This is a genomic window from Allocatelliglobosispora scoriae, assembly GCF_014204945.1.
Taxonomy (GTDB): domain Bacteria; phylum Actinomycetota; class Actinomycetes; order Mycobacteriales; family Micromonosporaceae; genus Allocatelliglobosispora; species Allocatelliglobosispora scoriae.
Map to the genome: position 1 here is coordinate 1378256 of NZ_JACHMN010000003.1, position 57671 is coordinate 1435926.

Annotated in this window: 38 protein-coding genes, 3 rRNA genes and 1 pseudogene (1 of these 42 cut by a window edge); 35 read left to right on the plus strand and 7 right to left on the minus strand. The window is 70.7% G+C overall.

The genetic code is table 11. From position 1 onward, the window contains the following. Positions 1–206 carry the start of a hypothetical protein gene (locus tag F4553_RS32735; protein ID WP_184844021.1) on the minus strand. Its footprint begins 772 nt before the window's first position, so 206 of the gene's 978 nt are visible here — the first part of the coding sequence; its start codon is at positions 204–206; its stop codon lies off the left edge, out of view. On the opposite strand from F4553_RS32735, the gene F4553_RS32740 reads away from it, so the two are divergent. The 27 genes and pseudogenes from F4553_RS32740 (at position 205) to F4553_RS32870 (ending at position 32519) form a co-directional block, all read left to right on the plus strand. Then, complete coding sequence (locus F4553_RS32740; protein WP_184844024.1) at positions 205–810, plus strand: DNA-3-methyladenine glycosylase; 606 nt, start codon at positions 205–207, stop codon at positions 808–810. The genes F4553_RS32735 and F4553_RS32740 overlap by 2 nt on opposite strands. 102 nt (positions 811–912) lie before the next feature. After that, positions 913–2373 (plus strand): DUF2207 family protein, encoded by a 1461-nt coding sequence (locus F4553_RS32745; RefSeq protein ID WP_184844027.1) that lies wholly within the window; start codon positions 913–915, stop codon positions 2371–2373. 38 nt (positions 2374–2411) lie between these two features. Further along, on the plus strand, positions 2412–3686 hold the full coding sequence (gene tyrS / locus F4553_RS32750; RefSeq protein WP_184844030.1) for a tyrosine--tRNA ligase: 1275 nt from the start codon (positions 2412–2414) through the stop codon (positions 3684–3686). Between the two features lie 395 nt (positions 3687–4081). Next, a 16S ribosomal RNA gene (locus F4553_RS32755) occupies positions 4082–5600 on the plus strand. A gap of 421 nt (positions 5601–6021) precedes the next feature. Continuing rightward, a 23S ribosomal RNA gene (locus tag F4553_RS32760) occupies positions 6022–9144 on the plus strand. Between the two features lie 148 nt (positions 9145–9292). Continuing rightward, a 5S ribosomal RNA gene (gene rrf / locus F4553_RS32765) occupies positions 9293–9409 on the plus strand. Together the 16S, 23S and 5S rRNA genes form the textbook arrangement of a ribosomal RNA operon. Before the next feature lie 425 nt (positions 9410–9834). Then, the gene (locus tag F4553_RS32770) at positions 9835–11403 is read left to right on the plus strand and encodes a hypothetical protein (protein WP_184847534.1); all 1569 of its coding nucleotides are present in this window, start codon (positions 9835–9837) and stop codon (positions 11401–11403) included. Further along, positions 11358–12335: a tetratricopeptide repeat protein gene (locus F4553_RS32775; protein ID WP_376776326.1), complete on the plus strand. Its 978-nt coding sequence runs from the start codon at positions 11358–11360 to the stop codon at positions 12333–12335. The genes F4553_RS32770 and F4553_RS32775 overlap by 46 nt, the downstream gene beginning before the upstream one ends. Beyond that, a pseudogene (locus F4553_RS32780) lies at positions 12332–13132 on the plus strand (HAD-IIA family hydrolase); the annotation flags it as partial. The gene F4553_RS32775 and the pseudogene F4553_RS32780, both read left to right, overlap by 4 nt. 62 nt (positions 13133–13194) lie before the next feature. Then, the gene (locus F4553_RS32785; protein ID WP_184844033.1) at positions 13195–13881 is read left to right on the plus strand and encodes a hypothetical protein; all 687 of its coding nucleotides are present in this window, start codon (positions 13195–13197) and stop codon (positions 13879–13881) included. After that, the gene (locus tag F4553_RS32790; RefSeq protein WP_184844035.1) at positions 13878–14069 is read left to right on the plus strand and encodes a hypothetical protein; all 192 of its coding nucleotides are present in this window, start codon (positions 13878–13880) and stop codon (positions 14067–14069) included. The genes F4553_RS32785 and F4553_RS32790 overlap by 4 nt, the downstream gene beginning before the upstream one ends. Before the next feature lie 14 nt (positions 14070–14083). Next, entirely contained in the window at positions 14084–14932 is an 849-nt protein-coding gene (locus F4553_RS32795; RefSeq protein ID WP_184844038.1) for a TlyA family RNA methyltransferase, read from the plus strand. A gap of 12 nt (positions 14933–14944) precedes the next feature. Then, positions 14945–15820 carry an NAD kinase gene (locus tag F4553_RS32800; protein WP_184844040.1) on the plus strand — a complete coding sequence of 292 codons (876 nt, stop codon included), beginning with the start codon at positions 14945–14947 and terminating at the stop codon, positions 15818–15820. 46 nt (positions 15821–15866) lie between these two features. Next, the gene (locus tag F4553_RS32805) at positions 15867–16202 is read left to right on the plus strand and encodes an antitoxin VbhA family protein (RefSeq protein ID WP_184844043.1); all 336 of its coding nucleotides are present in this window, start codon (positions 15867–15869) and stop codon (positions 16200–16202) included. Then, positions 16199–16774 (plus strand): Fic/DOC family protein, encoded by a 576-nt coding sequence (locus F4553_RS32810; RefSeq protein ID WP_184844046.1) that lies wholly within the window; start codon positions 16199–16201, stop codon positions 16772–16774. Before F4553_RS32805 ends, F4553_RS32810 begins: the two co-directional genes overlap by 4 nt. A 70-nt stretch (positions 16775–16844) precedes the next feature. Next, positions 16845–18596: a DNA repair protein RecN gene (gene recN / locus F4553_RS32815; protein WP_184847209.1), complete on the plus strand. Its 1752-nt coding sequence runs from the start codon at positions 16845–16847 to the stop codon at positions 18594–18596. Positions 18597–18835: 239 nt separating this feature from the next. Next, positions 18836–20014, plus strand: a complete 1179-nt coding sequence (gene steA, locus F4553_RS32820) for a putative cytokinetic ring protein SteA (RefSeq protein WP_184844049.1) — start codon at positions 18836–18838, stop codon at positions 20012–20014. A gap of 32 nt (positions 20015–20046) precedes the next feature. Continuing rightward, complete coding sequence (locus tag F4553_RS32825) at positions 20047–20976, plus strand: copper transporter (protein WP_184844052.1); 930 nt, start codon at positions 20047–20049, stop codon at positions 20974–20976. Further along, a complete protein-coding gene (locus tag F4553_RS32830) occupies positions 20973–21806 on the plus strand; it encodes a hypothetical protein (RefSeq protein ID WP_184844055.1) in 834 nt (277 codons plus the stop codon). Before F4553_RS32825 ends, F4553_RS32830 begins: the two co-directional genes overlap by 4 nt. An 11-nt stretch (positions 21807–21817) precedes the next feature. Beyond that, on the plus strand, positions 21818–23455 hold the full coding sequence (gene murJ, locus F4553_RS32835; RefSeq protein ID WP_184844058.1) for a murein biosynthesis integral membrane protein MurJ: 1638 nt from the start codon (positions 21818–21820) through the stop codon (positions 23453–23455). Next, positions 23452–24657, plus strand: a complete 1206-nt coding sequence (locus tag F4553_RS32840) for a glycosyltransferase family 4 protein (RefSeq protein ID WP_184844061.1) — start codon at positions 23452–23454, stop codon at positions 24655–24657. Before murJ ends, F4553_RS32840 begins: the two co-directional genes overlap by 4 nt. A 26-nt stretch (positions 24658–24683) precedes the next feature. After that, the gene (locus tag F4553_RS32845; RefSeq protein WP_184844065.1) at positions 24684–26978 is read left to right on the plus strand and encodes a hypothetical protein; all 2295 of its coding nucleotides are present in this window, start codon (positions 24684–24686) and stop codon (positions 26976–26978) included. A gap of 34 nt (positions 26979–27012) precedes the next feature. Further along, complete coding sequence (gene pyrG / locus F4553_RS32850; RefSeq protein WP_184844068.1) at positions 27013–28674, plus strand: CTP synthase; 1662 nt, start codon at positions 27013–27015, stop codon at positions 28672–28674. A gap of 75 nt (positions 28675–28749) precedes the next feature. After that, entirely contained in the window at positions 28750–29259 is a 510-nt protein-coding gene (locus F4553_RS32855; protein ID WP_184847211.1) for an NUDIX domain-containing protein, read from the plus strand. Between the two features lie 167 nt (positions 29260–29426). Then, the gene (ald, locus tag F4553_RS32860) at positions 29427–30542 is read left to right on the plus strand and encodes an alanine dehydrogenase (RefSeq protein ID WP_184844071.1); all 1116 of its coding nucleotides are present in this window, start codon (positions 29427–29429) and stop codon (positions 30540–30542) included. After that, a complete protein-coding gene (locus F4553_RS32865; RefSeq protein ID WP_184847213.1) occupies positions 30539–31471 on the plus strand; it encodes a site-specific tyrosine recombinase XerD in 933 nt (310 codons plus the stop codon). The genes ald and F4553_RS32865 overlap by 4 nt, the downstream gene beginning before the upstream one ends. Before the next feature lie 124 nt (positions 31472–31595). Further along, the gene (locus tag F4553_RS32870) at positions 31596–32519 is read left to right on the plus strand and encodes a ParA family protein (RefSeq protein ID WP_184844074.1); all 924 of its coding nucleotides are present in this window, start codon (positions 31596–31598) and stop codon (positions 32517–32519) included. A gap of 59 nt (positions 32520–32578) precedes the next feature. Here the strand turns inward: F4553_RS32870 and F4553_RS32875 are convergent, their stop codons facing one another. Next, the gene (locus F4553_RS32875) at positions 32579–33121 is read right to left on the minus strand and encodes an NUDIX hydrolase (protein WP_184844077.1); all 543 of its coding nucleotides are present in this window, start codon (positions 33119–33121) and stop codon (positions 32579–32581) included. 167 nt (positions 33122–33288) lie between these two features. On the opposite strand from F4553_RS32875, the gene F4553_RS32880 reads away from it, so the two are divergent. The 6 genes from F4553_RS32880 (at position 33289) to F4553_RS32905 (ending at position 39833) form a co-directional block, all read left to right on the plus strand. Continuing rightward, positions 33289–34272 (plus strand): segregation and condensation protein A, encoded by a 984-nt coding sequence (locus tag F4553_RS32880; RefSeq protein WP_184844080.1) that lies wholly within the window; start codon positions 33289–33291, stop codon positions 34270–34272. A 982-nt stretch (positions 34273–35254) separates the two neighbouring features. After that, positions 35255–36187, plus strand: a complete 933-nt coding sequence (gene scpB / locus F4553_RS42625; protein WP_312875572.1) for an SMC-Scp complex subunit ScpB — start codon at positions 35255–35257, stop codon at positions 36185–36187. A gap of 232 nt (positions 36188–36419) precedes the next feature. Beyond that, positions 36420–37205 (plus strand): pseudouridine synthase, encoded by a 786-nt coding sequence (locus F4553_RS32890; protein WP_376776354.1) that lies wholly within the window; start codon positions 36420–36422, stop codon positions 37203–37205. 65 nt (positions 37206–37270) lie between these two features. After that, a complete protein-coding gene (cmk, locus tag F4553_RS32895) occupies positions 37271–37948 on the plus strand; it encodes a (d)CMP kinase (protein ID WP_312875476.1) in 678 nt (225 codons plus the stop codon). Further along, positions 37945–39354, plus strand: a complete 1410-nt coding sequence (der, locus tag F4553_RS32900) for a ribosome biogenesis GTPase Der (RefSeq protein WP_184844089.1) — start codon at positions 37945–37947, stop codon at positions 39352–39354. Before cmk ends, der begins: the two co-directional genes overlap by 4 nt. Before the next feature lie 95 nt (positions 39355–39449). After that, on the plus strand, positions 39450–39833 hold the full coding sequence (locus tag F4553_RS32905; protein WP_184844092.1) for a YidB family protein: 384 nt from the start codon (positions 39450–39452) through the stop codon (positions 39831–39833). A 104-nt stretch (positions 39834–39937) separates the two neighbouring features. Here F4553_RS32905 and F4553_RS32910 read toward each other — a convergent pair whose 3' ends face one another. Genes F4553_RS32910 through F4553_RS32925 form a run of 4 tightly spaced genes read right to left on the minus strand, consistent with a single transcriptional unit; the run spans position 39938 to position 53737 of the window. Then, the gene (locus F4553_RS32910; protein ID WP_184844096.1) at positions 39938–40126 is read right to left on the minus strand and encodes an MbtH family protein; all 189 of its coding nucleotides are present in this window, start codon (positions 40124–40126) and stop codon (positions 39938–39940) included. Then, positions 40123–45552, minus strand: coding sequence for a type I polyketide synthase (locus F4553_RS32915; protein ID WP_184844099.1), 5430 nt, complete (start codon positions 45550–45552; stop codon positions 40123–40125). Before F4553_RS32915 ends, F4553_RS32910 begins: the two co-directional genes overlap by 4 nt. Continuing rightward, positions 45552–50537, minus strand: coding sequence for a non-ribosomal peptide synthetase (locus tag F4553_RS32920; protein ID WP_184844102.1), 4986 nt, complete (start codon positions 50535–50537; stop codon positions 45552–45554). The genes F4553_RS32915 and F4553_RS32920 overlap by 1 nt, the downstream gene beginning before the upstream one ends. Next, the gene (locus tag F4553_RS32925) at positions 50534–53737 is read right to left on the minus strand and encodes a lantibiotic dehydratase (protein ID WP_184844105.1); all 3204 of its coding nucleotides are present in this window, start codon (positions 53735–53737) and stop codon (positions 50534–50536) included. The genes F4553_RS32920 and F4553_RS32925 overlap by 4 nt, the downstream gene beginning before the upstream one ends. Before the next feature lie 547 nt (positions 53738–54284). Here F4553_RS32925 and F4553_RS32930 point away from each other — a divergent pair. Together F4553_RS32930 and F4553_RS32935 are read left to right on the plus strand one after the other, a co-directional pair. Then, positions 54285–55136, plus strand: a complete 852-nt coding sequence (locus F4553_RS32930) for a hypothetical protein (protein WP_184844108.1) — start codon at positions 54285–54287, stop codon at positions 55134–55136. After that, on the plus strand, positions 55133–56824 hold the full coding sequence (locus F4553_RS32935; RefSeq protein WP_184844111.1) for a class I SAM-dependent methyltransferase: 1692 nt from the start codon (positions 55133–55135) through the stop codon (positions 56822–56824). Before F4553_RS32930 ends, F4553_RS32935 begins: the two co-directional genes overlap by 4 nt. Here F4553_RS32935 and F4553_RS32940 read toward each other — a convergent pair. After that, entirely contained in the window at positions 56787–57545 is a 759-nt protein-coding gene (locus F4553_RS32940) for a TetR/AcrR family transcriptional regulator C-terminal domain-containing protein (RefSeq protein WP_184844114.1), read from the minus strand. The two genes, F4553_RS32935 and F4553_RS32940, sit on opposite strands and share 38 nt — an antisense overlap. Positions 57546–57671: the final 126 nt, after the last annotated feature.

A 57671-nucleotide genomic window follows, 5' to 3' on the forward strand; every position in this document is an offset into this window, starting at 1 on the left:
TGCCCGAAGCCGCCGTCGTCGTTCTGGAAGGCGGCGAGCTCGCGGAGCACCCCGGCGGCCGAGCCGCCCTCGAAGAGGAAGCGGAACCGCTCCCGGTCCAGCGGCCGGGCCTGCTCGAAGAGGAAGGTCCTGGCCCGTGTGAAAGCATCCCCGCGCAGCAACATGCGAGCCATCGTGTCGGTGGGGTACGACAGAATGACCCGCATGGAGCTACCGTGGCTGTCCGCGCCCGCCGCCGACGTCCCCGCGACCGCCCGGACACTGCTCGGTTACACGCTCGCCGCCGAGGGGGTCCGGATCCGGATCACCGAGGTGGAGGCCTACGCGGGGACGGGGGAGGATCCCGCCTCGCACGCCCATCGGGGACCCACGCCGCGCAGCGCCGTCATGTTCGGCCCGGCCGGGCACGCCTACACCTACTTCATCTTCGGCGTGCACTGGTGCCTCAACATCGTCTGCGGACGGGAGGGTGAGGCGGCGGCGGTGCTGGTCCGGGCCGGTGCGGTCGTCGAGGGCGTGGAGCTGGCCCGGGCCCGGCGCGGCGGGGTGCGCGACCGCGACCTCGCCCGCGGACCCGCCAACCTGGTCGTGGCGCTGGGGATCGGCCCGTCCGCCAACGGCACGTCGCTGATCGACGGCAGCGGACCGATCGTGCTGGCGCCGCCACCGTCCCCCGTGGATCCCGCGTCGATCGAGGCGGGCCCGCGAGTCGGCGTCGCCGCAGCCCACGACGTGCCGTGGCGGTTCTGGATCGGCGGCGACCCGACGGTGAGCGCCTACCGCCGGCACGTGCCGCGACGCCGGACATAGACGTCGATTGCCATCCCCGGGACACCTGTGGTTGGCTGCCTGTTGGTCGGGGTGGACCACCGTGGCCGCTGCCCGGCACCGCTCGTCAGAATGGCACCGACCATGCTGAGTTCCCTGCCGCCCCGCCTCGCCGCACTCGCCCTGGTCGGCGGATCGGTGGTGCTGTGGCTGCTCGCCACCGTCATCGTCAAGCTCATCGTGCGGCCGCCGCGCCGGGCGCCGAAGCCCGTCCCGGCGACCCCGGATCTGCGCGACGAGCCACCCGCCGTGGTCAACCTGCTCCTGCACCGGGGCACGGTCACCGCCGACGCGGCCCGGGCGACCGTCCTCGACCTCGCCGCGCGGCGCATCCTGGAGCTCCACCAGCCCGGCAACGATCCCGGCCAGACCACCGTCTCGGTCCGCGACCAGCAGCCGCGCGGACTGCTCAGCTTCGAGTCCCGCGTCCTGGACCGGGTGAAGGCCGCTGCCGGTGAGGGACGGGTGCTCCTCTCCGAGCTGTCCCGGCGGCACGCGAGCGAGGGCGTGCGCTGGGGCAAGCAGTTCCAGCACGAGGTCCTCAAGCACGCCAAGCACCTCGGCCTCGTCGCGAAACCGCTGGAGGAGGCGGGCGGCCCGCTCGTCTTCCTGATCCTCTTCAGCGGCGTGCTCGGCTGCGTCGCCGGCACCGGCGTCTGGGGCGCCGTCTTCGGCGACCAGGGCGGCGAGCCGAGCAACTGGTCGATGATCGCGCTGCTGGGGACCTACGCGGTGGTTTTGCTGGCGTTCGTCGTCGGCGGCTTCGCGATCGTCGACGGTTACCGCGAGACGAAGGCCGGGCTCGCCGTGATCGCGCACTGGTCCGGGGTCGCGGCCTGGCTGCGCGGGCACGAGGCCTTCGCCGACCTCCCACCCGCCGGTGTCACCGTCTGGGACCGCTACCTGGCGCACGGCGTCGCGCTCGGCACGAATCCGCGGGCCGGCGAGCGCATCGATCTCGGCGTCGGCCGGGAGGACCTGGTGTGGGCGGTCCGCGACGGCCACCGGCGCCAGGTTCGCGTGATCTACCCGCGCTTCGTCACCCGCTACGGCCGCCGACCGACCACGATCATCGTCCTGTCGCTGTTACGGATCATCATCTGCGTCGCCGTGCTCATCCTGCTCCCGCCGCTGCCGGACGTGGTCCGCTGGACGGTGGTGGTCATCGCAGCCGTGATCGCGGCCGCCGCGCTCTACCGTTCGGTGCGGGCCCTGGGCGACCTGATCTCCCCGGTGACCGTGACGGGGGAGGTGCTCAGCCGCTCGCTCGTCATCGCCTACCAGGACGTCCCGGCCCGCTTCGTCTACCTCGTCGTCGACGACGGCCGCTCCGACCCGCTGCGGGCGTGGATCGGCCGCCTCAGCGAGATCAGTTTCAGCGAGGCGATGGCATACGGCCGCAGCGTGCAGGGCGGCGAGGCCGAGGAGGCGATGAAGGTGATGCCGGGTCGGCCGACGACCCTCGCCGACTGCGTGCCGGGGATGACCGTCCGCCTGCACGGCCACGCCTATGCCCGGCGCATCGTCGATCTGGAGATCGTCTGACGGCCGGCCGTGAATCCCGGGTGCGGGTGCCCCCGCCGATGCGGAACAATCGGCACGTGACTCATATCCTCGACGATCTGGCCTGGCGTGGTCTGCTGCAGGACTCGACCGGCCTCGACGACCTTCGCAAGCGGTTCGACGAGGGACCGGTCCGGTTCTATGTCGGCTTCGACCCGACCGGGGCCAGCCTGCACCTCGGCCACATGGTCCAGGCGCTCACCGCGCGGCGCCTCCAGCTCGCCGGGCACCGCCCGCTGCTGCTCGTCGGCGGCGCCACCGGCCAGATCGGCGATCCGCGCGAGGTGGGGGAGCGCATCCTCAACTCCACCGAGGTCGTCGCCGAGTGGGTCAACCGCATCCGCGAGCAGCTCCGCCCGTTCGTCACCTACGAGGGCGACAGCGCCGCGGAGCTCGTCAACAACCTCGACTGGACCGCGCCGATGTCGGCGATCGAATTCCTCCGCGACGTCGGCAAGCACTTCCCGGTGAGCAAGATGCTCGCCCGTGACGTGGTCAAGGCGCGGCTGGAGACCGGGATCAGCTTCACGGAGTTCGCCTACCAGCTGCTCCAGTCGCACGACTACTTCGAGCTCAACCAGCGCTACGGCTGCGAGCTGCAGTTCGGCGGCTCCGACCAGTGGGGCAACATCACCGCCGGTGTCGACTACGTCCGCCGCCGGGGAGCCGGGCCCGTCCACGCCTTCACCACCCCGCTGGTGACGAAGGCCGACGGCACCAAGTTCGGCAAGACCGAGGGCGCCTCGATCTGGCTCGACCCCGCGCTGACCAGCCCTTACGCGTTCTACCAGTTCTGGATCAACACCGATGACCGCGACGTCCACCGCTACCTGAAGTACTTCAGCTTCCGCGACCGCGCGGAGCTCGAGGCGCTGGAGGCGGCGAGTGCGGAGCGCCCGGCGGCCCGGGAGGCGCAGCGTGCGCTCGCGGAGGAGCTGACGACGCTGCTGCACGGCAAGGACGAGTGCGCGCAGGCGCTAGCCGCCTCGCAGGCCCTCTTCGGCCGGGGGTCGCTCGACGAGCTCTCCGCGTCGACGCTGGCTGCGGCGCTCAGCGAGGCGGGGCTCACGCAGATCACGAGCCTGCCCACGGTGGCGGAGCTCTTCCGCGACGCCGGACTGGCGTCCGGGCTCGGCGACGCGCGGCGGACGATCGGTGAGGGCGGTGCCTACGTCAACAACGAGCGCGTGACAGACGGTGACGCTGTGGTCGACGCGGCGACGCTGCTCCACGGTCGATACCTCGTCCTGCGCAAGGGTCGGAAGAACTTCGCAGGCGTTGAGCTGCAAAAATAGTTAGTCAACAATGGTGTGACGCGGCCCGCGTCCCCCCGATTTGCATCGGGCGACGCGGGCCGCGTAATGTTCTCCAAGTCAGAGCGACACGGACAAAGCGCCCCAAGCGGGTTAGCGAGGCCGAGCGATGACGAAGCTGCCGAGCGGTGCGGTACCCCGATGAAGGGCCCGCGAAACCGGTCGGGTAAGCTCTAGCGAAGTAGCCCCTGAAGCAACCGGATAACTTCCGGCGGTTGACGGTGCGTGTTTGTTTTTTGAGAACTCAACAGGGTGTTTGGTTTATGCCAGTGCCATTTATTGGTGGCCGACCTCGTCTGGTCACCGGATGGCAGTTAGTGCGTGACCGCATTGCTTACCGGCGTGTGGGCGCACAAGATTGCCAGTATCAAATATTCTTTTTGGAGAGTTTGATCCTGGCTCAGGACGAACGCTGGCGGCGTGCTTAACACATGCAAGTCGAACGGAAAGGCCCTTCGGGGTACTCGAGTGGCGAACGGGTGAGTAACACGTGAGTAACCTGCCCCCTTCTTTGGGATAACCGCCGGAAACGGTGGCTAATACCGAATATACACCTCTGGTCGCATGGTTGGTGGTGGAAAGTTTTTCGGTGGGGGATGGGCTCGCGGCCTATCAGCTTGTTGGTGGGGTGATGGCCTACCAAGGCTTTGACGGGTAGCCGGCCTGAGAGGGCGACCGGCCACACTGGGACTGAGACACGGCCCAGACTCCTACGGGAGGCAGCAGTGGGGAATATTGCACAATGGGCGGAAGCCTGATGCAGCGACGCCGCGTGAGGGATGACGGCCTTCGGGTTGTAAACCTCTTTCAGCAGGGACGAAGCGAGAGTGACGGTACCTGCAGAAGAAGCGCCGGCCAACTACGTGCCAGCAGCCGCGGTAAGACGTAGGGCGCGAGCGTTGTCCGGATTTATTGGGCGTAAAGAGCTCGTAGGCGGCTCGTTGCGTCCATCGTGAAAACTCAGGGCTTAACTCTGAGCTTGCGGTGGATACGGGCGGGCTAGAGTTCGGTAGGGGAGTCTGGAATTCCTGGTGTAGCGGTGAAATGCGCAGATATCAGGAGGAACACCGATGGCGAAGGCAGGACTCTGGGCCGATACTGACGCTGAGGAGCGAAAGCGTGGGGAGCAAACAGGATTAGATACCCTGGTAGTCCACGCTGTAAACGTTGGGAACTAGGTGTGGGGTGCCTCTCCGGTGTCCTGTGCCGCAGCTAACGCATTAAGTTCCCCGCCTGGGGAGTACGGCCGCAAGGCTAAAACTCAAAGGAATTGACGGGGGCCCGCACAAGCGGCGGAGCATGCGGATTAATTCGATGCAACGCGAAGAACCTTACCTGGGTTTGACATGCACTCAAAAGCCGCAGAGATGTGGTGTCCTTCGGGGGGGTGCACAGGTGGTGCATGGCTGTCGTCAGCTCGTGTCGTGAGATGTTGGGTTAAGTCCCGCAACGAGCGCAACCCTCGTTCCATGTTGCCAGCACGTTATGGTGGGGACTCATGGGAGACTGCCGGGGTCAACTCGGAGGAAGGTGGGGATGACGTCAAGTCATCATGCCCCTTATGTCCAGGGCTTCACGCATGCTACAATGGCCGGTACAATGGGTTGCGATACCGTGAGGTGGAGCGAATCCCAAAAAGCCGGTCTCAGTTCGGATCGGGGTCTGCAACTCGACCCCGTGAAGTCGGAGTCGCTAGTAATCGCAGATCAGCATTGCTGCGGTGAATACGTTCCCGGGCCTTGTACACACCGCCCGTCACGTCACGAAAGTCGGCAACACCCGAAGCCCATGGCCTAACCCCGCAAGGGGAGGGAGTGGTCGAAGGTGGGGCTGGCGATTGGGACGAAGTCGTAACAAGGTAGCCGTACCGGAAGGTGCGGCTGGATCACCTCCTTTCTAAGGAGCACCTCGACCCGAAAGGGTCGCAGGACCCGGGCTGCCTCGAATGCAGGCAGCGGGGCTCATTTGGCGGAGACACTGGCGAAAGTGACTGCCGGCAACGGCCTTGATGCTCGAGTAGGGTCGCGATTCCCTTGTGGACGCGGCATGGAAAAAGCGCTTGGTGCGGCTGGCGGATCGCGTATCAAACACCCTGTTGGGTCCTGAAGAAACAAGCACTGCCTGCGGGTGGGGTTTGGGTTTTCAGTTCCGATCATGATCTCGGTCAACATACCGGGGAGCTTGCTCCTGCTGGTGTCGACTGGGTGGGGTTGTGGTTGGTTGTTTGTTGAGATGTGGATAGTGGACGCGAGCATCGAGAACACGCCCGCACGTATGTGGTGGGTGTGGTTTTCTGTAGTTTCGTGATGATCGTTTTGGTTAAGTTGTTAAGGGCAAACGGTGGATGCCTTGGCACCAGGAGCCGATGAAGGACGTGGGAGGCCGCGATAGGCCTGGGGGAGCTGTCAACCGAGCTGTGATCCCAGGGTGTCCGAATGGGGGAACCCACCCGGAGTCATGTCCGGGTACCTGCACCTGAATTCATAGGGTGTATGGGGGGAACGCCGGGAAGTGAAACATCTCAGTACCGGCAGGAAGAGAAAACAATAGTGATTCCGTGAGTAGTGGCGAGCGAAAGCGGATGTAGCCTAAACCGGTGGCGTGTGATACCTGTCAGGGGTTGCGTCGCCGGGGTTGTGGGATTTCCATTGATTGTGCTGACACATGGTCGAGGAGTAAGAAAATCTAGGGTTAGCTGAATGGTCTGGGAAGGCCAGCCGTAGACGGTGAGAGCCCGGTAGGCGAAAATTCTAGGTCTCCTTTTGGTTGTTCCCGAGTAGCAGCGGACCCCTGTAATCTGCTGTGAATCTGCCAGGACCACCTGGTAAGGCTGAATACTCCCTGGTGACCGATAGTGCACGAGTACCGTGAGGGAAAGGTGAAAAGTACCCCGGGAGGGGAGTGAAATAGTACCTGAAACCGTTTGCCTACAATCCGTCGGAGCTGAGGACTTGTTCCGAGGTGACGGCGTGCCTTTTGAAGAATGAGCCTGCGAGTTAGTGGTGTGTGGCGAGGTTAACCCGTGTGGGGGAGCCGTAGCGAAAGCGAGTCCGAATAGGGCGTTTGAGTCGCATGCTCTAGACCCGAAGCGGAGTGATCTAGCCATGGGCAGGTTGAAGCGAAGGTAAGACTTCGTGGAGGACCGAACCCACCAATGTTGAAAAATTGGGGGATGACCTGTGGTTAGGGGTGAAAGGCCAATCAAACTCCGTGATAGCTGGTTCTCCCCGAAATGCATTTAGGTGCAGCGTCACGTGTTTCTTGCCGGAGGTAGAGCTACTGGATGGCCTAGGGGGCCCAAAAGCTTACCGAAGTCAGCTAAACTCCGAATGCCGGTAAGTGAGAGCGTGGCAGTGAGACTGCGGGGGATAAGCTTCGTAGTCGAGAGGGAAACAGCCCAGATCACCGGCTAAGGCCCCTAAGCGTGTGCTAAGTGGTAAAGGATGTGGGATTGCGCAGACAACCAGGAGGTTGGCTTAGAAGCAGCCACCCTTGAAAGAGTGCGTAATAGCTCACTGGTCAAGTGGTTCCGCGCCGACAATGTAGCGGGGCTCAAGCACACCGCCGAAGCCGTGGCATTCATACGTTAGCCCAGCCCGGACTCCTGAGGGACCCGGGTTCAGGTGTGTGGATGGGTAGGGGAGCGTCGTACGGCCGGGGAAGCGGCGGGGTGACCCAGCCGTGGAGGCCGTACGAGTGAGAATGCAGGCATGAGTAGCGAAAGCAGGGTGAGAAACCCTGCCGCCGGATGACCAAGGGTTCCAGGGCCAGGCTAATCCGCCCTGGGTGAGTCGGGACCTAAGGCGAGGCCGAGAGGCGTAGTCGATGGACAACGGGTTGATATTCCCGTACCCGCGAAGCAGCGCCCACGCCGAACTTCACTGTACTAACCTGTGACAATGGTTGATGCCTTCGGGTGGATGCCGGCGTTGCTGGGATCTTGGTGGTAGTAGGTGAGCGATGGGGTGACGCAGGAAGGTAGCCATTCCCGGCCGGTGGTTGTGCCGGGGCAAGCGTGTAGCCCGTCCCATAGGCAAATCCGTGGGGCATGAAGGGTGAGGCGTGATGCGGAGCCGTATCAGGTGAAGATGGTGATCCTATGCTGCCGAGAAAAGCCTCTAGCGAGCTGTGAGCGGCCCGTACCCCAAACCGACACAGGTGGTCAGGTAGAGAATACCGAGGCGATCGGGCGAACTGTGGTTAAGGAACTCGGCAAATTGCCCCCGTAACTTCGGGAGAAGGGGGACCATTTCTGGTGACGGCACTTGCTGCCTGAGCTGGGGGTGGTCGCAGAGAGCAGGGGGAAGCGACTGTTTACTAAAAACACAGGTCCATGCGAAGTCGTAAGACGCTGTATATGGACTGACGCCTGCCCGGTGCTGGAACGTTAAGGGGACCTGTCAGCCCGTAAGGGTGAAGCGGAGAACTTAAGCGCCAGTAAACGGCGGTGGTAACTATAACCATCCTAAGGTAGCGAAATTCCTTGTCGGGTAAGTTCCGACCTGCACGAATGGCGTAACGACTTCCCCACTGTCTCAACCACAGGCCCGGCGAAATTGCAGTACGAGTAAAGATGCTCGTTACGCGCGGCAGGACGGAAAGACCCCGGGACCTTTACTATAGCTTGACATTGGTATTCGGATGAGATTGTGTAGGATAGGTGGGAGCCGGTGAAGCTGTGACGCCAGTCATGGTGGAGGCAATCTTGAAATACCACTCTGTCTGATTTGGGTATCTAACCTCGGACCGTGATCCGGTTCAGGGACAGTGTCTGGTGGGTAGTTTAACTGGGGCGGTTGCCTCCTAAAAGGTAACGGAGGCGCCCAAAGGTTCCCTCAGCCTGGTTGGCAATCAGGTGTTGAGTGCAAGTGCACAAGGGAGCTTGACTGTGAGACTGACGGGTCGAGCAGGGACGAAAGTCGGGACTAGTGATCCGGCACTGGCTTGTGGAAGCGGTGTCGCTCAACGGATAAAAGGTACCCCGGGGATAACAGGCTGATCTTCCCCAAGAGTCCATATCGACGGGATGGTTTGGCACCTCGATGTCGGCTCGTCGCATCCTGGGGCTGTAGCAGGTCCCAAGGGTTGGGCTGTTCGCCCATTAAAGCGGTACGCGAGCTGGGTTTAGAACGTCGTGAGACAGTTCGGTCCCTATCCGCCGTGCGCGTAGGAAACTTGAGAAGGGCTGTCCCTAGTACGAGAGGACCGGGACGGACGAACCTCTGGTGTGCCAGTTGTCCCGCCAGGGGCACGGCTGGTTAGCTACGTTCGGAAGGGATAACCGCTGAAAGCATCTAAGCGGGAAGCTCGCTTCGAGATGAGGTCTCCCACCGGGAAACCGGGTAAGGCCCCCAGCTAGACCACTGGGTTGATAGGCCAGAAATGTAAGCCCGGTAACGGGTTCAGTTGACTGGTACTAATAGGCCGAGGACTTAACCAACACGGTCATCAACGTGACCACAGAACACACACTCGATCACAGAACCGCGCAAGCGGAACACACATTCTGACGCGTCCACTAACCACATCACAGCACACAACCAGCTGTCCCGGACCGGGAAAGCACTGGTTGATAATGCTGATAGTGTTACGGCGGTCATGGCGGAGGGGAAACGCCCGGCAACATTCCGAACCCGGAAGCTAAGCCCTCCAGCGCCGATGGTACTGCACCGGGGACGGTGTGGGAGAGTAGGACACCGCCGGACAAAACGTTCCGTTAGGGGCCTGGCCGCCGGCCAGGCCCCTAACGTGTATCTCCGTACACGAAGGGCCGCCCCACCTGGGTCGGCCCTTTTGCGTGTGATCGCCGCGACCGGCGTACACAACAAGCGCAGCGACGGGCGGCGCCATGCCGCCAAGACGCCGGTCACCTACCGGCGAATGAGGAAGGATGTACCCGTGACGTCTTCTGCGAACGATAATCCGCGCTACGGCAGCGGAGATGGCGACCGTGAGAGCCGCGGTGGTTACCGTCGAGACAGCGGGGGTGGCTTCAAGGGCCGCGACGACCGAGCCGCCCGCGATTCGCGGAACGGGACGGGTGCCGGCGCGCCTGGATACGGCGACAGGGACAGCGCGCCCCGTCGCGATGACCATGGTGGTGCCCCCAGCGGCGACCGCGGTGGCTTCCGTGGCCGTGACGACCGTGGTGGCGCCCCGAGCGGCGGCGGCTACCGCCGTGACGATCGTGGTGGTGCGCCCGGCGGTGACCGTGGTGGCTACCGTGGCGGTTCCTCGTCCGGTGGGGACCGTCCGCCGTTCCGTCGTGACGACCGTGGTGGCGCCCCGAGCGGTGGCGGTTTCCGCGGCCGCGATGACCGTGGTGGTGCCCCGAGCGGCGGCGGCTTCCGCCGTGACGACCGTGGAGGAGCTCCGAGCGGTGACCGCGGCGGTTTCCGCCGCGACGACCGTGGTGGCTCCGCCGGTGGCGACCGTCCCCCCTTCCGCCGCGATGACCGCGGCGGTGCGCCCAGTGGTGACCGCGGCGGCTTCCGTCGCGATGATCGCGGTGGCTCGGCCGGTGGCGACCGTCCGCCGTTCCGTCGTGACGACCGCGGTGGCGCCCCGAGCGGTGGCGGTTTCCGCGGCCGCGATGACCGTGGTGGTGCCCCGAGCGGCGGCGGCTTCCGCCGTGACGACCGTGGCGGAGCTCCGAGCGGTGACCGCGGCGGTTTCCGCCGCGACGACCGTGGTGGCTCGGCCGGTGGCGACCGCCCCCCCTTCCGCCGCGATGACCGCGGTGGTGCCCCCAGCGGTGACCGCGGCGGCTTCCGTCGCGACGACCGCGGTGGCTCCGCTGGTGGTGACCGTCCGCCGTTCCGTCGTGACGACCGCGGTGGTGCCCCGAGCGGTGACCGTGGCGGCTTCCGTCGCGACGACCGCGGTGGCGCGCCGAGTGGCGACCGTGGCGGTTTCCGCCGCGACGACCGTGGTGGCTCGGCCGGTGGTGACCGTCCGCCGTTCCGTCGTGATGACCGTGGTGGTGCGCCGAGTGGTGACCGTGGCGGTTTCCGCCGCGACGACCGTGGCGGCTCCGCTGGTGGTGACCGTCCGCCGTTCCGTCGTGATGACCGCGGTGGTGCCCCGAGCGGCGACCGTGGCGGCTTCCGCCGCGACGACCGCGGTGGTGCCCCGACTGGTGATCGTCCGGCCTACCGTCGTGACGACCGCGGCGGTGCCCCGAGTGGTGACCGTGGCGGCTTCCGCCGCGACGATCGCGGTGGCTCCGCTGGTGGTGACCGTCCGCCGTTCCGTCGTGACGACCGTGGCGGCGCACCGGGTGGTGACCGTCCCCCGTTCCGTCGTGACGACCGCGGTGGTGCCCCGAGCGGGGACCGTCCGGCCTACCGCCGTGACGACCGTGGCGGCGCCCCGAGCGGTGACCGTCCGGCGTACCGCCGCGATGATCGTGGTGGCGCGCCCAGCGGCGACCGTGGCGGCTACGCGGGCCGTGACTCGGGCGATCGCGGTGGCTACGGCCAGCGCGACTCTCAGCCCCGCAGCGGCGGCTACGCCGACCGGCGCGACTCCGGCCGCGACGACCGTGGTGGCGACTCGTTCCGCGGCGGCGACGGTCCGGACCTGCCCAGCGACATCCGGGCGGAGGACCTCGACCAGGAGATCCGCGCCGAGCTGCTCACCCTCGCCCGGCCGGTGGCCGAGCGGGTCGCACGGCACCTCGTCGCGACCGGTCAGCTGATCGACGACGACGCGCCGCTGGCGCTGGAGCACGCGATCGCGGCCCGCCGCCTCGCCTCCCGCATCGCCTCGGTACGCGAGGCGGTCGGCCTGGCCGCCTACCGGGCTGCCGAGTGGCAGACGGCCATCTCGGAGCTGCGGACCTACCAGCGGATCACCGGCCGGCAAACGCACCTCGCCGTGCTGGCGGACTGCGAGCGCGCCCTCGGCCGGCCTGAGAAGGCGGTCGACATGTTCCGCCTCGCCGACCGGGAGAAGCTGAGCAAGGACGAGGCGATCGAGCTGCTCGTCGTCGCCGCCGGTGCCCGGGGTGACCTCGGCCAGAAGGACGCGGCCGTCGCGATGCTCCAGGTCCGCGAGCTCACCGCCGACGACAACGCCGCCTGGGCTCCCCGGCTGCGCTACGCCTACGCGGACGCGCTGCTGGACGCCGGTCGCCGTGAGGAGGCCCGGGAGTGGTTCTCCCGTGCCGCCGAGATCGACGAGGAGCAGGAGACGGACGCCGCTGAGCGTCTGCTCGAGCTCGACGGCGTGCAGATCGAGGGCGACGAGGAGGAAGAGGACTTCGAGGACGTCGAGCTGGACCAGCCCGCTGACGACCAGGATTCCGACGACGAAGACGACGACCGCGACGACGAAGACGACGATGACCGCGACGACGACGATGACCGCGACGACGACGCGGACGACGATGACGACGACCGCGACGATGACGCGGACGACGACGAGGACGACGCGGACGACGAGGACGAGGACGACGACGAATACGAGGATGACGACGAGGACGACGACGACGCGGATGACCGCGACGGCGATGTCCACGTCGACGGTCCCCGTGATGTCGTCGCGGCGGGCGAGTCGGACGAGCAGTCCTCCGGGTCGGCGGGCGACGACGCCCACCGATCGGGCGGCGATCGCCCCGCTGCGGCCTGACGGTGGCGGGGCGGCTGGTCGACGCGTACGACCTCGTGATTTTGGATCTTGATGGGGTGGTCTTCCTGATCGACACGCCGATTCCCGGCGCGGTCGAGACGGTGGCCGCGCTGCGGGAGTCCGGGATCGGGGTGGCGTTCGCGACCAACAACGCGTCCCGTCGCTCGGCGGAGGTCGCCGAGCTGCTGACGGGCATGGGCGTCGCGGCGGATCCGGCGGAGGTTCTCACCTCGGCCGGCGCCGCCGCGGCGGCCCTCGCGCAGCGCTGCGCGGCGGGCGACCCGGTGCTGGTGGTCGGTGCCGCCGCGCTCCGCGAGGAGGTGTCGGCCGCCGGCCTGCGCCCGGTGACGAGCGCGGACGACAAGCCGGTCGCGGTGGTCCAGGGCTACGGTCCGGAGGTCGGCTGGGCGCAGCTCACCGAGGCGTGCATCGCCGTGCGCGCGGGCGCCTTCTGGGTGGCGACCAACACCGACCGGACGCTGCCCAGCCCGCGCGGACCGTTGCCCGGCAACGGATCCCTCGTCGCGGTGCTCGTGACGGCGCTGGGGCGCCAGCCCGATCTCGTCGTCGGCAAGCCCCAGCCGGGACTCTTCCACGCGGCCGCCGCGCGCGTCGGCGCCGAGCGTCCGCTCGTGGTCGGCGACCGGCTCGACACCGACATCGCCGGTGCGGGACGGGCCGGCATGGAGAGTCTGCTGGTCCTGACCGGTGTGAGCACCAGGGCGGAACTGTCCACGGTGGTCGGTGCCGACCGCCCGACATATGTCGCCGACGATTTGACCGGCCTGTTGGCTCCGGCCGGTTCCGCATAGCGGTAGTTTGTACCGCAGTAGATCTTTAAGAGAGGCGGTGCATCACGATGACCGACGCGTGGCAGTCGTACCTCGAGATGGCGATGGGCCTGACCAAGACCTCCAAGAAGAAGGCGGAGAAGGCGGTCAAGGAGCTCGTCGGCAAGGGCAACGCGAAAGCCGGTGAGCTGCAGAACATGGCGGAGAGCCTGGTCGCGGCCGGTCTCGCCAACCGCGAGTCGCTCACCAAGCTCGTCGAGTCCGAACTCGACCGGGCGATGGGCAAGGTCGGCCTGGTCAAGGCCGAGGAGGTCGTCGAGCTCCGCAAGCGCGTCGCCGAGCTTGAGGCGAAGCTCGCCGCCGCGGCGCCCGCTGCGGCCGCGCCCGCCGAGCCAGCCGCTGCGGCTCCGGTCGCGAAGCCGGTGGTCGCCAAGAAGACCGTGGCGAAGAAGGTCGTCGCCCCCGCGAAGCCGGCCGCGACTGAGGCTCCGAAGGCGGAAGCTCCGAAGGCGGAGACTCCTGAGGCTGATGCCCCGAAGGCGGAAGCCCCGGCGAAGGCTGAGGCCCCGGCGGCCAAGGCCACCCCCGCGAAGTCCGCGGCCAAGAAGGCGCCCGCCAAGGCGGCGACCGCGTCGACTCCGGCGAAGTCGGCCAAGGCCGCGCCGACGAAGGCGGCACCGGCTGCGACGAAGGCCGCTGCGAAGAGCACGCCCGCCAAGAAGGCCCCGGCCAAGAAGGCGGCCGGTTCCCGATGACCCACCCCGCTCCGGCCGTGCCCACCCCGGCGCAGCTCGCACCGGGCGTCACCGGGCACCGCGCGGTCGACGCCGCGCTGCGATCCCTGGAAAATGCCGCCAGCCTGCCGCTGGTGGACCAGATCGCCGCCTACGACGCCGCGCACCGCACCCTGCGCGAGACCCTCTCGACCATCGACGAAGCCTGAGACCAGCCTGACTCATGGCACCACGACGGTTGCGTCTCGACGCCGAACTGGTCCGCCGTGGCCTCGCCCGCTCGCGCGAGCAGGCCGCCGCGCTGATCGAGGCGGGCCGGGTCGAGGTCAGGGGCCAGGCCGCCCGCAAGGCTGCGGCCATGGTCGACACCGCGGACGCCGTGCGCGTCACCGAACCCGTCGGTGACGAGTACGTCTCCCGCGGGGGTCACAAGCTCGCCGGTGCACTCGACGCGTTCGCCCGCGACGGCCTCACCGTCGCGGGACGGCGCTGCCTCGACGCCGGTGCGTCCACCGGCGGCTTCACCGACGTGCTCCTGCGCCGCGGCGCCGCGCGGGTCGTCGCCGTCGACGTGGGGTACGGGCAGCTCGCCTGGCCCCTGCGCACCGACGACCGGGTGGCGGTCCTGGAGCGGACCAACGTCCGCACGCTGACCCCCGAGATCATCGACGGTGTCGTCGAGCTGACCGTCGCCGACCTCTCCTTCATCTCGCTGCGTCTCGTCCTGCCCGCCCTCGCCGCCTGCACCGACGGGGATCTCGCCCTGATGGTCAAGCCGCAGTTCGAGGTCGGCAAGGAGCGGGTCGGGTCCGGTGGCGTGGTGCGGGACGCCGGTCTGCGTACCGACGCGGTGTTGTCCGTCGCGGCGGCCGGGCTCGCGCTGGGGCTCGGTGTGGCCGGCGTGGTCGCGTCGCCCCTGCCCGGGCCCTCCGGCAACGTGGAGTTCTTCCTCTGGTTCCGCCGGGGCGCGCCCGAAGCCGACCCCGAGCACGTGCGTGCCGTGGTCGAGGCCGGACCCGCGCCGGTATCGTCTGGTGACCCGGAGGGTTCATCCGATGATCCGGTCTCGTGAGGCGGAGGGCTGATGAGGCAAGCGCTGCTCGTGACCCACACCGGGCGCAAGGACATCACGGAGATCGCGCGGACGGTCGCGGGTGACCTGATCGATGCCGGTTTCCGGGTGCGGGTCGTCGCCGAGGAGGCCGCCGACCTCGACCTGCCCGGCGTCGTGCCGATCACCGGGCCGCAGGCCGCCGACGGGGTCGAGATCGTCATCGCCCTCGGCGGCGACGGCACCCTGCTGCGCGCGGCCGAGCTCGCCCGGCCCTGCGGGGCGCCGCTGCTCGGCATCAACCTCGGCAAGGTCGGCTTCCTCGCCGAGGCCGAGATCGGCGACCTGGACAAGGCGATGCGCGACGTCGTGCGGCGTTCCTACACGGTGGACGAGCGGCTCACCCTCGATGTCGTCGCCGAGCTCGGCGGGCGGGAGCTCGCCCGGTCGTTCGCGCTCAACGAGGTGAGCGTCGAGAAGGGCCGCGCCCGGATGCTCGAGGTGACGGTCGATGTGGACGGTCGGCCGCTGTCGCGGTACGGCTGCGACGGCGTCCTGTGCGCCACCCCGACCGGCTCGACGGCGTACGCGTTCTCGGCCGGCGGTCCCGTGGTCTGGCCCGAGGTCGAGGCGATCATCGTGGTCCCCAACAGTGCGCACGCGCTCTTCAGCAGGCCGCTCGTGACGGCGCCCACCTCGGTGATCGCGATCACCGTCGAACCGGTCGCGGCGGCCGCCCTGCTCTGCTGTGACGGGCGCCGGACGTGGGACCTGCCCGCCGGGTCCCGCGTGACGGTGCGCCGGGGTGAGCTGCCCGTACGGGTGGTGCGGCTGAGTCCGCGACCCTTCGCCGACCGGCTCGTGGCGAAGTTCGCCCTCCCCGTCGTCGGCTGGCGCGGCCAGGGCTGATCACTCGTGTACCCACAATTGTGGGTACACGAGTAGCATCGAGGTCGTGGATGACCGGGAGCCGTTGACCGTGCGTGAGGCCCTAGATCAACTATCGGGCATCCTGGAGGGCTTCCGGCAGGGCAATGCCGGTCCCGTGGCGATCGGGTCGCACCGGCGCAGGGAAGCCGTGCTGGTTCCGGCGGCGCTCTGGGATGCGCTCGCGGGAAGCCGCCGCGAAGCGGTCGATCAGACAGACGCGTCCCTTCGGCTGGAAGGGCTTTCGCGAAGCCATTCGGCACGTCTCATCAGCGACAGCTATATCCGCGGTGAGATCGACGTCGACGAGATGGTTCGACGGACCGTCCTGCTGCACGCGCGCCCGGACACCAACCTCGCATGACCTACGATCCCTACCTCGATCGCACTACCGGAATCCTCATCAACAAGCTCGGCATCACCGAGGACGGGCCGTTGCGCAGGGCGGCAGCGGACATCTCCGCCGCGAGGCTCGACGAGATCGCTGCCCGGCCGATCGCCGGCGGTTACGACCTTCCCCACCTGCAGCGATTCCATCGAAAGATCTATGGCGACATATTCCCGTGGGCAGGCGAGCTCCGTACTATTCCGATCTTCAAGGACACCGGATTCTGCCTGCCGCAGCACATCGTGAGCTACGCGGATTCGGAGTTCTCCAAGCTCAGGGCGGAGGATCATCTGCGAGGGCTTGGTGTGGCGGCGTTCGTCGATCGTCTGGCGTATTACCACGCCGAGATCAACGAGATTCATCCGTTCCGGGAGGGCAACGGACGTGCTCTGCGCGCGTTTCTCCGCCAACTCGCTCGCGAGGCGGACTATCGCCTGGACTGGACCGTCGTGAACCCTGAGGACAACCACGCTGCGGCGCTGGCCGCTCACGGCGGGGATCTAGAACCGTTGCAAGCCCTCTTGACCAGGGTGGTCAGGCCGCTCTGAACTCCCCGAATGTGGTAACCGCACAGCCCGGGCGCGCGAATGTCAGACGGTCGGACTAATGTCTGCACCTGTGCTGGAGGAGTTGCGCATCACCGGTCTAGGCGTCATCGAGGACACGACTCTCCCGTTTACCCGAGGGATGAACGTGATCACCGGTGAGACCGGTGCTGGAAAGACGATGGTGGTGACCGGGCTGGGCTTGCTGTTCGGTGGCCGAGCCGACGCCGGTCGGGTGCGTGCCGACCCTGGCCGAGCCACCGTCGAGGGGCGCCTGCGCCTCAATGCCGACACCGCCAAGGCCGTCGCGGCCCGGGTGATCGACGCGGGCGCCGAGCCCGACGACGACGGCACGCTCCTGCTGAGCCGCACGGTGACGATCGAGGGCCGTTCGCGCGCCCACGTCGGCGGCCGTTCGGTGCCGGTGTCGCTGCTCTCCGAGGTGGGGGAGCAGGTCGTCGCCGTCCACGGCCAGTCCGACCAGCTCCGGCTGCTGCGCCCGGCCGAGCAGCGCGGTTCGCTCGACCGGTTCGCCGGTCCGGACCATGAGAAGCTGCTCGCCCACTTCCGCGAGGTCCACACGGCCTGGCGCAAGGCTGAGGACGACCTCGCCGACCGCCGCCGCAACGCCCGCCAGCGCAACCAGGAGGCCGATCTCCTCAAGCTCGGCCTCGACGAGATCACCCGGGTCGACCCGCAGCTCGGCGAGGACGAGGAGCTGCGCAACGAGGCACAGCGCCTGGAGCACTCCGAGGGCCTGCGGACCGCCGCGAGCATCGCCCACCGGGCCATCGGCGGCGGCGCCGAGGCCGACGCGGAGGACGCGGGCAGCATGCTCTCGACCGCGCGCCGCACGCTGGAGGCGCAATCCACCGTCGACACCAAGCTCGGTGAGCTGGCGCTGCGGCTGGAGGAGGCGATCTCGCTCGTCGGTGACACGGCGGTCGAGCTCTCGGCCTATCTGGCGAGCCTCGACGCCGACCCGGCCAGGTTGCAGGAGATCTATGAGCGCCGGGCCGCGCTGCGCGCCCTGACGCGGAAATACGCCGACGATGTCGACGGTGTCATCGCCTGGGCCGAGCGGGCCAAGGAGCGCCTGACGCTGCTCGACGTCTCGGACGAGGCGATGGAGGAGCTCGACCGCGAGCGCCAGCGCCTCGCCACCGAGGTGGCGATCCTCGCTTCGGCGGTCCGGGCCGCCCGCGTCGCCGCGGCCGCTGCCTTCGCCGACAAGGTGACGGTCGAGCTGGCCGGGCTGGCGATGCCGCACGCGCGGATCGAGCTGGTCGTGGCGCCCCGCAAGGGTGCCGGTGGCGAGCCGACGCTCGTCGTCGACGGCGACGAGTGCGGCGTCGGTCCCGATGGTGCCGACGAGATCGAGATGCGCCTGATGGCGCACCCGGGCGCCCCGTCGCTGCCGCTGCAGCGCGGTGCCTCCGGTGGTGAGCTCTCGCGCGTCATGCTCGCGATCGAGGTCGTCTTCGCCGGTGCCGGTGGCCCGCCCACGCTCGTCTTCGACGAGGTCGACTCGGGCGTCGGCGGCACGGCGGCGGTGGAGATCGGTCGCCGCCTGGCCCGCCTGGCCCGCAGCCACCAAGTCCTCGTCGTCACCCACCTGCCCCAGGTGGCTGCCTTCGCCGACCGGCACCTCGTCGTCTCCAAGGACACCAGCGGCGCCTTCACCACCAGCGGCGTGCAGGTCGTCGAGGAGGGCCAGCGTGCCCGTGAGCTGGCCAGAATGCTCGCCGGTCTGCCCGACTCCGACCTGGGCATCGCGCACGCCGAGGAGCTGCTCTCGGTGGCCGCACGGGAGCGCTCAGCCTGACGGCCCGACCCGGCGGGCCGAGCGGGCGGGCGGCAGCGCCGACGGTCGGCCATGGTCGGGGTCGATGGCCGACCCCGACAGGTGGTGAACGATGGGCGATGTCTGGCGGGTGATGTGGCACACGTCGTGCCTGACTAGGTGGCACAGGGATGCCAATCGGGGACATGTGAGTCAGTTGTGACAACACCGTAAGCATGTCGAGTAGGCATGGTTACGCCGGTCATGCCAGGATGGCCACGATGCGTCTTCCCACCTTGCGCCGGACCCGGAGCGCCGAACCGGGCACGTTAACGGGCACCGCCCGCCTTGACAGGCGGACCAAGCGGCTAGCCGGTCGGTTGCGTGCGGGCGATCTCGCCGTGATCGACCATGTCGATATCGATCGTGTCGCGGCCGACTCGCTTGTCGCGGTCGGGGTGGCAGCGGTCCTCAACGCGAAACCCTCGATCTCGGGTCGCTATCCCAACCTGGGTCCGCAGGTGCTGGTCGAGGCGGGCATCCTCCTCCTCGACGACCTCGGCGAGGGGATCTTCCAGCAGGTGCGCGAGGGCGATCAGCTCCGCATCGAGGGCAACACCGTCTTCCTCGGCGACGAGCCGGTGGCGCACGGCGTCCGCCAGGACACCGAGTCCGTCGCCAAGGCGATGGTCGACGCCCGCGAGGGTCTCTCCGTGCAGTTGGAGGCGTTCGCCGCCAACACCATGGAATATCTCAAGCAGGAGCGGGAGCTGCTGCTCGACGGTGTCGGTGTGCCGGATGTCGTCACCGCGATCTCCGGTCGGCACTGCCTGATCGTGGTCCGGGGCTATGACTACAAGGCCGACCTCGACGTGCTGCGCCCCTATATCCGCGAGTTCAAACCGGTCCTGATCGGTGTGGACGGCGGTGCGGACGCGCTGGTCGAGGCGGGTTACACGCCCGACATGATCATCGGCGACATGGACTCGGTCTCCGACGACGTGCTGCGCTGCGGTGCCGAGGTGATCGTGCACGCCTACCCCGACGGGCGGGCGCCGGGCATGGCCCGGATGCACGAGCTCGGGGTGCCGGCGACGACCTTCCCGGCGGCGGCGACGAGCGAGGACATCGCGATGCTGCTCGCCGACGAGAAGGGCGCGTCCCTGATCGTGGCGGTCGGCACGCACGCGACGCTGGTCGAATTCCTCGACAAGGGCCGCGGCGGCATGGCGTCGACCTTCCTCACCCGGCTGCGGATCGGCGGCAAGCTCGTCGATGCCAAGGGGGTGAGCCGCCTCTACCGGCAGACGATCTCCGGTTCGTCGCTGCTGCTGCTGGTGCTCTCCGCCATCGCGGCGATGGGTGCCGCCGTGGCGGTCTCCACCATCGGCAAGGCCTACCTCGCTGTGGTCGCGGAGTGGTGGGACAATGTCATGTTCCAGTTGCAGAAGCTGTTCTAGTCGGTGCTGATAGCAGAGCGGGATTCCTGAACGTGATCAATTTCCGGTACCACGTGGTCTCACTGACGGCGGTTTTCCTCGCCCTCGCCATTGGCCTGGTGGTCGGCACTGCCGCGCTCAACGGTCCTGCGGCCGACTCGCTCAACGAGAGCATCTCGTCGATGCGTAAGACCAACAACCAGCTCCGCGAGCAGGTGCTCAATCTGGAGAACGAGGCCGGCCGCAAGGGCGACTACGTCATCGAGTCGGCGCCCTACGTGCTCGGCGGCAAGCTGACCGGGCACCGCCTGGCGGTCGTGTCCTTCTCGTCCGGCCGCGACTACGTCGAGGGCATCTCGGCGCAGCTCACGACCGCCGGTGCGAAGATCACCGCCACGGTGGCGCTGCAGGACAAGTTCACCGACCCGAAGAACAACGCCGAGCTGATGGACCTCGCCGACAACGCGCTGCCGCCGAGCCTGAGCGCGTCGACGCTGCCGGGCAACAGCGACGGCGTCGAGACGGCGAGCGCGCTGCTCGCGGCGGTGCTGCTGGACCGCACGCCGCCGCTGCCCGCCGCCGACATCCGCTCGGTCATCACCGCCTTCACCAAGGCCGGTTACCTGAGCGTCGAGGGCACGCTGACCGGCCCGGCCGAGGCCGCGGTCATGGTGTCGGGTGCGCCCTACGTCGACAGCGAGGCGAAGCGCAAGAACGACGCCGTCGTCACCACGGTCGAGCAGTTCGACAACGCCGGTCTCGTCACGGTCGCGGGCGCGCTCAGCGGCGACGGCAATGTGGTCTCGGCGGTCCGGGGCGACCCGCGGCTCGTCAAGACGATCTCCACTGTGGATGACGCGCCGACGGCGCAGGGTCAGGTGGTGACGGCGTTGACCGCGTGGGAGCAGCTCACGCAGGGCAAGGTCGGGCAGTACGGTGTCGGCGCGGGCGCTACCTCGCTGATGCCTAAACTCCCCTCATGAGTCTTTTCCGGAAGGTCGTGGTCGCCGGAGCGGGCGCCGGTCTCGCGGTCGGCGCGCTGCGCTGGCTGCAGGCGTCCCCGCGCGCCAAGGACCTGGAGCGCACCAACTTCCGGGGCCGCACGGTGACCCTCGCCGGTGGCCCGGCATACGCGGTCTCGGCCGCCGTCAGCAGCGCCATCGGTGCGCCCGACACGTCCAGTGCCGTCGCCGCCCTCAGCGTGGGCCTCAGCGCGGGCGCGGTCGGCCTCTATGACGACATCGTGGGCAACGACCCCGGCCAGCGGGTCAAGGGCTTCGCGGGCCACCTGGGCGCCCTGCGCGAGGGCAAGGTGACCAGCGGCCTGATCAAGGTGGCCGGGATCGGCGCGGCGGGGCTGCTCGCTTCGTCCCTGATCACCAAGGGCGGGCGTGGCGGCCTGCGGACGGCGGCGAGCGTGCTCGTCGGCGCCGGCGTCATCGCGGGCTCGGCCAACCTCGCCAACCTGCTCGATCTGCGCCCCGGCCGGGCGATCAAGGCCGGGCTCATCGTCGGCACCCCGCTGGTCGTGGGGGAGCACGGCGGCATGGCGGCGGGTCCGCTCGGCGCCGCAGCCGGGCTGGTGCGGTTCGACCTCGGAGAGGAGATCATGCTCGGCGACAGCGGCGCCAACGCCCTGGGGGCGCTGCTCGGCACCGCCTACGTGGCGCGCACCGGCCTGCTCGGCCGGCTCGTGGCACTCGCCGGTCTCGGCGCGCTCACGGCGGCGAGCGAGCGGGTCAGCTTCACCAAGGTCATCGAGGCGACACCGGGCCTGCGCGAGCTCGACGCGCTGGGCCGCCGGTCCGCCTGAGCCACCCCGGGATGTCAGGCAGGATCGGCCGGGCCGCGGCGCTCATCGCGGTCCTCACCATCGCGAGCCGCCTCGCCGGCTTTCTGCGTACGTTCGTGCTGGCCCGATCGGTCGGCGACACCGATCTCGGTGACGTCTACGTGCTCGCCAACACGATCCCGAACATCGTCTTCGAGATCGTCGTCGGCGGTGCCGCCGCGGCGATGGTGGTGCCGCTGCTGGCGGGCGCCGTCGCCGCCGACGACCGGGCGGCCGCGGGGCGGGTCACGTCGGCCCTGCTGACGTGGATGGCGGCGATCCTCGTCCCGCTCGCCGTGGTCGCGGCGGTCGCGGCGCCGCTGATCGTCGCGGCGGTCGCCGACGCGGGGGCCACGGCGCAGGAGCTGGACACCGCTACCCGGATGCTGCGGATCTTCGCGGTGCAGGTCCCGCTCTACGGCGTCGGGGTGGTGCTGACGGGGGTGCTCCAGGCGTACCGCCGATTCGCCTGGCCCGCCCTCGCGCCGCTGCTGTCGAGCGTGGTCGTGATCGGCGCCTACCTGCTCTTCGCGGCCGTCGACGGCCGCGCGCGCGGCCTCGACGGCGCGTCGGACCTCGGCATCGCGATCCTCGCCTACGGCACGACGCTCGGCGTCGTCGTCCTGAGCGGCTGCCTGATCCCGCCGGTGCTCGCGCTGCGCGTGCGGCTGCGGCCCACCTGGTCCTTCGACAACCCCTCGGCGGTACGCAGTCTCGCGCTCGCCGGTGCCGCGACGGTCGGTGCGCAGCAGGTGTCCCTGATCGTCGGCCTGAAACTGGCCCTGGCCGGACCCGCCGGGACGGCGCTGCTGTTCAACGTGGCGCAGACGGTCTACCTGCTGCCGTGGGCGATCCTGGCGGTGCCGCTCGCGACGGCCGCCTACCCGACGCTCGCGCTCGCCGTGGTCGGCGGCGACGAGGCGGGCTACCGGTCGACGCTGGCCCGCACCGCCCGCAGCGTGGTCCTGCTGAGCTGTCTCGGCCAGGCGCTGCTGGTGGGCGTCGCCGGCCCGGCGGCGGCCTTCCTCGTGGAGGACCGCGACGGCAACGTCGCCCGGCTCGCGGCGGGGATCGCGTCCTTCGCGCCCGGACTCGTCGGCTACGGCCTGATGGCGCTGCTCACCCGTGCCCTCTACGCCCGGCACCGCCAGCGCGACGCGGCGGTGGCGACGCTGATCGGCTGGGGCGTGGCGGCGGTGGCGATGCTCATCCTCGCGGCGGTGCTCCCGTCCGAGCAGCGTCTCGTCGCGATCGGCCTCGGCACGTCACTGGGGATGCTCGTCCTCGCCGGGGTGCTGCTCGGCAAGGTCGGTGGGCTGCCCGGGTTCTGGCGGGCCGCCGGTGCCGGTGAGCTCGCGGCGCTCGCGGGCGCGGTGGCAGGGATCCTGGTCGTCACGGCGCTGGGTCACGGGCCGGGCGGTGGAGGCGGGCCGGGCGCGTGGGTGGCTACCGTGACGGGTGGGCTACCGTCGGCGTGGCCCGCGTTGATCGCCGTCGGCGCGGTGGCGGCGCTCGCCGTCGCGGTGGTGTTTACCGTGGTGGCAGCTCTTATCGACGGTGGAGACACCCGGACAATGGCGTCGGGGGTGTGGTCGCGGTTGCGGCGCAAGGCGAGGGGGATGACTCGATGACCGGGCATGTAAGCCGGGGGGAGCGCAGCGAGGCTTCCGGTGCGGGGTCGCAGCTCGGCGCGGTGACGCTGGTCCTGGCGTCCAGCACCGGCGGGATCGGTCAGCACGTGGCCGCGCTCGCGGACGGGCTGGTCGCCGCGGGCTGCGCGGTCACCGTCTGCGGTCCGGCGACCACCGAGACCCGCTTCGGCTTCACCGCACGAGGCGCCACCTTCTACGCCGTGGAGATCCCGGCGAGCCCGACCCCGGGCGACCTGCGCGCGGTCCGCGTCCTGCGCCGCACCCTGGAACGCTCCCGTCCCGACATCGTGCACGCGCACGGACTGCGGGCCGGATTCACCGCCGCCGCGGCCCGCCCCGCCTGTCCGCTCGTGGTCACCTGGCACAACGCGCCGCTGCGCGGTGGCGTGCGGGGCGGCGTGCACGCGCTGCTCGAGCGCGTCGTCGCCCGGGCCGCCACGGTCACCCTCGGCGCCTCGGCCGACCTGGTCGACCGGGCGGTCGCCGCCGGTGCCCGCGACGCCCGCCTCGCCGAGGTCGCGGCACCCCTGCGGCACCAGTCGCGGCGCTCGCGCGGTGCGATCCGGGCCGGGCTCGGTGTCGCAGCCGACGCGCCGCTGATCCTCTCGGTCGGCCGCCTGCACGCGCAGAAGCGGTACGACGTGCTCGTCGCCACCGCCGCGAAGTGGCGCGGCTTGACACCGCAGCCGGTCGTCGCGATCGCCGGCAGCGGCCCCGCCTACCTCGACCTCGCCGCGCAGATCTCCGCCGAGCGCGCCCCCGTCCAACTGCTCGGCCACCGCGAGGACGTGCCCGATCTCATCGCCGCCGCCGACCTCGCCGTCGTCACCAGCGATTGGGAGGCCCGGCAGCTCTTCGCGCAGGAGGCCCTCGCCGGTGGCCTGCCGCTGGTCGCGACCCGGGTGGGTGGCCTGCCGGAGCTCGTCGGCGACGCGATGGCCGACGCCGACGGCGCCGCGATCCTCATCCCGCCCGCCGACCCGGTCGCCCTCGACGAGGCGGTCCGCAAGCTCATCGCCGATCCCGCCCTGCGCGCCGACCTCGCCGCGCGGGGCAAGCGCCGTGCCGCGACCTGGCCCGCCGCCGCCGAGATGGTGACGCAGACCCTCGCCCTCTACCGGGAGCTCGCCGACCGTGCGCCGGTCGCCTCCGGGTCGTCGTCCGAGCCGGAGACCGCGTGATCCGACTGATATCACCCTCCCGATGGGTGAGCAGCCGCGCCGCGCCCCTCGTCACGGCCATCGTCATCGGACTCGTCGGCACGGTCGGCGCCACCATCCGTCCCGCCAGCGGGGCGCAGGAGCACATCGCCGTCGCCGACAACCGGGCGGATTACGTCATCATCGCGGGCGCACCGGGCCTGCGCTGGGAGGATGTCAGCCCCGAGGCGACGCCGACGCTGTGGCGCCTCGCCGAGCACGGCTCGATCGGCTCGATGTCGGTGCGCTCCGCCCGCGACACGACCTGCCCGGCCGACGGCTGGCTGACGCTCGGCGCGGGCAACTACGCCGCGCGCAGCTCGGAGACGGTCGTCGAGCGCTGCCCGCCGATGGATGTGACCATCACCCGTCCCGACAAGATCGGCGCGGTCCTGCCCGACCAGCGGCTCATCGTCGACCAGGCCCGCCGGGACCGGTGGGGCGCCGTCCCCGGCGCGCTCTCGGAGTCGGTGCGCTGCACCGTCGCCGTCGGCCCGGGCGGCGCGATCGCGGCGGCCCGGCAGACGAAGCTCACCGTCGAGGGCGTGCCCACCTTCGGGCGGGTCGACCGCTACGTGCCGCGGCTGCCCGCCGACTCCGCCGAGGGCGCCGAGCTGCTCTCCTCCTGCGTACTCAGCATCGTCGACCTCGGCACCGTCGACGCCGAGCCCGATCCGGCCCATCCGGCGGTCACCCCCGAGCAGGTCGCCGCCGCCCGTGCGGCGCAGGTCAAGGCGGTCGACGCCAACCTCGCCGCGCTGCTCGCCGCTCGCCCCGCCAAGTCGGCGATCGTGGTCGCCGGGCTCGCCGACACCAGCGTCGACCGGCGGCTGCACGTGGCGGTGATCGACGGACCCGGCTGGGATGGCGGGTGGCTCACCTCGTCGGAGACCGGCCGCGACGGCTATGTGCAGCTCATCGACGTGGCCCCGACCGTACTCGACGTGCTGCGCAAGACCGCGCCCGCGAAGCTGCTGCGGGGCTCGTCGATCGTCGCGGCCGCCGGGCGCCCCGATGACCTGGCGGTCGGAGTCGAGGTCCCGACCGACGCGGACCGGGAGGCGCGAGCGCAGCGCTCGGTCGGCGCGTGGTTCTTCGGCATCCTCGCCGGCCTGCAACTTCTGATCTTCGCCGTGGTCGGGTTCCTGATGCGGCGGGCCTACGTGCACGCCGGGATGCCCCGGCCGGCCGTGCCGCACAGCTGGTGGCGGTGGGGCGAGGTGGCGCTGGTCGCGGCGGCGCTGGCGATTCCGGTCGCGCTCGCCAGCGACGCGATCCCGTGGTGGCGCACCGGGCAGCCCGGCTGGGTCTTCGCCCTGATGGTCGGCGCGGGCACGGCCCTGGCGACCTTCATCGTCTGCCGGGTGCCGATCTACCGGCGTACGCTCGGCCCGGCCGGCCTCATCGGCGCCCTCGCCGCGCTCGTCGTCGGTGTCGACCTGCTCACCGGCGCGACACTCCAGCTCAACGGCGTGGCGGGTTACTCGGCGCTGGAGGGCGGCCGCTACTCCGGTCTCGGCACCGTGGGCCTCGGCGTCTTCATCGCCGGGGTGCTGCTCGCCGCCGGGTGCCTGGCCCAGATCGTCGCGCGCCGCTGGCGGCTGCCGCTCGTCGCCGCGATCGGCGGTCTCGGCGTGGTCGCCGTCGGCTCGCCCTACCTCGGCGCGGATGCGGGCGGCGCGGTCGCCCTGACGGCCGGTGTCTGCATCACCGCCGCCATCTGCACCGGCGGGTGGCTCACCTTCTCCCGGCTCGCCTGGGGCGTCGTGACGGGCCTCGCCGTGACCGGCCTCTTCGCGCTGCTCGACCTGCGGCGTGCCGAGGCCGACCGGGGCAGCCTCGGCCGGTTCCTCACCCAGATCTCCGACGGCACCGGCGGCCTCACCGTCAACCGGCTCGGCGTCTCCAACGTGGTGGCCTTCGCGACGAGCCCGCTCACGCTGCTCGCCATCGGCGCGGCGGTCTTCGTCTGGTCGGCGCTGCTGCGGCCGTGGGGCGGGCTGAAGCGGCTCTTCGGCGTCTACCCGGCGGTCCGGGCCTCGGTCGCCGGGATCGCCGTGGCGACCGTCATCGCCGGGCTGCTCGGGGGTGCCGCGCTCATCGTCGCGGGCTCGGCTGCCGCCACCTGCGTACCGCTGCTGGCACTCGGGGCGCTGCGGGTCCGCGAGCACGCCGAGGACCGTACCCCCGGGGCTCCGGAGACGACCGACGCGCCGGTGCTCGCCGGCGTGACCGTGAGCGGCGACGAGGCCGCGTCCGACAGTGACATGCAACACCCCAGGCAGATCCGGGACGTTTCGTGATCAGCAAAACCACAACGTGTTAGGGTCAAATCCCGTGGATCGCGCCAGACATATCTTCGTCACCGGAGGAGTTGCCTCCTCCCTCGGCAAGGGCCTAACCGCCTCCAGTCTCGGGAATCTTCTGACCGCACGCGGCTTACGCGTCGTGATGCAGAAGCTTGACCCCTACCTCAACGTCGACCCCGGCACGATGAATCCGTTCCAGCATGGCGAGGTCTTCGTCACCGAGGACGGCGCCGAGACGGACCTCGATGTCGGACACTACGAGCGGTTCCTCGACCGCGACCTGTCCGGCAAGGCCAACGTCACCACCGGCCAGATCTACTCGGCGGTCATCGCCAAGGAGCGCCGGGGAGAATATCTCGGCGACACGGTGCAGGTCATCCCGCACATCACCAACGAGATCAAGGCCCGGATCCGGGCGATGGCCGAGCCCGACGAGCACGGCCTGCGCCCCGATGTGGTGATCACCGAGGTCGGCGGCACCGTCGGCGACATCGAGTCGCTGCCCTTCCTGGAGGCGATCCGGCAGATCCGCCACGACGTGGGCCGGGACCGGGTCTTCTACCTGCACGTCTCGCTCGTGCCCTATCTCGCCGCCTCCGGCGAGCTCAAGACCAAGCCCACCCAGCACTCGGTCGCGTCGCTGCGCAACATCGGCATCCAGCCCGACGCGCTGGTGCTGCGGTCGGACCGCGACATCCCGCCGGCGATGAAGCGCAAGGTCGGGCTCTACTGCGACGTCGACGACGAGGCGGTCATCTCGACGCCCGACGCGCCGAGCATCTACGACATCCCCAAGGTGCTGCACCGCGAGGGGCTCGACGCCTATGTCGTGCGCCGCCTCGGGCTCTCCTTCCGGGACGTGGACTGGACCTCCTGGGACGACCTGCTGGACCGGGTGCACAACCCCGACCACGAGATCTCGGTCGCGCTGGTCGGCAAGTACATCGACCTGCCCGACGCCTATCTCTCGGTCACCGAGGCGATCCGGGCGGCCGGCTTCGGCCACCGCGCCCGGGTGAAGCTGACCTGGGTGCCCAGTGACGACTGCGGGACGCCGGAGGGCGCGGAGAAGGCGCTCGGCCAGGTCGACGGCGTCGTCATCCCCGGCGGCTTCGGCGTCCGGGGCATCGAGGGCAAGATCGGCGCGATCCGCTACGCCCGGGAGAACCGGATCCCGCTGCTGGGACTCTGCCTGGGCCTGCAGTGCATGACGATCGAGGTGGCCCGCAGCCTCGCCGGGATCGAGGGCGCCAACTCCTCGGAGTTCGCCGACCAGGTCACCGATCCGATCATCTCCACCATGGCCGACCAGGAGGAGATCGTCGCGGGCAAGGGCGACCTCGGCGGGACCATGCGGCTCGGTGCCTACCCGGCGAAGCTCGTGCCCGGCTCGCTCGTCGCCGAGGCCTACGGCACGACGACCGTCTCCGAGCGGCACCGGCACCGCTACGAGGTCAACAACTCCTACCGGGACGCGCTGACCGCCGCCGGGCTGCAGATCTCCGGCACGTCGCCGGACGGGCGTCTCGTCGAGTTCGTCGAGCTCGACCGGGAGCTGCACCCCTACTTCGTCGCCACCCAGGCGCACCCGGAGCTGAAGAGCCGGCCGACCAGGCCGCACCCGCTCTTCTCCGGTTTCGTGAAGGCGGCGATCGCGTACTCCACTCCCGCTGTGGCGGAACCGGCTTAGACTCCGTCGCTCTAGGATGGCCAGGTGACGCACACCTACCCTGTTCGCTCCACTAAGGAGCAGTTCCGCAACAACATGTTCCACATCGTCACCGACGAGGTGGAGATGTCCGACGGCGCCGTCCTGGCGCGCGATTACATGGTGCACGTCGGTGCGGTCGGGGTGGTGGCGCTCGATGACGAGGACCGGGTGGTGTTGGTACGCCAGTACCGCCACCCGGTCCGCCAGTTCCTCTGGGAGCTGCCCGCCGGGCTGATCGACGTCGCGGGGGAGGGGCTCGCCGAGGCGGCCCTGCGCGAGCTGACCGAGGAGGCGGACCTGATCGCCGAGTCGGTGATCCACCTGATCGACATCCACCCGACGCCGGGCTGCTCCAACGAGCGGATCCGGCTCTTCCTCGCCCGCAGCCTCACCGAGGTGCCGGTCGAGGAGCAGCACGAGCGGCACGGCGAGGAGATCGACATCGAGGTGCGCCGGGTCCCGCTGGCGCAGGCCGTCCAGATGATCTTTCGTGGCGAGATCACCAACGGGGCGGCGGTGGCCGGGATCCTCGCGGCTGCCAACCTCGTGCGGCTCGAAGAGTGAGCGAGCGGTCCTCGCGGCTTACAAACTGTCAATAGACATGGCTGGCGTCTGACGAAGTGTCGGGCTTTCGCGCTGCTCAGCGGTTTTAGACTCGGCGCCGCGGGGGAAATGTGAGAGTGGCAACGGTGCCACAACTCCCTCCCGCGGAGTCGAGGAAGGTGTCGGACGTGTTGGTCGGAATCCCCCGCGAGGTCAAGAACCACGAGTACCGGGTCGCGATCACGCCCGCCGGAGTGCACGAGCTGGTGCGCAACGGGCACGATGTCGTTATCGAGGCCGGAGCCGGCCGCGGCTCCTCGATCAGCGACGAGGAGTACGCCGTCGCCGGCGCGAAGATCCTCGGCACCGCCGACGAGGTCTGGGCCTCCGCCGACATGATCCTCAAGGTCAAGGAGCCGATCGCGGAGGAGTACCACCGCATGCGCGAGGGCCAGGTGCTCTTCACCTACCTCCACCTCGCCGCCTCCAAGCCATGCACCGACGCGCTCGTCGACCGCAAGGTCACCGGCATCGCCTACGAGACCGTCGAGGTGCCCGGCGGCCAGCTGCCGCTGCTCGCCCCGATGAGCGAGGTCGCCGGACGGCTCGCCCCGCAGGTCGGCTCGCACTACCTGCTGCGCGCCCAGGGCGGCCGGGGCATCCTCCCCGGCGGCGTCCCCGGCGTGCGGCCCGCGAAGGCGGTCGTCATCGGTGCCGGTGTCTCCGGCATGAACGCCGCCGTCATCGCGCAGGGCCTCGGCTACGAGGTGACGATCCTCGACCGCAGCGTCAACGCGCTGCGCAAGGCCGACCAGCAGTTCCACGGCCAGGTCCGCACGGTGATGTCCAACGCCTACGAGCTGGAGCGCGCCGTCCTCGAGGCCGACCTCGTCGTGGGCGCGGTCCTCGTGCCCGGTGCCAAGGCGCCGACGCTCGTCTCCAACGAGCTCGTCTCCCGGATGAAGCCCGGCAGTGTGCTCGTCGACATCTCGATCGACCAGGGCGGCTGCTTCGAGGACTCGCGGGCCACCACGCACGCGGATCCCGTCTACAAGGTCCACGGGTCGATCTTCTACTGCGTCGCGAACATGCCCGGCGCGGTGCCGTTCACCAGCACCTACGCGCTGACCAACGTCACGCTGCCCTACGCCGTCGAGCTCGCCAACCACGGCTGGCGCGACGCGCTGCGGCGGGACCCGGCCCTGGCGCTCGGCCTCAACACGCACGCGGGCGAGATCGTCTACGCCCCGGTCGCGGAGGCCCATGGCCGGCCGGTCCGCCCGCTGGAGGAGGTCCTGGCCTGAGCACGTCGTCGATCGGCGAGGTGATCGGGGCGTACCTCGATCACCTCGCCGTCGAGCGCGGGCTCGCGGGCAACACGCTGTCCGCGTACCGCCAGGATCTTCACCGGTACGCCGAGGCGCTCGCCCTCGCCGGAGTGACCTCGCTGCGCGAGGTGGCCGCGACCGATGTCGCCGACCACCTGGCCCGATTGCGTGCCGGGGACACCGATCGCCCCGCCCTGCGCGCCTCGTCGGCGGCGCGGGCCGTCTCCGCCGTCCGGGGCCTGCACCGCTTCGCCCTCGACGAGGGGCACACCGCGATCGACCCGGCCGCCGACCTGCGCCCGCCGACGCCGGCCCGCCGACTGCCCAAGGCGCTCGATCTCACCGATGTGGAGCGGCTGCTCGGCGCCGCCGACCCCGAACCCGGGCCGCGCCGCCTGCGCGACACGGCGCTGCTGGAATTCCTCTACGGCACCGGCGCGCGCATCTCCGAGGCGGTCGGCTGCGCGGTCGACGATGTCGACATCGACGCCGAGACCGTCCTGCTGCATGGCAAGGGCGGCAAATCCCGGCTCGTGCCGATCGGCGGCTATGCCCTCGCCGCCCTGGGTACCTACCTCGCCGACGGCCGCCCGGTCCTCGCCCGGGCCGGCCGGCGACCATCGCCGGCCGTCTTCCTCAACGCCCGCGGCGGTGGTCTGACCAGGCAGAGTGCCTGGCTCATCCTGCGGCAGACCGCCGAGCGGGCGGGCCTCGACGGCGAGGCGATCTCCCCGCACACGCTGCGCCACTCCTTCGCCACGCACCTGCTCGACGGCGGCGCCGATGTCCGCGTCGTGCAGGAGCTGCTGGGCCACGCCTCGGTCACGACCACGCAGATCTACACCCTGGTCACGGTGGACAGATTGAGAGAGGTCTACGCCCTGTCCCACCCCCGGGCGCGATAGAAGACACGCCAGGTGGTGTGACCGGCCACAGTGGGGGAAAGTGGCGTACAGTCGGGCGACGGCAGGTGTGGAGAAGGGCGCAGGACTCTAGACTGATCCCAGAGCCGTCGGGGAAGGGCGGAACATGTCAGGCGACAGGGCGGACTCGTGGACCTCGACTCTGCGCGCTCAGCAGTCCACTCTGGACCTGGGGGCGGACCTCGGTCCCGCCGATCCGTCTGCCTATACGGTGCGCAAAGAGATCCCCGAGCCGATGCCGACCGATCGGCACGGCCCGGCCCGGATCATCTCGATGGCCAACCAGAAGGGCGGCGTGGGTAAGACCACGACCACCATCAACCTGGGCGCCGCGCTCGCCGAATACGGCCGCAAGGTTCTCGTCGTGGACTTCGACCCGCAGGGCGCGCTCTCCGTCGGCCTCGGTGTCAACCCGCACACCCTCGACCTCTCGATCTACAACCTGCTGATGCAGGACGACATCGCGATCGAGGACGTCATCATCAAGACCGACGTCGCCGGTCTGCACCTGCTGCCCGCCAACATCGACCTCTCCGCGGCCGAGATCCAGCTCGTCAACGAGGTCGCCCGGGAGATGGCGCTGGCCCGGGTGCTGCGCGGCATCCGCAAGGAGTACGACTTCATCCTCATCGACTGCCAGCCGTCGCTGGGCCTGCTCGCGATCAACGCGCTGACGGTCAGCCACGGCGTGCTGATCCCGCTGGAGTGCGAGTTCTTCAGCCTCCGCGGTGTCGCGCTGCTGCTGGACACGATCGACAAGGTGCGCGAGCGGCTCAACTTCGATCTGGAGTTGGAGGGCATCCTCGCCACGATGTACGACTCTCGGACGACCCACTGCCGCCAGGTGCTCCAGCGGGTCGTCGAGGCGTTCGGCGACAAGGTCTACCAGACGGTGATCACCAAGACGGTGAAGTTCCCCGAGTCGACGGTGGCCGGGGCGCCGATCACGTCGCTGGACCCGGCGTCGTCGGGTGCCCGCAACTACCGGCAGCTGGCCCGCGAGGTCATCGCCCAGCAGGACGCCCGCTAACCGGTCCTGTGCGTTGCTCGCCGTCATGGCGACGGATGACGCACACGTTCACGGGCTCCTCACCTGAGGAGTCGGCTGACCCGGTCGCGTACGTGTTCCGGCTGGATCTCGGCGAGTGGCAGCCAGACGACATCGTGGACCTCCTCGGCCTGCAGGCGTACCTCTGCCTTCCCGATCACGGTGAACACATACCTGACGTCGAAGTGCCGGTGTCCGGGCTCGCCCTTGGCGTCGTTGGCGGGGATGGGGTGCACATCGATGTCGACCGGGGTCTCGTCCACAAGCGTCAGCCGATCGGCGGGGATTCCGATCTCCTCCTCGACCTCGCGGGCCGCGGCGCCGACGAGACTGGTGTCCTCGTCCTCCAGGTGCCCGCCGGGGCGCAGCCAGGCCTGCAGTACGTTGTGACGGATGTGGACCACCTGCTGAGCTGCGTTCACGACGACGGCCGAGCAGGTGACATGGCCGGTGAAAGTCTTCCGGGATGCGATGTCTGTGCCCTCGGCCAGCGCCGTGCACAGCGGCTCCAGGCGTGCTGCGTCGCCGGGGTGGCGATCCAGGTAGGCGGCGACCACCCGGGCGACCTGATCGGTGTGGATCATCGACGTACTCCTGTCGAAGACGGCGGTGCGGAGCTGCGATGATTATGGAGGAGACCTTCACCTGGCGGGTCGGCATATGGTGCGACCCGCCATGCCGCGTCGCCAGGCGGGAGACCATCACGGTCGTCATTTAGGATGAGTGCGATGCCAAGGGTTACGGTCTTCCGATGACCGCTGTCCCCGACCAGACGCTGACGCCCGAAGCCGCGGCGTCCGAGCCGGTCGTGGACGGCCGGTTCCGGGTGCGCCTGATCAACTTCGAGGGCCCGTTCGACCTGCTGCTCCAGCTCATCGGCAAGCACAAGCTCGATGTCACCGAGGTCGCCCTGCACACGGTGACCGACGACTTCATCGCCCACATCCGCTCCATGGGCGACGACTGGGACCTCGACGAGGCGAGCGAGTTCCTGGTGATCGCGGCGACCCTGCTCGACCTGAAGGCCGCGCGGCTCCTGCCCGCCGCCGAGGTCGAGGACGAGGAGGACCTGGAGCTGCTCTCCGCCCGGGACCTGCTCTTCGCCCGGCTCCTGCAGTACCGCGCCTTCAAACAGGCCGCCGCCTACCTCGCGGAGCTCGCCGAATCCGGGCAGCGCCGGTGGCCGCGCTCGGTGCAGCTGGAGCCGCGCTTCGCCGACGCGCTGCCCGACCTGGTGCTCGGCATCGGTCCGGAGCGCCTCGCCAAGATCGCCCTGCGGGTCTTCACCCCCAAGCCGCCGCCGGCTCTCGTCTCGGTCGCGCACATCCATCAGGTACGCGTCAGCGTGCCCGAGCACGCCGAGCGGATCCGGGAGCGGCTGCGCAAATACGGCAAGGCGACGTTCCTCGCCCTGACGGTCGACTGCGAGAGCACACTGGAGGTCGTAGCGCGCTTCCTGGCGCTGCTGGAGCTCTACCGGGCCGGACAGGTCACCTTCGAGCAGCCCGATGCGCTCGGCGAGCTGACCGTGATCTGGACCTACACGGAGGATGCTCCGCCGCCCGACTTCGAGATCGACACCTACGGCGACGACGACGCGGACACGGTCGGCATCGACGACGAGGCCGATTCGGACGATGAGGCCGACGACGTCACCGCAGCCGCCGAGCCGCTCGTGGCCGAGAGCACCGAAGAGAACGAGAGCGCAGGGGACGACGACCATGACACACCCTGAGGATTCCCTCGCCGAGCGCGCAGCCGCCTGGGTGCCGCCATGGCAGCGCGACCCCGAGCCCGTCGCGGCCGAGGAGCGCGCCTCCGCCGCCGAGACGCCGGAGGCCTCCGCCGCAACTCCCCCCGACGGTGCGATCCCCCCCGATGGCGCAACTCTTCAAGAGTTGGTCCCATCGGAGACGGGCGCCGAGCCTGCCGGGGACGAGGAGCCGCCGGTCCGTGCGGTGGTGGCCGAGCCGGAAGCTCCCATCGACGCAGAAGCTCACGCAGCCGATGTCGATGCAGACATCGACTCGGACGAGGACGCGCTGGTCGAGGAACCTGTCGACGCCGAGCCGCAGACCGACGAGCCGGTGGACGCGCTCGCCGTCCCGGCCGAGGCGATCGTGGACGACGAGCCGGAGGCTGCTACTGCCGAGCCGGATACCGCTGAGGACGGCTGGGACTGCATGGCTCCGGAGTCGGGCGAGCCGGACTCGGACTCGCCCGAGCAGGCGACCCCGGTCGCGGTGGAGCCGGAGCCGAGCACGGCGCAAGAGCCCGCCGCGCCGGTAGCAGTGGCGTCGGAGCCGAATACCAAGGCCGAGCCGGAGCTGTTGGACCTGGAGCTTCAGGATCCGGAGCTTCAGGACCTGGAGCTTCAGGACGCGGAGCTGCCGGACGCGGAGCTGCTGGACCCGGTCTCGCTGGAGACCGGCGAGGAAGCGTCCGACGAGGCCGACGCCATAACACCAACTCTTGAAGAGTTGCGCCAGGAGGACGAGCCCGAGCCGGAGCCCGCCGCCGAACCCGAGCCGGCGCCCGTGGCCGAAGCTCTCGAGCCCGTCGCCGAAACCGCCGAGCCGCTCGCCGAGGCTCTCGAGCCCGCCGCCGGAGCTGTCGAGGCTGAGCTGGAGTCCGACGCGATAACACCAACTCTTGAAGAGTTGCGCCTGGGGGAGACCGGCGCTGCGGACGCCGCGCTGGTGGCGGCCGCCGCGCAGATGGCGGACGCCGCGCAGATGGCGGCCGACGGGCAGCCGGATGCTGAGTCGGCGGAACCAGCGGCGGAGGCTGAGCCGGCTGCTGAGTCCGAGGCTGAACCGGCCGCTGAGTATGAGGATCAGTCGTCGGAACCGGCGGCGGGGGCTGGCGCTGAGGCTGAGCCGGCGGAACCAGCGGCTGAGGCTGGCGCTGAGTCTGAGTCTGAGTCTGGGGCGGGGGAGACCGGGACGCCGCAGGCGACGGTTCCCGCGCAGGCGGCGGGCGAGTCCAAGGCGTGGACCTTAGGAACAACTCTTGAAGAGTTGCGGCGGGAGGAGCAGCCCGCCACGACGGCGGAGCCCACGGCTGCGCTGGCCGCGGCGATCCCGTCGCAGCTCGCGGCGATGGACCCGGCCGAGCTGCGGTCCGCGCTGGAGGCGATCCTGCTCGTCGTCGACGAGCCCGTCGGCGAGGTCATGCTGGCCCAGGTCCTGGAGCAGCCCACCGACCGGGTCTTCGACGCCCTGATCCGGCTGGCCGAGTCCTACACCGCCGAGAACCGCGGCTTCGAGCTGCGCCGCGCCGCCGGTGGCTGGCGGCTCTACACCCGCGAGGCCTACGCGAGCTACGTCGAGCGCTTCATCCTCGACGGCCAGTCCGTCCGCCTGACCCAGGCCGCGCTGGAGACGCTCTCGGTCGTCGCCTACAAGCAGCCGGTGACCCGTTCGCGCATGTCGGCCATCCGAGGTGTCAACTGCGACGGCGTGGTGCGTACGCTGGTGAGCCGGGGCCTGATCGAGGAGTGCGGCGCGGAGCCCGATTCCGGTGCCCACCTCTACCGCACCACCGGCCTCTTCCTGGAGAAGCTGGGCCTCGACTCGCTCGACCAGCTGCCGCCGCTGGCGCCCTTCCTGCCTGACAACGTTGAGGAGCTCTCCGATGCATCCACGTGACACGAGCCCCTCCGACAGCACCGACACGCCCGGCGCCGAGACGACCGGCACCGACGCGCCGAAGGCGGAGAAGAAGTGGCAGCCCCCGAAGGGGGTCGGGAAGATCGCCGTCCGCCCCGGCGGCACAGGCCGCGACGACTCCTACCGCCCGGCGCGGTCGGAGCCGGGTCCGGCGAAGAAGGCGAAGAAGCCCTCGACCTACGACAACCCCAACGCGGAGCGGCTGCAGAAGGTGCTCGCCACGGCGGGGGTCGGTTCGCGGCGGGCCAGCGAGGAGCTGATCGCGGCGGGCCGGGTGACGGTCGACGGCCGGGTGGCGAAGCTCGGGGACCGGGCCGACCCGGCCACGGCGGAGATCCACGTCGACGGCGCCCGGGTGATCGTCGACACCCGCCTGGTCTACCTGGCGATGAACAAGCCCCGTGGCGTCGTCTCGACGATGGCCGACGAGCAGGGCCGCGAGGCGCTCGCCGACTATGTGACGGATCTGTCGATCCGGGTCTACCACGTGGGGCGGCTCGACGCGGACTCCGAGGGGCTGCTGCTGCTGACGAACGACGGCAAGTTGGCACACAAGCTCATGCACCCGTCGTTCGGCGTACCCAAGACGTATCTGGCCGAGGTGGACGGCCCGCTGCCCCGCGCGGTGGGCCGGGCCCTGCAGAGCGGGGTGGAGCTGGAGGACGGCCCGGCGCGGGTCGACAGCTTCAAGCTGATCGATGCCCTGGGTAAGTCGGCGCTGATCGAGATCACCCTGCACGAGGGGCGCAAGCACATCGTGCGGCGCATGCTGGAGGCCGTGGGGCACCCGGTGAATCGCCTGGTCAGGACCGCTATCGGGCCGATCAAGCTGGGTGACATCCGGCCGGGGCGCACCCGGCGGCTCAACCCGGCCGAGGTCGCGGCGCTCTTCAAGGCGGTCGAGCAGCACGACTCCGGCCAGCTGGACCGGGACATCGCGCGCAACGACCGGGACTTCGAGATCGACGATGATGTGGAGACTCCCGCCACTCGGTGACGCGTGGCGCTGCCCGACCGGGCAGAATAGGGGGTTGAGGATTTCAGGGACCGTTCGGCAGGGGAGTGACCGTGGTGGCTCGGTGTGTGGTGGCTGTTGACGGACCGTCCGGTTCGGGCAAGTCGACCGTGTCGCGCAGGCTCGCCGCCGCGCTCGGCGCCGCCTACCTCGACACGGGCGCGATGTACCGGGCGATCACCTGGGCGGTGCTGCGCTCGGGCGTCGACCTCGGCGATCCGGCCACGATCGCCAAGGTCGCGGGCGAGGTGGATCTGAGGATCGGCACGGACCCGGCGCATCCGCACTTCTCCGCCGACGGCGAGGACGTCGACGCGGCCATCCGCGGCCCCGAGGTCACCTCCGCCGTCTCCGCGGTCGCCGCGGTGCCGGCCGTCCGCGAGCTCCTCGTCAACCGGCAGCGCGACATCATCGCCGCGGCCGGTGCGATCGTGGTGGAGGGCCGCGACATCGGCCAGGTCGTGGCACCCGACGCCGACCTCAAGGTCTACCTGACCGCCTCCGCCCTGGAGCGGGCCCGCCGCCGCTCCAGCGAGCACGACACCGATGTCCAGGCCACGGCCGAGGCGCTGGCCCGCCGGGACCACCTGGACTCCACCCGCAAGATCGACCCCCTGCAGATCGCGCCCGACGCCGTCGTGCTCGACTCGACCGAACTGGGCATCGACGAGGTCGTTTCGACCATGATCGAGCTGCTCCGAGCTAAGGGAGTCGTTACTCCATGAACACAGAGTTGTCCGGCGACTGGGTCGAGCTGGCCGACGCCGCCGAAGAGGGCGTGCACGCCACCGCCTCGGTCGATGTCGCCGCTCCCGTGGTCGCCGTCGTCGGCCGTCCCAACGTCGGCAAGTCGACGCTGGTCAACCGCCTGATCGGCCGCCGCCAGGCGGTCGTGGAGGACAAGCCCGGCGTGACCCGGGACCGGGTCGCCTATGACGCGCAGTGGTCCGGCCGCCGCTTCACCGTCGTCGACACCGGCGGCTGGGAGCCCGACGCCAAGGACCGGGCGCTCGCCATCGCCCGGCAGGCCGAGGTCGCCGTCAACACCGCCGACGTGATCCTCTTCGTCGTCGACACCGTGGTCGGACCGACCGATGTGGACGAGGCCGCGGTGAAGATGCTGCGCCGCAGCAAGAAGCCGGTCATCCTGATCGCCAACAAGTGCGACAACCAGGCGATCGAGATGGAAGCCGTGGCGCTGTGGTCGCTCGGCCTCGGCCAGCCCTTCCCGCTCTCGGCGCTGCACGGCCGCGGCTCCGGCGACCTGCTCGACGCGATCCTCGCGGCGCTGCCCACCGCGCCGCCGATCGTCGAGTCCGGCCCGCGCGGCCCGCGCCGGGTGGCGCTCGTCGGCCGACCCAACGTCGGCAAGTCCAGCCTGCTCAACCGGGTCGCCGGTGAGGAGCGCTCGGTCGTCGACTCGGTCGCGGGCACCACGGTCGACCCCGTCGACTCGCTCGTCGAGCTCGGCGGCGAGGTCTGGCAGTTCGTCGACACCGCCGGGCTGCGCAAGCGGGCCGGCCAGGCGAGCGGCACGGAGTATTTCGCCAGCCTGCGGACCGCCGGTGCGATCGAGGCGGCCGAGGTCTCCGTCGTGCTCCTCGACGCCAGCGAGGTCATCAGCGAGCAGGACCAGCGCCTGCTGACGATGGTCAACGAGGCCGGGCGCGCGCTCGTGCTCGCCTTCAACAAGTGGGACCTCGTCGACACCGACCGGCGGTGGTATCTGGACAAGGAGATCGACCGGGAGCTGAAGCGGATTCCGTGGGCGATCCGGGTCAACATCTCCGCCGCGACCGGCCGCTCGATCGACCGGCTCGCGCCCGCGCTGCGGACGGCGCTGGCGAGCTGGGAGCAGCGCCTGCCCACCGGCAAGCTCAACGCCTGGCTCACCGCCCTGGTGCAGGCGACGCCGCACCCGGTGCGCGGTGGACGCGCTCCCCGGGTGCTCTTCGCGACCCAGGCGAGCACGCAGCCGCCGAAGTTCGTCATCTTCACCACCGGCCCGCTCGACCCCGGTTATGTCCGGTTCATCGAGCGCAAGCTGCGGGAGGAGTTCGGCTTCGAGGGCACGCCGATCGAGTTCTCGGTGCGGACGCGCCGCTCGGAGAAGGCCGCCGGCAACCGCTGATTCCCGGCGCCACGACCAGCTCTGACCCTACGATCGATGAGGGCATTTCGCCTTTTCTCGGACGGGGGTAGGTCATGGTTAGCCAGCAACAGATCATGCAGCTGCTACAGAATCCGCAGGTGCAGCAGATGGTGCAGGGCTTGTTGAAGCAGATGACGGGCGGCAAGTCGCCGGACGTCAGCCAGCTGCTCAACCAGCTCACCAGTAGCGGCCTCGGCGGCCAGGCGCAGTCGTGGGTCGGCACCGGTGACAACGAGCCGATCACCGGCGAGCAGCTGCAGGAGGCGCTCGGCACCGACGCCGTCACCCAGGTGGCGGAGAAGGCCGGCATCGCGCCGGAGGCCGCCGCCAACGAGCTGGCGAACGTCCTGCCAGGCCTCGTCGACACGCTGAGCCCCAACGGCGAGCTGCCCAACGCGCAGTCGCTGCAGGACCAGCTCACGAAGCTCTTCGGCACGCCGAGCGGGCCACAGTCCTAGGAACAGCACTGCGGGCCGGTACGCATCGCGTACCGGCCCGCAGTGTCCGCGCGCCCCGGTCTCCCGGCCCGGCGAGGAGTGGGTCCCGCCCCGGGCCGGGAGCCCTACTCCCCGGTCATCGCCGACCGCAGGCTGCGCGGGAGCATGTCGGTCCAGACCGACTCGATGTGTGCGAGGCACTCGTCCTTGCCGCCCTCGAACCCCTCCACCCGCCAGCCGTCGGGCAGCCCGCGGTCGGCGGGCCAGAGGGAGTACTGCTCCTCGTCGTTGAGGACGACGACGAACCGGCTCACGACTGCTCCGCCGCGCGCAGGCCCTCGACGAGGCCGGCCATCCCGCTCACCGTCGGCGTCTCGAAGAGGCTGCGCAGCGGCAGCTTCACCCCGACCGTCTTGCGGATCTGCGAGATGAGCTGCACCGCGATGAGCGAGTTGCCGCCGAGGTCGAAGAAGTCGTCCTCGGCACCGACGGAGTCGACCCCGAGCACGGCGCCCCAGACCGAGGCGAGCGACGACTCCAGCTCGGTACGGGGTGCGACGTAACCCTCGCGGTTCGTCGCACCGCCTGAGCCGCCCGTACCGGACCCGTCGAACTCGTCGGCCACCGTCTCCTGGGTGACGCTCGCGACGCCCGTGAAGACGCGCTGGAGGGACTGCGCGGTGATGACGATCTGGTGCCCCAGCCCCTGTGCGTCGACGCGGGCGAGGACCCGCCGGAACGCCTCGGCACCGTCGGCGCGGCTGATGCCGGTCTCGGTCGAGGCGGCCGTGTCGAGGCGCCCCGCGACGGTGACCCCGCCCTGCTGGACGGTCTCGGTCATCGCGGCGCGGTCGACCCGGCGCAGGGCGAAGTCGCTGATCGCCACGAGCTCACGCCCGGTCTCGTCATAGATGGTGATGTCGGCGGTGATGATCTCGCCGCTGGACTCGGCCCGGAAGCGCAGGTGGCTGTAGATCCGGGCGGGCAGCGAGTCGCGTACCAGCAGCTTGCCGTAGCCCATCGGCAGGTACTGGCCCTCACCGGCGCCGCGGGCGAAGGAGGTCGCCTCATCCAGCAGGGCCGGGTGCAGCACCCACCGGTCGAGCTCGGCGGCGACGTGCGCGGGCACCTCGAGCAGCGCGAGCTGCTCCTCGGCGCCCACGTCGACCCGGCGCAGGCTGCCCCAGCGGGAGCCGAAGGTGAGCAGGCCGGAGTGCGAGACGTCGTCGCCGCCGTCGATCTCGTGGGTGGCGAGCAGGCAGCGGGCCCGGATCGCGTCGATGTCGACCACCGGTGCGGCCGAGACCGGGACCCAGCCCGCGTTGCCCTGCACGTGGGTGGCGGTGGCTCCGGCGCTGACGCTGACGACCTGGAAGTCGGCACCGTCGGTGCCCTCGGCGAACTCGACCCGCACCTCGGCGCCGCCGCCGTCGGCGACGGACATCGGCTGCACGAAGACGACATCGCGCAGCTCCACCGCGGTTCCGTCGGCGCCGGGGCGGACGGCCGCGAAGGCGCTGCGGACGTTCTCCAGGTGCCCGGTGCCGGGCATGACCGGCACGCCCGCGATCCGGTGCTCGTCGAGGACCCAGTGGGTGTCCGGTGCGACGACGCCGCTGGCCCAGGCGAGCTGGTCGCCGTCGCCGCCGTGGCGTGCCGTGATCACCGGGTGGTCCACGACGCTGGCCCGGTCGCCGCGCTGCAGCGCCCGGAATGACGCCGGAGCGGCCACCTCGGCGGCCATGCCGACCTCCAGCCAGCCGCCCCAGTTCATCGAGGTGACCTGGGCGTTCCAGCCGTGGTCGCCGCGGGCGTAGGAGTCGAGGAAGTTGTTGGCGCCGCAGTAGTCGACCTGGCCGAAGCCGCCCGCGACCGCGGTCACCGAGGAGAAGAGCGCGACGAAGTCCAGCGGCAGGTCGCCGAAGGCCCGGTGCAGCGCGAGCGTGCCCGCGACCTTGGGCGCGAGCACCGCCTCGGCGACGGCCCGCTCCTTCACCTCGGCCATGCCCCCTCCCGGTACGCCGGCCGCGTGCACGATGCCGTCGAGCGTGCCGAACTCCTCGATGGCGAGCGTCCGGACCCGGCGGAGGTCGTCCGCGCTGTTCACGTCGGCGCCGAGGGCGAGCACCCGGCCACCGGCGGCCTCCATCCGGCCGATCGCCGCGATGGCCCGGCCGACGCGGTCGGCGGTGCCGTGCACGCGCAGGTGGTTCTGCCACTGCTCCCGCGGCGGCAGCCCGGACCGGGACAGCAGCACGAGGTTGGCGCGGTGCCGGACGGCGAGGTCCTCGGCGAGCGTGATGCCGAGTCCGCCGAGACCGCCGGTGATGAGGTAGGTCCCACCGTCGCGGAGGTTGGTGTCGGGTGCGGCGGGCAGCGTGACCGGCTCCCACTCCTGCACCCAGCGCCGGCCGCCGCGCAGCGCGACCGCCTTGTCCTGCGGCGCCCGGGAGACCTCGCCGAGCACGTCGGCGGTACGCCCGCCGGTGGTGGTGTCGATGTGCCGGACGGTGATCGCCGGGTTCTCCAGCGGTACGACCTTGGCGATGCCGACGACCGTCGCGTGCTCGGGGCGGGTGGCGTCGCCGCCGACCGCGTCCTGCGTACCGGCGGTCACGGCGTCGATGTGCACCGTGAGCTGGGCCGCCGCCGTCGCCTGCACGAGGTTGAGGAGGCTGAAGAAGCCCCGGTCCTGTGCCTGCCAGGCGAGATCCGGGTCCAGCCCGGCGGGCTCGCCGTCGAGCGCCCAGGCGTGCACGACCCGGCCGGGCATGCCGTCGGCCGCGAGCGCCGCGAGGAGCGCGTCGTAGTCGTCACGGGCACCGGGCCGGACGGTGTAGCCGCCGCCCGCGTCGTGGGCGAAGGCCGAGCCGGGCGAGACCTCGATGACCACGGCACCGGCCGAGCGCAGCCCGGCGGCGAGCTCGGAGCTGGCCGGGCCGTCCCGGAAGACGAGGCACCGCTCCGGCACCGCGTCGGCGGGTGTGGCGACGGCCTGCCGCCACGCCGGGACGGTGAACCACTGCTCGACGGGGCGGGGCCCGGTCGGCTCCGGCGCGTCCATGCTGATGTCGGCCATCGTCGGCTCGATCCAGTAGCGCTTGCGCTCGTAGGGGTAGGGCACGAGCGGAACGCGCAGGCCCGGCTCGCCGAAGGCGGCCTGGTCGACGGCGACGCCGGCGGTCCAGAGCTGCCCGACGGCGGCGTAGAGGGTCTGCAGATCGGTCTTGGACTCGCCCTGTCCGGGCAGGCTCTGGATCGGCGCCGTGGCCTCGCGCGGGGTGTGCATCCGGGCCAGGCCCGCGAGCTGCTTGCCGGGGCCGCACTCGACGAGCAGCCAGTCGCCGTCGGCGAGCAGCGCCGCGACGCAGTCGCCGAAGCGCACCGCGTCGCGCAGGTGCCGCGCCCAGTAGGACGGGTCGGTCGCCTCGGCCGGGCTGATCCAGCCGCCGGTCACGTTGGAGAGGAAGGCTGCCTGCGGCGCGTGCCGCTCGGCGGCGGCGACGAGGTCCCGGAACTCGCCCAGGATCGGCTCCATCATCGGCGAGTGGAACGCGTGCGAGGTGCGCAGCATCTTGCTGCCGACCCCCTCGGCGTCGAGCGCGACGGCGAAGTCCTCGATCAGCGAGGTGGCACCGGCGACGACGCAGGCACCCGGCCCGTTGACCGTGGCGATCGAGATCCCGTCGGGCAGCTTCGCCGCGAGCTCCGCCTCGTCGAGGCGCACCGCGAGCATCGAGCCGTTGGGCATCGACTGCATGAGCCGGCCACGGGCGGCGACGAGGCGGACCGCGTCGGGCAGGCTGAAGACCCCGGCCAGGGTGGCGGCGACGTATTCGCCGATGGAGTGGCCGATCATCGCTGCCGGGCGGACGCCCCACGCGGCCCAGAGCTGCGCCAGGGCGTACTCGATGATGAAGAGCGCGGGCTGGGTCAGCGCCGTCTGCGCGAGACGGGAGTCGGCGGCCGTGCGGGCCGCGGGGGTTTCGAACTCGTCGGTGAGCAGCAGCCCGCGCAGCTCCTCGGCGAGGTCGCCGCCGAGCACCCGCAGGCACTCGTCGACCGCCGCCGCGTAGACCGGCTCGGTGCGGTAGAGCTGCGCGCCCATCCCGGCGAACTGGGCGCCCTGGCCGGACAGGAGGAAGGCGACGCGCGGCACCCGGGCGGGCACGCTGCCGACGACCTTGCGCTTGCGGTCGGTGAGGGCCTTCGCCGCGTCGGTCGCGGTGGTCGCGACGACGACCGCGCGGTGCGGCAGCGCGCGACGACCGACCCGCAGGGTGTACGCCACATCGCCCAGCTCGGTCTCCGGATGCGCCGCGAGGTGCGTGGCGAGCCGGTCGGTGAGCGCGGTCAGCGCTGTCTCGGTGCGGGCCGAGATCTGCACCAGGTGCGACGGCCGGGGCTCCCGGTGCGGCCGCTCGACGGCGGGCGCCTGCTCCAGCACGACGTGGGCGTTGGTGCCGCCGATGCCGAAGGAGCTGACACCGGCCCGCAGCGGGTGCCCGTCGACGGGCTGCCACTTGGCGAGCGTCGCGTTGACATAGAACGGGCTCGTCTCCAGGCTGAGCTTCGGGTTGGGGCGCTCGAAGTGCAGGCTGGGCGGCAGGATGCCGTGCTCGATCGAGAGCACGGTCTTGATGATGCCGGCGATGCCGGCGACCGGGCCGAGGTGGCCGATGTTGGTCTTCACCGAGCCGAGGCCGCACCAGCCGATGTCCTCGCTGTGCTGGCGGAAGATGCTGGCGAGCGCGCCGACCTCGATCGGGTCGCCGAGCCCGGTGGCGGTGCCGTGGGTCTCGACGTAGGTGATGGTGCGCGGGTCCACGTCGGCGACGCCGAGGGCCTGGGTGACGACGGCCTGCTGCCCCTCCAGGCTCGGTGCGGAGAAGCCGACCTTGTTGGCGCCGTCGTTGTTGACGGCGCTGCCCCGGACGATGGCCCGGATGTGGTCGCCGTCGGCGATCGCGTCGGAGAGCCGCTTGAGCAGCACGACTCCGCCGCCGCTGCCCCACAGGGTGCCCTGCGCCGAGGCGTCGAAGGTGCGGGTGCGCCCGTCGGGCGACAGGATGCCGCCGTCGGTGAAGATGTAGCCGTGGCCGTGCGGCAGCTCGATCGAGGCGCCGCCGGTGAGGGCCATGTCGCACTCGCCGTTGCGCAGCGCCTCACACGCGATGTGGAAGGCGACGAGCGTCGTGGAGCAGGCGGTGTGCATGGTGAGGCTGGGGCCGCGCAGGTCGAGATTGTGCGACAGGTGCGTGGCGAGGTAGTCGGGGTGCGCCGCGGTGAGGATCGACAGCGACCCGGCCCCGCTCATCACGACGGCGTTGCGGCGCAGGTTGCGCCACTGGTATTCGTCGGCGCCGATGCCGCCGTAGACGCCGATCTCACCGGCGTAGCGGGCCGGGTCGTAGCCGGCGTCCTCGAGTGCGGTGTGGCCGAGCTCCAGGAAGAGCCGGTGCTGCGGGTCGCGCAGCTCCGCCTCGCGCTTGGTGAGGCCGAACAGCGCCGCGTCGAAGTTCTCCATGTCGTCGAGGACCGGCGCGGCCATGACGAAGTTGGGGTCGGCGAGTTCATGGTCGGGTACGCCGAAGGCGGACTGCTCCGCCGCGGTGAAGTGGCGTACGCAGTCGACCCCGTCGACCAGGTTGCGCCAGAACTGCCCGGCGGTGGGGGAAGAGGGGAACCGGCACGCCAGTCCGATCACGGCGATGGGTTCCACGTTTGCTTCCTCGAACATCAGTTGCTGCCCTCCTCAGGCGCGGCGCCGCCGGGGCGGGCCGTGGTGGTGCGACGGTTGCGATCACGGCGTGCGGCGATCCGCTGCGCCGCGCGGTCCAGGCCAGGACCGCGGTTGGCGCCGTCCAGATGGGCGCCGAGTGCTCGGATGTTGGGGTGGCGGAAGAGGTCGAGGATGTCGATCTCGCGGCTGAGCAGGCCACCGAGCCTGGTCTGCACCGCGACGATCGCGAGCGAGTGCCCGCCGACCTCGAAGAAGTTGTCGGTGACGCCCACCCTCGGCAGCGCGAGGATCTCGCGCCACACGGTCGCGATGACGCGCTCGGTCGGGGTGGTGGGCTCGTCGGCGGCACCGCTGCGCGGACGCGCCGAGGGCCGGGGGAGCGCGGCCCGGTCGACCTTGCCGTTCGCCGTCAGCGGCATCGCCGGGAGCAGGGTCAGGGACGACGGCATCGCGTACGCCGGAAGCAGCCGCCCCAGGTGCGTCCGCAGCGCCTCGACCGTCAACCCCGCACCGGCGGCGACCGCGTATGCCCGGACCACGACCTCCGCGTTCTCGGTGTCGGCGATCGCGGTGGCGGTGCGGACCTCCGGGTGCGCGAGCAGTGCCGAGGTCACCTCGCCGAGTTCGAGCCGGAATCCCCGGATCTTGACCTGGTCGTCGTCCCGCCCGGCGAGGACGACCTCGCCGTCGGGCCGGTAACGCCCCAGGTCCCCGGTGTCGTACATGCGATCCTCCTCGTCGCCCCCGTCGGGATCGGTCGCCCGGAAACGGCTCGCGGTGCGGTCATGGTCGAGGCGACCCTCGGTGGCGTAGCCGTGCGCCAGGTAGCGGCTGCGGATGACGAGCTCGCCGAGTTCGCCGACCCCGGCGGGCTGCCCGGCCGGGCCGAGCACGAGCAGCTGGGCGCCGTCGATGCCCCGGCCGACCGGGATCGCCCCGCTGTCGGCGGCGAGGTCGTCGGCGACCGGGTGGAAGCCCTGCGCCTGCGGTGTCTCCGTGGTGCCGTAGAGGTTGACGACCCGGGCACCGGGCGCGATCGCCCGCAACCGGACGACGTCGACCGCGGTGAGCTGGTCGCCGCCGGTCGCGACGAGCCGCACGCCGGGCAGTGCCGCGTCCGGGATCGCCGTGAGCAGCCGCAGCAGCTGCGGGGTCAGGTGCAGCACGGTGACACCCGCGTCGGCGAGCCAGCGGGTCAGCCGGACCGGGTCGCGCAGCAGGTCCTGCGGCGGCACGTGCAGGGTGGCGCCGAGCGCGAGCGGCAGGAAGACGTCGCGCAGCAGCGGATCGTGGGCGAGCCCGCCGAGCAGGGCGAACCGGTCGTCGGCACGCAGTCCGAGGGCGCCCGGAGCCCAGTCGACGTAGTGGGCCAGGGCCCGCTCACCGGTGAGCACCGCCTTCGGCTCCCCGGTCGTCCCGGAGGTGAAGGAGACGTAGCCCCGCTGCTCGGCCGGCACCAACTCTTCAAGAGTCGCGGCATTCGCGCCGCCGTTTAGCACCAACTCTTGAAGAGTTGGTGCCAAGGGGACCACGGGCAGGTGGGCGAGTTCGGCGGGCGGGACCGCGCCGGGGCAGGCGAGCAGCGCACAGCAGCCCGCCGCCCGGGCCTGCGCGGCGAGCCGGGCCGGTGGCAGGCTCGCGTCCAGCACCGCCCACTTCGCGCCGCTGGCGAGCGTACCGAGCAGGATCGCCGGGAGAGCCGTGTCGCGAGTGGCGAGGACTGCTATCGGCGTACCGGCCGGAATTCCGGCGGCGCGGATCGCGGCGCCGATGCCGGCCCGCACCGCGTGCAGCTCGCGGTGGGTGAGCTCGCCGCCGGTGCCGGTGATCGCCACGGTGTCCGATGTGGACGAAGCGGCGATCCGCTCGACGACGCCGGGGCCGGACCAGCGGGCCAGCGGCTGATCGGGGTGCGGCAGCGCGGCGGTGGCCGGGCGCAGCGAGGCGGCGCCGACGGGCCGGTCGGGCGCGGTGGCCAGCTCGCCGACGAGGTGCGGGTAGCCCGCGAGCAGCGCCTCGATCCGGTCGGCGTCGAAGAGGTCCGGGTTGAAGACCGCCTGGAGAGCGAAACCGCCCGCCTGCTCGGAGACGTAGAGCGTGAGGTCGAAGAGCGACCCGGGCAGGCCCGGCTGCACCGGCTCGGCCGTGACGCCGGTGAGGTGCAGGTGCGGCTCGGCGAAGTTGTACATGTTGAACAGCACCTGGACCAGCGGGTTGCGGCTGAGGTCCCGGTCCACCCCGAGGCTGCCGACGATCCGCTCCAGCGGCGTCTCGGCCTGGGCGAGGGACGCCATCACGGTGTCGCCGCAGGCCCGTACGTGGGTGGTGAAGTCCCGGCCGTCGTCGACGGTGAGCCGCAGCGGCACGGTGTCGACGCAGAAGCCGATCATCGGTTCGAAGGCCGGGTGCCGCCGGTCGGCGATGGGGGCGCCGATGATGAGGTCCCGCTGCCCGGTCAGCCGTCGCAGGTGCTGGGCGAAGGCCGCCAGCAGCACGGCGTAGGGCGTCGTGCCGAGGTGCACGGCGAGCTCGCGGACGGCGTCGGCGGTCGCGGTGGGGATCTCGGCACGGACCGCGCTGCCGGTGAAGGTCTGCACCGGCGGGCGGGCGTGATCGCGGGGCAGGTCCAGCACCGTCGGCGCTCCGCGCAGCCGCTCCGTCCACCAGGTCAGCGCGGTCTCGGAATCCGCGGCGTCCCGGTCGCGCAGCCAGCCGACGTAGTCGGCGAAGGTCGCCGGCAGCGGGTCGAGCACGGGCTCCGCGCCGGTGACCGCGATCGCGTAGGCCTCGCCGAGATCGCGGTAGAGCACCTCCTGCGACCAGCCGTCGAAGACCGCGTGGTGCACGGTGATCGCGAGCACGTGCTCGGTCTCGTCGAGCCGCAGCAGCCGCGCCCGCCACAGCGGACCCGCGGCGAGGTCGAAGCGCTCCAGCGCCACGCGTTCCAGTTGCTCGCGCAGGGTCGCCTCGTCGACGGGGACGACCGGCAGCGGCACCTCGGTGTCGGCCGGGTCGACGTGCACGTAGGGCACGCCGCCGGAGTCCGGGAAGCGCCACCGCAGCACCTCGTGCCGGGCCGCGACCGCCCGCAGCGCGACGGCGAGGGCATCGACGTCGATCGGCCCGTGCAGCCGCTCGGCGAGGGCGATGTTATAGGCCGGCGTCTCCTTGGCGAGCCGGTCCACGAACCACACCCGCCGCTGCGCCGCCGAGAGCACGGGCGGCTGGCCCGTGCGCAGCGGCGCCGTCCCGGTCTGCTCGGCCTTGGCGACCCGCGCGGCGAACCCGGCGAGGGTGCGCCCCTCGACGATCTCCTCGACGGTCACCGCCCGGCCGAGCTCCGCCCGCACCGCCGCGACCAGGCGCATCGCGAGCAGTGAGTGTCCGCCGCTGGCGAAGAAGTCGTCGTCGAGTCCCGGCTCGCGCACCCCGAGCACCCGGCTCCAGACCGTGGCCACCGCGCGCTCCATCGGGGAGTACGCCACCAGCCCCGCCGCCTCGGCCGGCACCGCGACCGGGGCGTTGGCGGCCCGCAGCGCGGCCATGTCGACCTTGCCGGAGTTGTTGAGCGGCAACGTGTCCAGCCGCACCACCCGGGTCGGCGTCATGTAGACCGGCAGCCGTTCGGTGCAGTAGTCGCGCAGCTCGATGAGGTCGGGAGCGGTCGCCGGGGCGAGGTAGGCGACGAGTTCGGGCAGCCCCGTCGCGCTCGGGCTCACATCCGTGATGGCCTGCGCCACGCCCGGGTGCCCGCGCAGCACGCTCTCGATCTCGCCCAGCTCGACCCGCTGCCCGGAGACCTTGACCTGCCGGTCGAGCCGCCCGAGGTAGATGATGCCGTGGTCGGGATCGCGGACGACGAGGTCGCCGGTGCGGTAGAGCCGGGAGCCGGGGACCCCGCTGAACGGGTCCGGGATGAACCGGTCGGCGGTGAGCGCCGGCCGCCCGAGGTAGCCCCGGGACACCTGCGGACCGCCGATGAGCAGCTCACCGGGTGTGCCGACGGGGCACTCCAGCATCTGTTCATCGAGGATGTAGGCGGCGCAGTCGGGCAGCGCGTGGCCGATCGGCACCGGCGTGTCCCAGGTCCCGGTCAGCTCCGCGCCGACCACGACGATGGTGGTCTCGGTCGGGCCGTACCAGTTGATGAATCGGCGCCCCGGCGGCGCGGACCAGCGTGCCACCTGCTCGGGGCCGGGCGACTCGCCGCCGGTGATCGCATGGGTGAAGCTGGGCAGCCGGTCCGGGTCGAGCAGCGGCAGCAGCGCCGGCGGCAGCAGGCCCCAGGTGACCTGGTGCTCCTCCATGAAGGTCTGCAGCCGGGTGGGGTCGATCTTGTCCCGCTCGGGTACGAGGGCCAGCGAACCGCCGCTGATGAGCGACGCGAAGGTGTCGAGGACCGAGACGTCCCAGCCGAGCGCCGCGAAGCCGACGCAGCGGGACCACTCGCCGAGGTCCAGCATCTCGACGGCCGTGGTGATGTAGGCGACCGCGTTCGCGTGCGTGACGACGACGCCCTTGGGCAGACCGGTCGAGCCCGACGTGTAGAGGACGTAGGCGGCGTTGCCCGGCCGGGCGCGGTTGACCGGCGCGGGTCCGGGCTCCCCGGCCGAGCTCGGCACCAGGATGAGCCCGTCGCCCGCGAGGGCCGCGGCACCGGCGTCGTCGACCACCGCGATGCTGATCCCGGCGTCGTCGATGACGAGCCGGTTGCGTGCGGGCGGGTGGGTCGGGTCCAGCGGCACGTAGGCACCGCCCGCCCGCTGGATGGCGAGCATCGCCACCACCATCGACGGATCGCGCCGGTGCGAGATGCCGACCCTGGAGTCGGGTCCGACGCCGTGCTGGACCAGCACCGCCGCGAGTGCGCTCGACCGGGCGTCGAGCTCGCCGTAGGTGAGGGTCTTCTCCCAGGTCCGCACGGCGAGCGCGTCCGGTCGGCGGCCGGCCTGCTCGACGAAGAGGTCGCAGATGAGGGTCATCGGCCCGGCTCCTTCGACATGCTCTGCGGTGCGCGAGCGGTGAGGCTCGAGTGCGGGTCGCGGACCTGGATCCGCAGCTCGGAGAAGTAGCCGCGTCCGGCGCTGTCGGGCACCCAGGCCTGGTCGGTGCCGGGCAGCATCTCGCTCACCGTGATCCGCACCCGGTCGCCGTGCGCGGTCCGCGTCCCCCGCAGCAGGGCGCACAGCGCACTGATGTAGGTCGGGCTCGTCAGGTCCACGTAGGTCGGTTTCGTCTCGGTGGCGACGGAGACGAAGACCTGGTCCGGCAGGCCGAGTGCGGCTCGCCAGCGGCGCGCGGCGAGGTACTGCTGCTCCTCGCCCTTGGCGTCGGCGAGCCCGGTCTCGGCGAGCGTGGTACGCCAGGTCTCGCGGGCCACCACCATCCGGTCGACCGTGATCCGGGGCGCGTGCCCGGTGCTCGCGACGAGCTTGAAGGAGCCCTGGGTATGGGCGTTGGTGATCACTTCGGCGAAGAGCTCGATCAGGGGCCACCGATGCCTACCGGCGTGGACGAAGAGGTCGCCGTCCTTCTCGCTCAGCGTCAGGGCGGTCACCGGCAGGAGCCGGTCGGGGTCGGCGCCGGGGGCGGGCGCGATGCCGAGCTGCACGTCGCTGTCGTTGTGCAGGCCCGCGCCGAGGCGGGGCGTGTTGCGCGGCCACGACAGCGGATAGAGCGGCAGCACCCGTTCGGGCCCGGCGTCGGCGAGCATCGCCGCGGCCAGCTCCGGCCGGTTGGGCGCCCAGAGCAGGAAGAGTTCGGAGTCGAGCGTGGTGAGCGCGGTGTGCAGCTCGCCGAGGACGACCGTGAAGTCGCCCCGCTCGATCGCCTCGACGCTCTCGGCACAGATGTGCAGGTCGGGGCTGTGCATCCGGGCCGCGGCCCAGGCCGGGCGCTCGGCCGGAAAGACGTCCTTGACGATGTCGGCGAGGTCGGCGCTGGCCAGCGTGACCTCGTGCGTCTCCGGGCCGAAGCGGTCCAGGCGGAACAGCTGCGCCCAGCGCCGGGTGAACTCGTCGGTGACCGCGTCGATGGGCCGGTCCACCGTGCCGAACAGGGTTCCCTGCGCCAGGTACCAGAACTGGCCGAAGGGCACGTCGGCGGAGCCGTGCTCGCGGGCGAGGTCGTCGTAGAGTTCCCGCAGCACGGCGAGGTAGGCGTCGGCGGTCGCCACGGTGAGCCACCGGGCAGCCTGCAGCATGATGGCGAGCGGGGCGGCGATCGCCGTCAGCACCGGCGCGCCGAAGCTCAGCTCCAGGTCGCGGTCGCACTCCTCGACGCAGAGGGTGCGACCGGCGTACATCTCGCCGGAGCGGCGCTGGGCGTCGCGGCCGGTGAGCTCGACGAAGATGCGGTCCAGCGCGTCGAGCGCCTCCTTCAGCGCCTCGGCATCACCGGCTGCGGCACCGACGGCTTCGCGGGCCGCGCGCAGCGTGGCGTAGCTCGCCAGGAGCTCCGCCCGGATCGACGGATCGCCGATGGCGCCGAGCTGCTCCGCGAGCGACTCCTCGGCGTGCAGCCGCATCGGCAGGTCGAGGTCCCAGCGGATCAGCTCGCGGTCGGCGAGCTGGCCGAGCAGGATCAGCGCGTCGTCGCTGTTGCGCAGCGGCGAGTCCGGGTCGTTCGCGGCGGAGCGGGCGATCTCGATCGCCGGCCGGCGGCCGTCGCAGCGCGACAGCAGCGAGGCCTCGGCCGCGGTGAGCGACACGGGCGCGTGGGCCGGGCGCAGGAGCTGCCGGCCGCGCAGGCTCAGCTGGGCGTGGAGGGACGGCCGCAGCCACTGGCGGACGCGGGGCTCCGAGGTGATCGCCGCGGCGAAGGCCGACAGCGCCCAGTGCTCCAGGAAGACCCGCCGGCCGCTGATGAGACCTGGTCCGGGCCGGGCGGTGACGGCGGGGCCGTCCGGGTCGAGTGTGATCCATTTCACCGGGCCGAAGAAGCCGATCGTCTCGTTCTTGGCGCAGTAGCGCTGCCAGTACTGGGCGATCGTCTCCTCCCGCTGGCGGCGCTTGGAGTTGCGCGGAGCGACGGCGCCCTGGTTGCGGACGCCGTCCACGGCGTGCATCGCGGTGCGGTTCTGCCAGGTCACGGCCTCGCGGAAGAGCGGATCGCCGGTGATCGCCCAGACCTCGGCGCTGACCCGGGCCACCGCCTCGGCGTAGGCGCGGGCGTAGGCCTCGCCGTCGGCGCCGCCGCCGAGGTGGGCGTCGGCGACCGCGGCGAGCTCGGGCGCGGCGAGCCGGTGCAGGCCGTCGGCCGGGAAGCCGGTGGTCCGCAGCAGCGCCGAGCGCCACACGCTCCACTCGGTGCCGGGCAGCGGGATGTGGTGGTCCGTGCCGCCGGGGTCGTTCGTGGTGTCGACGGGCACGGGGGTCTCGGCGGCCTCGGCGTCGGCCAGGTCGTCCTGCTCGTGGACGGCGCCGAGCAGGTCGGTGGTGATGAGCGCGGTCACGGTCGGCGCCTCGCTATGCAGGAAGAAGTGGCCGCCCGCGGTGCGGCGGAGTTGGAAGCCCACGCTGGTGTGCGCGGCCCAGCCCCGCATCAGGTCCGGCGGGACGGAGGCGTCGGCGAGGCCGCCGAAGCCGACGATGCGCACGGGCAGCGGCTCGCCCGGCGTGTAGCGGTAGTCGTCGATCCAGCGGAAGTCCGCGCGCAGCATCGGCAGCAGCAGCTCGCGCAGCTCGGGCACGTCCATCACCCCGGCCGGTACGCCACCGAGCTGCTCCAGTCCCTCGACGAACCCGTCGTCGGGCCGGTCGGCGATGCGCACGATCGGTTCGGTGAGGTCGGGCGGGCGGGCGGCGCCGACGTAGAAGCGCAGCGGCATCGGGCTGCCGAGGGCGCGCAGGGCGCGGATCACCTCGAAACCGAGCCGGGCTCCCATGCTGTGGCCATAGATAGCGTATGGTCGATCGATCCGACGCGCGATGGCGGCTGCGATCTCCTCGGCGTCGATCCGCAACGGCTCGGCGATCCTGGTCTCCCGGCCCGCGAGCTGGATCGGCTGCAGGTCGACGGCGGCCGGGAAGGCCTGTCGCCAGGACCGGAAGGCGCTGGCACCGCCACCGGCGAAGGGCAGGCAGAAGAGGATGACCTCGGCGTCGTGCCGGGTCGCGTTCGGGAAGAGCGGATCGGCACCACCGGGATGCGGGCGCGCGTCAGTCGGTTCCCGAAGGGGCATGGGATGAGCCTCCGTGCTCGTGATCCGCCATGCCGTCGGATCACGACGGCGAACGGAACGTTGTGCGGTGGCCGGAACACTAGTTCGCATGGAGTCGGTAGTGGAATGGAGTTCATCCACCGGGGCTGATCTAGTGGGAATCCCTTAACGCACAGTGAAAACGGGCAGATCACGGCGTGAACGGGTCAAAGATAGTGCGATGTATCAATGATCTTCCCGACCTATCTCCACGAATCACATTAAGTGGTACGGATCGATGAATGCGGTGAGTCACCATGGCTGTCAAATAGACGACAGCCACCGGGTTGACTGCATCACTGTTTCGCATGCCTCGATTGAGTGATGCATGGCGCTCTATGACTCAAGCATCTTTGTTCCCGGATAGCGAGCAACCGGGCGCTTTATGGTAATTATCTGTTTAAGGTGTTCTGCACGTTTCGTTAACCTGGACGACAGGAGCCGTTCGCCCGCCGCCGATAGGTTCACGAGCCGGTAGGCGGACTGAGGCCGTCAGGTAGGCTGGACTCTCTCCATCGATAGGACACACGTGCACCACGCCAATCACTTCTACGGACATGCTCACGTGCTCGCCCGCTACTGCGGTCTCGATCTCTCCGACGGGCAGGATCCGCCCAAGATCGAGGGGTACGTCCAGCACGGCTGGAACATCGGCGACGGTCTGGCACCGGGACACCCCTACGCGGAGCGCACCCCCATCTTCGCCTGGTCGGAACGGGTCCGCCGCACGGCGTGGTCGATGGGCAAGCGCAACGTGGTCGTGATCGGCGCGCCCTGGATCTACCTCCAGGAGGTGGAGCCGGAGCTGGGCGCGGTGCCCGAGGCCGAGCGCGAGGGCACGATCTACTACCCCTTCCACGGATGGGAGGGCGGGCACGTCAAGGGTGACCACGGCAAGCTGATCGAGCAGATCAAGGATGTCGAGACCGGTCCGGTGACGGTCTGCCTCTACTGGCAGGAGTACCGCACCCCGAAGGTCCGCCGCCGCTACGAGAACGCCGGCTTCCGGATCGTCAGCCACGGCTACCGGGGCCACTGGTGGAAGGACACCGACCCGCACTTCCTCACCAAGCAGCTCGTCGAGCTGCGGCGGCACCGCCGGATCGCCTCCAACCGGGTCAGCAGCGCCCTCTTCTACGGCATCGCGTCCGGCTGCGAACCGGCCGTCTACGGTAATCCGATGACCCTGCAGGGCGAGGACCCGGCCTACGGCGGCGTGCCCAGGATCCGGCGCCAGTGGCCGGAGTTGCACGGGGTCGCCCCCGACGTCGAGACGGCCCGGCAGCTCGCCGCCGCCGAGCTCGGCAAGGACTTTCGCTGTAGCCCGGAGGAACTGCGCCACCTGCTCGGGTGGGCGCGCACAACGGAGGTGGCACGATGAATGGTCAGGCCTCGACGGCACCCGAGTTGCTCGGCGCCGAGATGCTGTTCTGGTCGGCCGGTCCGGGCCCGATCCGCAGCGGCGTCGCACCGCGGCTGATCGCGCACACCGTCCCCGCCGGTTCCCGCGTGCTGCTCGCCGGCCCGGAGGACCAGGCCCTCATCGACGTGCTGGTCGAGCGCGGTGTCGACCTGACGGTCCTGATCCAGGCCTACGCCGACGGAGTCCAGGTCGTCGGCCGCAACACCGCCAACCCCGGCGTACACGTGATCGTCGGTGACGTCTCCCGGCTGCCGATCGGCGACGGCTTCGACGCCGTCATCGCGCTCGCCGGGCTCGACCGGCTGCTCACGGCGGAGGGCCGCGACCTGAGCTGGGCCGAGCTCTACCGGCTGCTCCGCTCGGCGCTGCGCCCCGAGGGCACGCTGCTGCTCGCCGTCGACAACCCGCTCGGCCTGCACCGGATGGTCGAGCTCCAGCCGTGGTACGCCGACCGTGACGACACCGCGTGGCGCCTGCCCGGCGTCTCCGAGCCCGGCCGCCCCCGGATCCTGTCCGAGCTGCGTTCGCTGCTCGCCGCCGACGGGCTCGCCATCACCGGGGAGTGGGGTGCCTACCCGCTGCCCGATCGGCCGACCGCGCTGGTCGCGACGGCGAGCCTCGACGCGCCCGGCGAGACCGTCGGTGCGATCGAGTCGGTGCTCGCCGACGCCTGCGCCACCGGGTTCGCCGGTGTCGAGCTGCTGCGCGATCCGTGGCCGCTCGCCTCCACGGCCCTGCACGCGGGTGCCGCGAGCGCGCTCGCCCCGGCGTGGTGGATCTGCGCCCGGGCCGGTGCCGCACCCGATGCCGCCCTGCCGGTGGTGCTCCTCGCCGACGAGCCGGTCGAACTCGTCGCCGACGATGCCGCCCTGCTGCGCCGCTCCGCCCCGACCTCGCCGTCCGCGCTCGGCTCGGTGCCGGCCCAGGCGACCGCTCTCGACCAGGGCGACGTCGTCCCGGCCGGGCGGCTGCTGCGCGAGGTGCTGATCGACGGCTGCCTGCGGCGGGACCTGCCGATGCTGCGGCGCACCCTGACGGCCTACGCGGACTGGCTCTACTCCTTCGCCGACGACCTCGGTGACCTGCCCGCCCCCTACGCGTACGCGATGCTCGACAACGTCGTGCTCCACGACGGCGCCTTCGCCGTGCTCAACCCCCGGCGCGGCTCCGTGCCGTCGCGGCCCGCGGTCGAGGTGCTCGCGACCGGGCTGCGCCGCTTCGCCTTCGAGCTGGAGACCGTGGGCTACGCCCACCCGTGGCCCTCGACGCTCGGCGTGGACGGCCTCACCGTGGTGCTCGGCGGTGCGTCCGGCCGGGACGTGGCGGAGACGCTGCTCCGCCTCGCGGAGGAGCCGTGGCTGCTGCCCGCCCAGGCGGTCGGGTCGGCGCCGAGCTTCCAGGAGCTGCGGGAGGCCAACGTGCGCCAGCGCGAGGAGATCGGCCGCCTCACCGAACGGCTCGCCTGGTCGGAGAAGATGCTCGGCTCCCGTGAGCACCACCTGGCGAAGGCGCAGCGCAAGCTGGAGCTGCTCAGCGGGTCGCTGACCTATCGCGCGGGCAAGCTCGCGGTGAAGCCGTTGCGCTGGGGCAAGCGGCAGGCGGGCCGGGTCATCCGGGCGGCCCGGGAGGATCCGCCGGCGCGCTGAGCTCCGATCCGCGCGCCGGGAGGTGGGTCTCCAGCGCGCGGATCAGCATCTGCATGCCGAAGGCGAAGCGCTCGTCGCCGTCGCCGCTGGTCAGGAAGTCGACGTTGGCGGTGAGGTGGGGGAACTCGCCGGGCGGCAGGTTGCGGTAGAACTCGGTGATCTGCCCGATCTCCTCGGCGAAGAACTCCTCGGCGGCCCTGCCCTCGTACCTGCCGCGCCACAGCGCGTTCTCGTAGGCGTCGGCGCTGATGTAGAGCGCGATCCGATCCACCGCGATCGCGGCGATCCGGGGTGGCACCCCGCCGACGAGCAGGATGCCGAGCATCGTCTCGGCGATGCGCAGGGCGTTGTAGCCGGTCGGCACGGTGGCGAGCCACGCCCGGGCGATGTCGCGGTGTGCGGCGAGGACGCGCACCGAATCGGCGGCGAGCTGGTGGAGCTGCTCGCGCCACAGCTCGGGGTCCGGCACCGGCAGCGGGATCTCGCCGATGACCCGCTCGCGGACGAGTTCGAGCAGGTCGTCCTTGTTGGCGACGTGGGCGTAGAGCGAGGCCGGTCCGGTGCCCAGCTCGTCGGCGACCCGGCGCATGCTCATCGCGTCCAGCCCCTCGGCGTCGAGGATCCCCATCGCCGCGTCGAGGATCTGCTCCCGGCTGAGCGGTTTGCGCGTCGGCGTACTGCGCCGCTGCTTGCGCCACGGCGGGGTGGGAATCTGCGTCATCGGGCACTCTCTGCTGCGGATCCGGGCTGTCTGACGGACATCGTACTTGTCGCGAACACCGTTCGATGGTAGAACAGTGTTCGTACATCACGAACACTGTTCGTCGCAGCTCGCGACGAATGTTCC

Bases quoted from the DNA above. Each gene is read 5' to 3' on its own strand.
- F4553_RS32740 (WP_184844024.1), top strand. From the start codon at position 205: ATGGAGCTACCGTGGCTGTCCGCGCCCGCCGCCGACGTCCCCGCGACC.
- F4553_RS32745 (WP_184844027.1), top strand. From the start codon at position 913: ATGCTGAGTTCCCTGCCGCCCCGCCTCGCCGCACTCGCCCTGGTCGGC.
- tyrS (WP_184844030.1), top strand. From the start codon at position 2,412: ATGCGGAACAATCGGCACGTGACTCATATCCTCGACGATCTGGCCTGG.
- F4553_RS32785 (WP_184844033.1), top strand. From the start codon at position 13,195: ATGACCGACGCGTGGCAGTCGTACCTCGAGATGGCGATGGGCCTGACC.
- F4553_RS32790 (WP_184844035.1), top strand. From the start codon at position 13,878: ATGACCCACCCCGCTCCGGCCGTGCCCACCCCGGCGCAGCTCGCACCG.
- F4553_RS32795 (WP_184844038.1), top strand. From the start codon at position 14,084: ATGGCACCACGACGGTTGCGTCTCGACGCCGAACTGGTCCGCCGTGGC.
- F4553_RS32800 (WP_184844040.1), top strand. From the start codon at position 14,945: ATGAGGCAAGCGCTGCTCGTGACCCACACCGGGCGCAAGGACATCACG.
- F4553_RS32810 (WP_184844046.1), top strand. From the start codon at position 16,199: ATGACCTACGATCCCTACCTCGATCGCACTACCGGAATCCTCATCAAC.
- steA (WP_184844049.1), top strand. From the start codon at position 18,836: ATGCGTCTTCCCACCTTGCGCCGGACCCGGAGCGCCGAACCGGGCACG.
- F4553_RS32830 (WP_184844055.1), top strand. From the start codon at position 20,973: ATGAGTCTTTTCCGGAAGGTCGTGGTCGCCGGAGCGGGCGCCGGTCTC.
- murJ (WP_184844058.1), top strand. From the start codon at position 21,818: ATGTCAGGCAGGATCGGCCGGGCCGCGGCGCTCATCGCGGTCCTCACC.
- F4553_RS32840 (WP_184844061.1), top strand. From the start codon at position 23,452: ATGACCGGGCATGTAAGCCGGGGGGAGCGCAGCGAGGCTTCCGGTGCG.
- F4553_RS32855 (WP_184847211.1), top strand. From the start codon at position 28,750: ATGTTCCACATCGTCACCGACGAGGTGGAGATGTCCGACGGCGCCGTC.
- F4553_RS32870 (WP_184844074.1), top strand. From the start codon at position 31,596: ATGTCAGGCGACAGGGCGGACTCGTGGACCTCGACTCTGCGCGCTCAG.
- F4553_RS32875 (WP_184844077.1), bottom strand. From the start codon at position 33,121: ATGATCCACACCGATCAGGTCGCCCGGGTGGTCGCCGCCTACCTGGAT.
- F4553_RS32880 (WP_184844080.1), top strand. From the start codon at position 33,289: ATGACCGCTGTCCCCGACCAGACGCTGACGCCCGAAGCCGCGGCGTCC.
- scpB (WP_312875572.1), top strand. From the start codon at position 35,255: ATGGCGGACGCCGCGCAGATGGCGGCCGACGGGCAGCCGGATGCTGAG.
- der (WP_184844089.1), top strand. From the start codon at position 37,945: ATGAACACAGAGTTGTCCGGCGACTGGGTCGAGCTGGCCGACGCCGCC.
- F4553_RS32905 (WP_184844092.1), top strand. From the start codon at position 39,450: ATGCAGCTGCTACAGAATCCGCAGGTGCAGCAGATGGTGCAGGGCTTG.
- F4553_RS32915 (WP_184844099.1), bottom strand. From the start codon at position 45,552: ATGTTCGAGGAAGCAAACGTGGAACCCATCGCCGTGATCGGACTGGCG.
- F4553_RS32920 (WP_184844102.1), bottom strand. From the start codon at position 50,537: ATGACCCTCATCTGCGACCTCTTCGTCGAGCAGGCCGGCCGCCGACCG.
- F4553_RS32925 (WP_184844105.1), bottom strand. From the start codon at position 53,737: ATGCCCCTTCGGGAACCGACTGACGCGCGCCCGCATCCCGGTGGTGCC.
- F4553_RS32935 (WP_184844111.1), top strand. From the start codon at position 55,133: ATGAATGGTCAGGCCTCGACGGCACCCGAGTTGCTCGGCGCCGAGATG.
- F4553_RS32940 (WP_184844114.1), bottom strand. From the start codon at position 57,545: ATGACGCAGATTCCCACCCCGCCGTGGCGCAAGCAGCGGCGCAGTACG.